This window comes from Nonomuraea sp. NPDC050202 (assembly GCF_040656115.1).
Lineage (GTDB): Bacteria > Actinomycetota > Actinomycetes > Streptosporangiales > Streptosporangiaceae > Nonomuraea.
Genome location: NZ_JBFALF010000001.1, coordinates 110,763 through 165,364, shown reverse-complemented (window position 1 = coordinate 165,364; position 54,602 = coordinate 110,763). Strand labels below are relative to the sequence as shown.

58 protein-coding genes (2 of these 58 cut by a window edge) are annotated in these 54,602 nt (G+C 72.2%); 26 read left to right on the top strand and 32 right to left on the bottom strand.

Translation table 11 applies throughout. The features are described 5' to 3' along the window. Positions 1-319 carry the 3' portion of an EF-hand domain-containing protein gene (locus AB0I79_RS00930; RefSeq protein WP_357865563.1) on the top strand. It extends 200 nt beyond the left edge of the window, so 319 of the gene's 519 nt are visible here — the last part of the coding sequence; its start codon lies off the left edge, out of view; its stop codon occupies positions 317-319. A gap of 52 nt (positions 320-371) precedes the next feature. Here AB0I79_RS00930 and AB0I79_RS00925 read toward each other — a convergent pair whose 3' ends face one another. Then, positions 372-1,085, bottom strand: a complete 714-nt coding sequence (locus AB0I79_RS00925) for a DUF3105 domain-containing protein (RefSeq protein ID WP_357865562.1) — start codon at positions 1,083-1,085, stop codon at positions 372-374. Positions 1,086-1,218: 133 nt separating this feature from the next. Here AB0I79_RS00925 and AB0I79_RS00920 point away from each other — a divergent pair, with 133 nt between their 5' ends. Continuing rightward, positions 1,219-1,845 carry a DUF305 domain-containing protein gene (locus AB0I79_RS00920; protein ID WP_357865560.1) on the top strand — a complete coding sequence of 209 codons (627 nt, stop codon included), beginning with the start codon at positions 1,219-1,221 and terminating at the stop codon, positions 1,843-1,845. Between the two features lie 2 nt (positions 1,846-1,847). Next, positions 1,848-3,248 (top strand): NAD(P)/FAD-dependent oxidoreductase, encoded by a 1,401-nt coding sequence (locus AB0I79_RS00915; RefSeq protein ID WP_357865558.1) that lies wholly within the window; start codon positions 1,848-1,850, stop codon positions 3,246-3,248. Between the two features lie 82 nt (positions 3,249-3,330). Here AB0I79_RS00915 and AB0I79_RS00910 read toward each other — a convergent pair whose 3' ends face one another. The 6 genes from AB0I79_RS00910 to AB0I79_RS00885 all read right to left on the bottom strand — a co-directional run bounded on the left by AB0I79_RS00910 (position 3,331) and on the right by AB0I79_RS00885 (position 11,193). Continuing rightward, positions 3,331-4,383 carry a low specificity L-threonine aldolase gene (locus AB0I79_RS00910; protein WP_357865556.1) on the bottom strand — a complete coding sequence of 351 codons (1,053 nt, stop codon included), beginning with the start codon at positions 4,381-4,383 and terminating at the stop codon, positions 3,331-3,333. Further along, the gene (locus tag AB0I79_RS00905; protein ID WP_357865555.1) at positions 4,380-5,009 is read right to left on the bottom strand and encodes an SDR family NAD(P)-dependent oxidoreductase; all 630 of its coding nucleotides are present in this window, start codon (positions 5,007-5,009) and stop codon (positions 4,380-4,382) included. The genes AB0I79_RS00910 and AB0I79_RS00905 overlap by 4 nt, the downstream gene beginning before the upstream one ends. Then, on the bottom strand, positions 5,006-7,069 hold the full coding sequence (locus AB0I79_RS00900; protein ID WP_357865553.1) for a DUF6421 family protein: 2,064 nt from the start codon (positions 7,067-7,069) through the stop codon (positions 5,006-5,008). The genes AB0I79_RS00905 and AB0I79_RS00900 overlap by 4 nt, the downstream gene beginning before the upstream one ends. A gap of 77 nt (positions 7,070-7,146) precedes the next feature. Then, positions 7,147-7,803: a response regulator transcription factor gene (locus AB0I79_RS00895; RefSeq protein WP_357865552.1), complete on the bottom strand. Its 657-nt coding sequence runs from the start codon at positions 7,801-7,803 to the stop codon at positions 7,147-7,149. A gap of 79 nt (positions 7,804-7,882) precedes the next feature. After that, complete coding sequence (locus AB0I79_RS00890) at positions 7,883-9,730, bottom strand: protein kinase (RefSeq protein ID WP_357865551.1); 1,848 nt, start codon at positions 9,728-9,730, stop codon at positions 7,883-7,885. Then, positions 9,730-11,193: a zinc ribbon domain-containing protein gene (locus AB0I79_RS00885; RefSeq protein ID WP_357865549.1), complete on the bottom strand. Its 1,464-nt coding sequence runs from the start codon at positions 11,191-11,193 to the stop codon at positions 9,730-9,732. The genes AB0I79_RS00890 and AB0I79_RS00885 overlap by 1 nt, the downstream gene beginning before the upstream one ends. A gap of 103 nt (positions 11,194-11,296) precedes the next feature. On the opposite strand from AB0I79_RS00885, the gene AB0I79_RS00880 reads away from it, so the two are divergent. Continuing rightward, positions 11,297-13,330 carry a hydantoinase/oxoprolinase family protein gene (locus AB0I79_RS00880; RefSeq protein ID WP_357865547.1) on the top strand — a complete coding sequence of 678 codons (2,034 nt, stop codon included), beginning with the start codon at positions 11,297-11,299 and terminating at the stop codon, positions 13,328-13,330. Then, the gene (locus AB0I79_RS00875) at positions 13,327-15,000 is read left to right on the top strand and encodes a hydantoinase B/oxoprolinase family protein (RefSeq protein WP_357865545.1); all 1,674 of its coding nucleotides are present in this window, start codon (positions 13,327-13,329) and stop codon (positions 14,998-15,000) included. The genes AB0I79_RS00880 and AB0I79_RS00875 overlap by 4 nt, the downstream gene beginning before the upstream one ends. Here the strand turns inward: AB0I79_RS00875 and AB0I79_RS00870 are convergent. The 10 genes from AB0I79_RS00870 to AB0I79_RS00825 form a co-directional block, all read right to left on the bottom strand. After that, on the bottom strand, positions 14,981-15,559 hold the full coding sequence (locus AB0I79_RS00870; RefSeq protein WP_357865543.1) for a Uma2 family endonuclease: 579 nt from the start codon (positions 15,557-15,559) through the stop codon (positions 14,981-14,983). The two genes, AB0I79_RS00875 and AB0I79_RS00870, sit on opposite strands and share 20 nt — an antisense overlap. A 63-nt stretch (positions 15,560-15,622) precedes the next feature. Beyond that, the gene (locus AB0I79_RS00865; RefSeq protein ID WP_357865541.1) at positions 15,623-16,264 is read right to left on the bottom strand and encodes an adenosylcobinamide amidohydrolase; all 642 of its coding nucleotides are present in this window, start codon (positions 16,262-16,264) and stop codon (positions 15,623-15,625) included. Continuing rightward, positions 16,261-17,034 carry an ABC transporter ATP-binding protein gene (locus AB0I79_RS00860; RefSeq protein WP_357865539.1) on the bottom strand — a complete coding sequence of 258 codons (774 nt, stop codon included), beginning with the start codon at positions 17,032-17,034 and terminating at the stop codon, positions 16,261-16,263. The genes AB0I79_RS00865 and AB0I79_RS00860 overlap by 4 nt, the downstream gene beginning before the upstream one ends. Then, positions 17,031-18,065 (bottom strand): iron ABC transporter permease, encoded by a 1,035-nt coding sequence (locus tag AB0I79_RS00855; protein ID WP_357865537.1) that lies wholly within the window; start codon positions 18,063-18,065, stop codon positions 17,031-17,033. The genes AB0I79_RS00860 and AB0I79_RS00855 overlap by 4 nt, the downstream gene beginning before the upstream one ends. A gap of 1 nt (position 18,066) precedes the next feature. Then, positions 18,067-19,026, bottom strand: a complete 960-nt coding sequence (locus tag AB0I79_RS00850) for an ABC transporter substrate-binding protein (RefSeq protein WP_357865536.1) — start codon at positions 19,024-19,026, stop codon at positions 18,067-18,069. 199 nt (positions 19,027-19,225) lie between these two features. Further along, the gene (locus AB0I79_RS00845) at positions 19,226-20,074 is read right to left on the bottom strand and encodes a Gfo/Idh/MocA family oxidoreductase (RefSeq protein WP_357865534.1); all 849 of its coding nucleotides are present in this window, start codon (positions 20,072-20,074) and stop codon (positions 19,226-19,228) included. Positions 20,075-20,104: 30 nt separating this feature from the next. Beyond that, the gene (locus tag AB0I79_RS00840) at positions 20,105-20,908 is read right to left on the bottom strand and encodes an SDR family NAD(P)-dependent oxidoreductase (RefSeq protein ID WP_357865532.1); all 804 of its coding nucleotides are present in this window, start codon (positions 20,906-20,908) and stop codon (positions 20,105-20,107) included. Between the two features lie 36 nt (positions 20,909-20,944). Beyond that, positions 20,945-22,183 (bottom strand): cytochrome P450, encoded by a 1,239-nt coding sequence (locus tag AB0I79_RS00835; protein ID WP_357865530.1) that lies wholly within the window; start codon positions 22,181-22,183, stop codon positions 20,945-20,947. Then, a complete protein-coding gene (locus AB0I79_RS00830) occupies positions 22,180-23,139 on the bottom strand; it encodes a phosphotriesterase-related protein (protein WP_357865528.1) in 960 nt (319 codons plus the stop codon). Before AB0I79_RS00830 ends, AB0I79_RS00835 begins: the two co-directional genes overlap by 4 nt. After that, entirely contained in the window at positions 23,124-23,891 is a 768-nt protein-coding gene (locus AB0I79_RS00825; RefSeq protein WP_357865526.1) for a phytanoyl-CoA dioxygenase family protein, read from the bottom strand. Before AB0I79_RS00825 ends, AB0I79_RS00830 begins: the two co-directional genes overlap by 16 nt. 101 nt (positions 23,892-23,992) lie before the next feature. On the opposite strand from AB0I79_RS00825, the gene AB0I79_RS00820 reads away from it, so the two are divergent. The 3 genes from AB0I79_RS00820 (at position 23,993) to AB0I79_RS00810 (ending at position 26,306) form a co-directional block, all read left to right on the top strand. Continuing rightward, positions 23,993-24,646, top strand: coding sequence for a hypothetical protein (locus AB0I79_RS00820; RefSeq protein WP_357865525.1), 654 nt, complete (start codon positions 23,993-23,995; stop codon positions 24,644-24,646). Positions 24,647-24,722: 76 nt separating this feature from the next. After that, complete coding sequence (locus AB0I79_RS00815; protein ID WP_357865523.1) at positions 24,723-25,631, top strand: TIGR03621 family F420-dependent LLM class oxidoreductase; 909 nt, start codon at positions 24,723-24,725, stop codon at positions 25,629-25,631. A gap of 87 nt (positions 25,632-25,718) precedes the next feature. Then, positions 25,719-26,306: a histidine phosphatase family protein gene (locus AB0I79_RS00810; RefSeq protein ID WP_357865522.1), complete on the top strand. Its 588-nt coding sequence runs from the start codon at positions 25,719-25,721 to the stop codon at positions 26,304-26,306. A 2-nt stretch (positions 26,307-26,308) separates the two neighbouring features. On the opposite strand, the gene AB0I79_RS00805 is transcribed toward AB0I79_RS00810, so the two are convergent. The 6 genes from AB0I79_RS00805 to AB0I79_RS00780 form a co-directional block, all read right to left on the bottom strand. Continuing rightward, entirely contained in the window at positions 26,309-26,569 is a 261-nt protein-coding gene (locus tag AB0I79_RS00805; protein ID WP_357865520.1) for a sigma factor, read from the bottom strand. After that, a complete protein-coding gene (locus AB0I79_RS00800; protein WP_357865518.1) occupies positions 26,569-27,468 on the bottom strand; it encodes a maleylpyruvate isomerase family mycothiol-dependent enzyme in 900 nt (299 codons plus the stop codon). The genes AB0I79_RS00805 and AB0I79_RS00800 overlap by 1 nt, the downstream gene beginning before the upstream one ends. A 20-nt stretch (positions 27,469-27,488) precedes the next feature. Next, positions 27,489-28,247 carry a hypothetical protein gene (locus AB0I79_RS00795; protein WP_357865516.1) on the bottom strand — a complete coding sequence of 253 codons (759 nt, stop codon included), beginning with the start codon at positions 28,245-28,247 and terminating at the stop codon, positions 27,489-27,491. 48 nt (positions 28,248-28,295) lie between these two features. Beyond that, positions 28,296-28,541 carry a hypothetical protein gene (locus tag AB0I79_RS00790; protein ID WP_357865514.1) on the bottom strand — a complete coding sequence of 82 codons (246 nt, stop codon included), beginning with the start codon at positions 28,539-28,541 and terminating at the stop codon, positions 28,296-28,298. 99 nt (positions 28,542-28,640) lie between these two features. Then, positions 28,641-28,877 carry a DUF397 domain-containing protein gene (locus AB0I79_RS00785; RefSeq protein ID WP_043632079.1) on the bottom strand — a complete coding sequence of 79 codons (237 nt, stop codon included), beginning with the start codon at positions 28,875-28,877 and terminating at the stop codon, positions 28,641-28,643. Continuing rightward, entirely contained in the window at positions 28,878-29,699 is an 822-nt protein-coding gene (locus tag AB0I79_RS00780; RefSeq protein ID WP_357867037.1) for a helix-turn-helix transcriptional regulator, read from the bottom strand. A gap of 336 nt (positions 29,700-30,035) precedes the next feature. On the opposite strand from AB0I79_RS00780, the gene AB0I79_RS00775 reads away from it, so the two are divergent. Together AB0I79_RS00775 and AB0I79_RS00770 are read left to right on the top strand one after the other, a co-directional pair. Further along, positions 30,036-30,530, top strand: coding sequence for an ATP-binding protein (locus tag AB0I79_RS00775; protein WP_357865512.1), 495 nt, complete (start codon positions 30,036-30,038; stop codon positions 30,528-30,530). A 78-nt stretch (positions 30,531-30,608) separates the two neighbouring features. Continuing rightward, positions 30,609-33,029 (top strand): helicase-associated domain-containing protein, encoded by a 2,421-nt coding sequence (locus tag AB0I79_RS00770; RefSeq protein WP_357865510.1) that lies wholly within the window; start codon positions 30,609-30,611, stop codon positions 33,027-33,029. Here the strand turns inward: AB0I79_RS00770 and AB0I79_RS00765 are convergent. Next, complete coding sequence (locus AB0I79_RS00765) at positions 33,023-34,042, bottom strand: ABC transporter substrate-binding protein (protein ID WP_357865508.1); 1,020 nt, start codon at positions 34,040-34,042, stop codon at positions 33,023-33,025. The genes AB0I79_RS00770 and AB0I79_RS00765 overlap by 7 nt on opposite strands. A gap of 86 nt (positions 34,043-34,128) precedes the next feature. Between AB0I79_RS00765 and AB0I79_RS00760 the strand changes: the two genes are divergently transcribed. Genes AB0I79_RS00760 through AB0I79_RS00750 form a run of 3 tightly spaced genes read left to right on the top strand, consistent with a single transcriptional unit; the run spans position 34,129 to position 37,003 of the window. Then, on the top strand, positions 34,129-35,193 hold the full coding sequence (locus AB0I79_RS00760) for an iron chelate uptake ABC transporter family permease subunit (protein ID WP_357865506.1): 1,065 nt from the start codon (positions 34,129-34,131) through the stop codon (positions 35,191-35,193). After that, positions 35,190-36,197: an iron chelate uptake ABC transporter family permease subunit gene (locus AB0I79_RS00755; protein WP_357865504.1), complete on the top strand. Its 1,008-nt coding sequence runs from the start codon at positions 35,190-35,192 to the stop codon at positions 36,195-36,197. The genes AB0I79_RS00760 and AB0I79_RS00755 overlap by 4 nt, the downstream gene beginning before the upstream one ends. After that, on the top strand, positions 36,197-37,003 hold the full coding sequence (locus AB0I79_RS00750) for an ABC transporter ATP-binding protein (RefSeq protein WP_357865502.1): 807 nt from the start codon (positions 36,197-36,199) through the stop codon (positions 37,001-37,003). Before AB0I79_RS00755 ends, AB0I79_RS00750 begins: the two co-directional genes overlap by 1 nt. Before the next feature lie 24 nt (positions 37,004-37,027). Here AB0I79_RS00750 and AB0I79_RS00745 read toward each other — a convergent pair whose 3' ends face one another. Continuing rightward, complete coding sequence (locus AB0I79_RS00745; RefSeq protein ID WP_357865500.1) at positions 37,028-37,639, bottom strand: helix-turn-helix domain-containing protein; 612 nt, start codon at positions 37,637-37,639, stop codon at positions 37,028-37,030. A gap of 114 nt (positions 37,640-37,753) precedes the next feature. Between AB0I79_RS00745 and AB0I79_RS00740 the strand changes: the two genes are divergently transcribed. Then, positions 37,754-39,046, top strand: coding sequence for an FAD-dependent monooxygenase (locus AB0I79_RS00740; protein ID WP_357865498.1), 1,293 nt, complete (start codon positions 37,754-37,756; stop codon positions 39,044-39,046). Here the strand turns inward: AB0I79_RS00740 and AB0I79_RS00735 are convergent. Further along, positions 38,997-40,253 (bottom strand): ArgE/DapE family deacylase, encoded by a 1,257-nt coding sequence (locus AB0I79_RS00735; RefSeq protein ID WP_357865496.1) that lies wholly within the window; start codon positions 40,251-40,253, stop codon positions 38,997-38,999. The genes AB0I79_RS00740 and AB0I79_RS00735 overlap by 50 nt on opposite strands. 49 nt (positions 40,254-40,302) lie before the next feature. Here AB0I79_RS00735 and AB0I79_RS00730 point away from each other — a divergent pair, with 49 nt between their 5' ends. Further along, the gene (locus AB0I79_RS00730) at positions 40,303-41,238 is read left to right on the top strand and encodes an endonuclease/exonuclease/phosphatase family protein (RefSeq protein ID WP_357865494.1); all 936 of its coding nucleotides are present in this window, start codon (positions 40,303-40,305) and stop codon (positions 41,236-41,238) included. 116 nt (positions 41,239-41,354) lie between these two features. On the opposite strand, the gene AB0I79_RS00725 is transcribed toward AB0I79_RS00730, so the two are convergent. Beyond that, the gene (locus tag AB0I79_RS00725; protein WP_357865492.1) at positions 41,355-41,930 is read right to left on the bottom strand and encodes a DUF1349 domain-containing protein; all 576 of its coding nucleotides are present in this window, start codon (positions 41,928-41,930) and stop codon (positions 41,355-41,357) included. Between the two features lie 93 nt (positions 41,931-42,023). Here AB0I79_RS00725 and AB0I79_RS00720 point away from each other — a divergent pair, with 93 nt between their 5' ends. Next, on the top strand, positions 42,024-42,344 hold the full coding sequence (locus AB0I79_RS00720; protein WP_185107225.1) for a co-chaperone GroES: 321 nt from the start codon (positions 42,024-42,026) through the stop codon (positions 42,342-42,344). Here the strand turns inward: AB0I79_RS00720 and AB0I79_RS00715 are convergent. Together AB0I79_RS00715 and AB0I79_RS00710 are read right to left on the bottom strand one after the other, a co-directional pair. Then, a complete protein-coding gene (locus AB0I79_RS00715; protein WP_357865490.1) occupies positions 42,339-43,271 on the bottom strand; it encodes a hypothetical protein in 933 nt (310 codons plus the stop codon). The genes AB0I79_RS00720 and AB0I79_RS00715 overlap by 6 nt on opposite strands. Positions 43,272-43,341: 70 nt before the next feature. Next, positions 43,342-43,728 carry a TIGR02611 family protein gene (locus AB0I79_RS00710; protein ID WP_357865489.1) on the bottom strand — a complete coding sequence of 129 codons (387 nt, stop codon included), beginning with the start codon at positions 43,726-43,728 and terminating at the stop codon, positions 43,342-43,344. A gap of 218 nt (positions 43,729-43,946) precedes the next feature. On the opposite strand from AB0I79_RS00710, the gene AB0I79_RS00705 reads away from it, so the two are divergent. The 4 genes from AB0I79_RS00705 to AB0I79_RS00690 all read left to right on the top strand — a co-directional run bounded on the left by AB0I79_RS00705 (position 43,947) and on the right by AB0I79_RS00690 (position 47,262). Then, positions 43,947-44,858, top strand: a complete 912-nt coding sequence (locus AB0I79_RS00705; RefSeq protein ID WP_357865487.1) for an aryldialkylphosphatase — start codon at positions 43,947-43,949, stop codon at positions 44,856-44,858. Between the two features lie 45 nt (positions 44,859-44,903). Further along, positions 44,904-45,287, top strand: coding sequence for a PPOX class F420-dependent oxidoreductase (locus tag AB0I79_RS00700; RefSeq protein ID WP_357865485.1), 384 nt, complete (start codon positions 44,904-44,906; stop codon positions 45,285-45,287). A 44-nt stretch (positions 45,288-45,331) separates the two neighbouring features. Next, on the top strand, positions 45,332-46,450 hold the full coding sequence (locus tag AB0I79_RS00695; RefSeq protein WP_357865483.1) for a histidine kinase: 1,119 nt from the start codon (positions 45,332-45,334) through the stop codon (positions 46,448-46,450). A 158-nt stretch (positions 46,451-46,608) separates the two neighbouring features. Next, on the top strand, positions 46,609-47,262 hold the full coding sequence (locus AB0I79_RS00690) for a response regulator transcription factor (protein WP_357867033.1): 654 nt from the start codon (positions 46,609-46,611) through the stop codon (positions 47,260-47,262). Between the two features lie 5 nt (positions 47,263-47,267). Here AB0I79_RS00690 and secY read toward each other — a convergent pair whose 3' ends face one another. Further along, positions 47,268-48,557 (bottom strand): preprotein translocase subunit SecY, encoded by a 1,290-nt coding sequence (secY, locus tag AB0I79_RS00685; protein ID WP_357865481.1) that lies wholly within the window; start codon positions 48,555-48,557, stop codon positions 47,268-47,270. A gap of 88 nt (positions 48,558-48,645) precedes the next feature. Between secY and AB0I79_RS00680 the strand changes: the two genes are divergently transcribed. Next, positions 48,646-49,254, top strand: a complete 609-nt coding sequence (locus AB0I79_RS00680) for an AAA family ATPase (RefSeq protein ID WP_357865479.1) — start codon at positions 48,646-48,648, stop codon at positions 49,252-49,254. Here AB0I79_RS00680 and AB0I79_RS00675 read toward each other — a convergent pair. After that, positions 49,217-49,996 (bottom strand): putative hydro-lyase, encoded by a 780-nt coding sequence (locus tag AB0I79_RS00675; protein WP_357865476.1) that lies wholly within the window; start codon positions 49,994-49,996, stop codon positions 49,217-49,219. The two genes, AB0I79_RS00680 and AB0I79_RS00675, sit on opposite strands and share 38 nt — an antisense overlap. Positions 49,997-50,051: 55 nt before the next feature. On the opposite strand from AB0I79_RS00675, the gene AB0I79_RS00670 reads away from it, so the two are divergent. Together AB0I79_RS00670 and AB0I79_RS00665 are read left to right on the top strand one after the other, a co-directional pair. Next, on the top strand, positions 50,052-51,683 hold the full coding sequence (locus tag AB0I79_RS00670; RefSeq protein WP_357865474.1) for a sodium:solute symporter family protein: 1,632 nt from the start codon (positions 50,052-50,054) through the stop codon (positions 51,681-51,683). Then, a complete protein-coding gene (locus AB0I79_RS00665) occupies positions 51,680-51,841 on the top strand; it encodes a hypothetical protein (RefSeq protein WP_357865471.1) in 162 nt (53 codons plus the stop codon). Before AB0I79_RS00670 ends, AB0I79_RS00665 begins: the two co-directional genes overlap by 4 nt. Here the strand turns inward: AB0I79_RS00665 and AB0I79_RS00660 are convergent. Further along, positions 51,828-52,238: a helix-turn-helix domain-containing protein gene (locus tag AB0I79_RS00660; RefSeq protein WP_357865468.1), complete on the bottom strand. Its 411-nt coding sequence runs from the start codon at positions 52,236-52,238 to the stop codon at positions 51,828-51,830. The genes AB0I79_RS00665 and AB0I79_RS00660 overlap by 14 nt on opposite strands. 58 nt (positions 52,239-52,296) lie before the next feature. Here AB0I79_RS00660 and AB0I79_RS00655 point away from each other — a divergent pair, with 58 nt between their 5' ends. The 3 genes from AB0I79_RS00655 to AB0I79_RS00645 form a co-directional block, all read left to right on the top strand. Then, entirely contained in the window at positions 52,297-53,250 is a 954-nt protein-coding gene (locus AB0I79_RS00655; protein ID WP_357865465.1) for an NADP-dependent oxidoreductase, read from the top strand. 72 nt (positions 53,251-53,322) lie between these two features. Beyond that, positions 53,323-54,405: a MoxR family ATPase gene (locus tag AB0I79_RS00650; protein WP_357865462.1), complete on the top strand. Its 1,083-nt coding sequence runs from the start codon at positions 53,323-53,325 to the stop codon at positions 54,403-54,405. Continuing rightward, on the top strand, positions 54,402-54,602 hold the 5' portion of the coding sequence (locus tag AB0I79_RS00645; RefSeq protein ID WP_357865459.1) for a VWA-like domain-containing protein. The gene runs 921 nt beyond the window's last position; only the first 201 of its 1,122 coding nucleotides appear in the window; its start codon is at positions 54,402-54,404; the stop codon falls past the right edge of the window. Before AB0I79_RS00650 ends, AB0I79_RS00645 begins: the two co-directional genes overlap by 4 nt.

Sequence of the window (54,602 nt, the reverse complement as noted above, 5' to 3'; positions counted from 1 at the left end):
CACCCACGTGCGCGCCCTGGACACCGACCGCGACGGGGAGATCAGCAAGGAGGAGTACGTCCGTTCCTTCGAGATGCTGGTGCGCACCGGCGCGCTCGAGGCGGTGCTGGCTCCGATCTCCAGGGCCACGTTCACCGTGGCCGACCGCGACGGCGACGGCCGGATCAGCGCCGAGGAGTTCCGCTCCTTGTGGACCCACCCGGGCACCGACCTCGGCGCCGCCTTCGACAGGGCCGACGCCGACGGCGACGGGCGCATCTCCTTCGAGGAGTTCGCCCGCGCCCGCCAGGGCCTGCTCACCGGCCAGATCGGAGCCTGAACGTGCGTCAGGGCCCGGCGGGGGCCGGGCCCTGACGTCCTTTCCGGTACTGCTACTGCTGCTGGGACGGGCTGGCCGACGGGGCGAGCGTCTCCATCGGCGCCTGCTGCTGGGCCGTGGGCTCGGGCGGCAGCGGCGCCTGGTCGGCCGTGGTGGTGATCGCGTCCTGGCCGCCACAGGTGGCGCCCGGCTCGGGGGTGTCAGGCCCGTTCTGGTAGCGCTTGATGAACGCACCGATCTTCGGGTCGGCCGGGTCGGTCAGCTTGAGCTGGTGCCCCCAGGAGGAGACCACGATCGGGGACGGCAGGTTGGGGAACGGGCTCATGAGCATGTAGTCCTGCTGCCCCGTGGAGGACGCGACCTCCTTCAGCTTGTCCACCTGCGCCTTGGGCAGGTCGGGCCGGTAGGTGATCCAGACCGCGCCGTGCTCCAGCGAGTGCACCGCGTGCTCGGCGTGGATCGGCTTGTCGTAGATCGCGCACTGCTGCCAGTAGTTGTTGTGCTCGCCGCCGACCGGCGGCGTCTCCTTGTACGCGACCGTGTTCCAGACGTGCTGGCCGGCCTCGTACTTGACGCTCGTCACGGCGTCCAGCGAGGTCTGCCTGGCCTGGTTGACCAGGTAGAAGCCGACCACGCCGACGAGCACCACGATGATGAGCCCACCTGTGCCCCACATCAGCAGTGCGGCGCGGCGTTGTTTGCGCTTCTGCTCGGCCCGCATCTTCTGCAGGTTCTCGCGCCGCGCCTGCGCCTTCTCCTTCGTCATCGCTCCTCCATCGGCGTACCAACTCCGGGTCACCCTATGCCCTCCAGGCGTATGCGGAGAATAAGCCCCGCATAAGGGTCCGATCACAGCCTCGTCCCCAGGTGGGTACGCTGGAGCGGCCATGGAAAAGCCGGTGAGAAGACCCGTCCTGATCGTCTGCGGCGTGCTGGTGCTCGCCGCGGCCGCGTTCCTGCTGTTCGGCCGCGACGGCACGCCCGGCGACGCCTCGCCGGAGGCCGGGTTCGCCCGCGACATGGCCACGCACCACGCCCAGGCCGTCGACATGGCGTTCGTCATCAGGGACAAGGGCCCCGCCAGGGAGATCAGGAGCCTGGCCTTCGACATCATCAACACCCAGGCCAACCAGCGCGGCATGTTCCAGGGCTGGCTGCAGCAGTGGCAGCTCAGCCAGGCGACCGACCAGCGGCCGATGGCCTGGATGAGCGGCCACGGGCACGGCGCCGCGACGCCCGCCGCCACACCAGGTGTCATGCCGGGCATGGCCTCGCCCGAGGAGCTGAGCAAGCTCAAGCAGGCGCAGGGCACGCAGGCCGAGGTGCTGTTCCTGCAGCTCATGATCCGCCACCATGAAGGCGGCGTGCAGATGGCCGAAGGGCTGCTGAGGCTGTCCACGCGCAGCGAGGTGGTCAGCATGGCGCAGAAGATCGTCGACGGGCAGAGCGGGGAGATCAAGCTCATGACGGAGCTGCTCAGGCAGCGCGGGGCGCAGCCTTACCCGTCGATACTGAAGAGCCAGTAGCGGTGGGCGCCAACGCGGTCGTCGTGGGGTCGGGCCCCAACGGGCTGATGGCCGCGGTCATGCTGGCCCGCGCCGGGCGCGAGGTGCTGCTGCTGGAGGCCGCCGAGCGGTTCGGCGGCGGGCTGCGGTCCGGCGAGCTGACGCTGCCGGGGCGCGTGCACGACCTGGGCGCGACCGTGATGGCGATGGCGCTGGCCTCCCCCGCGTTCCGCGCGCTCGACCTCAAGGGCGTCGAGTTCGCCCATCCGCCGGTGGCCGCCGCCCACCCGCTCGACGGGCGGCCCGCCGTGCTGGTGCACCGCGACGTCCGGCGTACCGCCGCGGGGCTGGGGCGCGACCGCGCCGCGTGGCTGGCCACCGTGGGAGCGGCGGTGCGGGCCGGGCTCCCCCTGGTGGAGCTGCTGCTCAAGCCGCTGGGGCCGTGGCCGGCCCGGCCGCGGGTGTTCGCACAGGCCGCCAGGTTCGGGCTGGCGGCGGCGCTGCCCGCCACGACGTTCGCCGGCGGGGCGTTCCGTACCGTGGAGGCGCGGGCACTGCTCGCGGGCATGTCCGCGCACTCCATGCTGGACCTGCGCTCCCCCATCTCGGCCGGGTACGGGTTGCTGCTGGCGGTCCTGGCCCACCTGGTGGGCTGGCCGGTGGTACGGGGCGGGTCGCAGGTGCTGGCCGACGCGCTGGTGGCCGAGCTCAGGTCGCTGGGCGGGCAGGCGGTGAGCGGGCACCGGGTGCGGCGGCTGGCGGAGCTGGACGCGCCGATCGTCGTGCTCGACGTGACGCCCAGGCAACTGCTCGCGATGGCCGACCTGCCGGACGGGTACCGGCGGCGGCTGGAGCGCTTCCGGTACGGGCCCGGGGTGTTCAAGCTGGACTGGGCGCTGGACGGGCCGGTGCCGTGGCGGGATCCGGCGGTGGCCTCGGCGGGCACCGTGCACCTGGGCGGGACCCTGGAGGAGATCGCGCTCAGCGAGGCCGAGACGATGGCCGGGCGGGTCTCTCCCCGGCCGTACGTGCTGCTCGTCCAGCCGTACGCGGCCGATCCGACGCGGGGCGGGCACACGCTGTACGCCTACTGCCACGTCCCCAACGGCTCCGCGGCGGACATGACGGACGCCATCGAGGCGCAGATCGAGCGGTACGCGCCGGGCTTCCGCGACCGGGTGCTGGCCAGGCACGCGATGGGGCCGGCCGCGCTGGAGGCGGACAATCCCAACCTGGTGGGCGGGGACCTCGGGGGCGGGCTGGCCAGCCTGACGCAGTTCGTCCGCCGCCCCGTCTGGTCGCCCGCCCCGTGGCGCACGCCGCTGCCGGGGGTGTTCCTCTGCTCGTCCTCGACGCCGCCGGGGCCGAGCGTGCACGGGATGGGCGGCTGGCAGGCCGCCCGCCTGGCCCTGCGCGGGCACTGAGCCGCGAGCTGAGCCCGCCCGGCCCTGTGCCTGCACTGAGCCGCGAGCTGAGCCCGCCTGGCGCCTGTGCCGGCGCCGAGCCTCAGCGGCGCGTGTCGGTCATCTCCTCGGCGAGGGCGGCCGCGAAGGCGTCCACGTCCTCCTCCGTCGTGTCGAACGCGCACATCCACCGCACCTCCCCGTCCGTCCAGTCGTAGAACTTGTACCGCTTGCGCAGCCGCGCGGCCACGTCCTCCGGCAGCACCGCGAACACGGCGTTGGCCTCGACCGCCCTGGCCACCCGCACCCCGGGCACGCGCCCGACCGCCTCGGCCAGCCGCCGCGCCATCTCGTTGGCCCGGCGGGCGTTGCGCAGCCACAGGTCGCCCGAGAGCAGCGCCTCGAACTGCACCGACACGAACCGCATCTTCGACGAGAGCTGCATGAACGTCTTGCGCAGGTAGTCGACGCCGGTGGCCGCGTCCGGGTTGAGCACGACGACGGCCTCGCCGTACATCAGGCCGATCTTCGTGCCGCCGAAGGAGAGCACGTCCACGCCCGCGTCGGTGGTCAGGGCACGCATGGGGACGTCGAGCGCGGCGGCGGCGTTGGTCAGCCGGGAGCCGTCGAGGTGCACGAGCAGGCCCAGGTCGTGGGCGTGCGCGCAGATCGCGGCGATCTCGTCGGCGGTGTAGACGGTGCCGAGCTCGGTGGTGTTCGAGATCGAGACCACCTTCGGCTGGGCCCGGTGCACGTCGCCGAAGCCCCAGGCCTGCCGGTCGATCAGCTCGGGGGTGAGCTTGCCGTCGGGCGTGGGGACGGTGAGCAGCTTGATGCCGCCTGCCACCTCGGGCGCGCCGCCCTCGTCGGTGTTGATGTGGGCGCTCTCGGCACAGATGACCGCCTCCCACTGCGCGGTCATGGCGCGCAGGGAGACGACGTTGGCGGCGGTGCCGTTGAACACCGGCCAGGCCTGCGCGCGCTCGCCGAAGTGCTGCTGGAAGACCTCCTGCGTGGCCTCGGTGTAGACGTCGTCGCCGTAGGAGGTTTGGTGACCGCCGTTGGCGGCGACGATGGCCTGGAGGATCTCGGGGTGCACCCCGGCGTAGTTGTCGCTGGCGAAGGCCTTGAGCCGGGGGTCGTGCCGGGGGTTCAAGAAGTGAGGTCCAATCGTGTGCCGTTGATCTCGGCGGCGGGGCGGTCGTAGAGGCCGCCGATGGCCGCCGCCAGGTCGTTGACGTCGGTGAAGCCGGGGAACCGGCCTTCGGGGTTCCGCTCGCGCATGGCGTCGTTCACCAGGGCCTTGACGACGAGGATGGTCGCCGCGCTGGAGGTGCCCTTGAGCGCGTCGGCCAGGGAGAGCGTCCAGGCCTCGGCCGCCGCCTTGGCCGCCGCGTAGGCGGCTCCTCCCGCGCTGGGCTGCTGCGCCGCCTTGGCGGAGACGATCACGAAACGGCCGTCGTCGCTGCGGCGCAGCAGCGGCTCGAAGGCCAGCGAGACGTGCTGGAGGGTGCGGATCAGCAGGTCGTGCAGGAGGTCCCAGTCGTCGAGGCTGGTCTCGGCGAACGACTTGCCGCCGCGCCAGCCGCCCACCAGGTGCACCACGCCGTCCACGCGGCCGTGCTCGCGCTCGACGCGGTCGGCCAGGGCCTGGACGGCGGCGCGGTCGAGCAGGTCCACCTCCCGCCTGTCCACACCGATCACGGTGTGCCCATTTTTCCGGAAATATCCGGAAACGGCGTCACCTGTGGGCCCTCCGGCCCCGGTAACCAGAATGATCATGCTCGGAGTCCCTTAGTCGATTCGACCACGTCCGTCAGCTTACGGCGCAACGCCTCGTAGAACATGCTGAGCGGGAACTCGTCCGGCAGCACCGCGTCCACCTTGGCCTTCTGCTCCTCCGGCAGCGCCTCGACGCCCTTGGCCCAGGTGGAGCCGGGGTGCGGCGCCACGTACGCGCTCACCAGCTCGTAGGCCGCCAGCCAGTGCGCCAGCTTCGATCGGTCGATGCTGTCGCGATACAGCTTCTCGACCTCCCCGCGCAGATCGGCCACCCCGTCCGCGACCCGCTCCCAGTCGATCGTGAGCCGGTTGTCGGTCCACCGCACGACGTCGTTGCGGTGCAGGTAGGCGAACAGGAGCTGCCCGCCGAGCCCGTCGTAGTTGCGCACCCGCTCCCCGGTGACGGGGAAGCGGAACAACCGGTCGAACAGGATCGCCGTCTGCACGTACCGGGCGTACGGCACGCCCCGCCGCTCCAGCTCGACGGCCTCCCCGAACGCGGTCAGGTCGCAGCGCAGCTCCTCCAGCGCGTACAGCCAGTACGGCATCCGCTGCTTGATCATGAACGGGTCGAACGGCAGGTCGCCGTGGCTGTGCGTGCGGTCGTGCACCAGGTCCCAGAGCACGAACGTGTCCTGCGCCAGCCGCTGCGAGGCCAGCAGCCGCTCGGCGTCCGGCGGCAGGTCCAGCTTCAGCGTCTCGACGGCGGCCCTGGAGACCCGCCTGAACCTGGCGGCCTCGCGGTCGGCGAAGATCCCGCCCCAGGTGAACCTCGCGGGCGCCTGCCGCACCGCCACCGTCTCCGGGAACAGCACGGCCGAGTGCGTGTCGTAGCCGGAGGTGAAGTCCTCGAACGCGATCGGCACGAACATCGGGTTGTCGTAGCCGCCCGCCTCCAGCTCGGCCAGCCAGCCGGGCCAGATCGTACGGATCCAGACGGCTTCCAGGTTGCGGACCGGGTTGCCGTTCTGCGTGTACATGGGGAACACCACGACGTGCTCCAGCCCGTCCTCGCGCTGGGTGTCGGGGTGGAAGAGGTCAAGGGAGTCGAGGAAGTCGGGCACGCCGAGGTCCTGCGCGGCCCACTTGCCCAGGTCGTCCCGAACGGCCTGGAGGTAGGCGGCGTCATGCGGGAAATATCCCGAAATTTCGCCTACGCGATCCGCGATCCGCCCCACCAGGACCTTGGCCCGCTCCTTGGCCTCCGCCGGCACGGAGCCGTCCTTGACCTGGAGCGGCCGCAGCTCCTCCACGGCCTCCTTGAGCCGCGCGAACAGGGCGGCCTTCGCCTCGTCGGCCGGGGCAGCGCGCCCCTCGTCGCCGGGCACCCGGGCGGCCCAGGTCACCACGTTCCGCCAGAGCGCGCGGTGGTCGTGGTCGTCGATGGAGTCGTCGCCGAACAGGTCGGAGTCGGCGAACACCACGACCCGCCCGCGCCCGTGCCGCAGCGCCACGGCCAGCGGCTCGCCGGCCGGGTCGGCCTCCGCCGAGGTGGCGAAGAGCACCTCCGCCCCCTCCGCCGCCAGCGTGCCCGCGCGGTAGAAGCAGGCCGTCCGCACACCGGCCAGCAGCCCGGAGTCGCTGGAACGTTCCCCCAGCACCCAGGTGGCCACGTCCCGGTAGGCGTGACGGGGGTCGCGCACGGTGGTGTGCCGGACGTCCACGCCGAACCGGGCGAGCAGCTCGCGCAGGTTGTTGCCGTACTTGTCCTGCTCCTCCTCGGCCAGCACGACCAGCCCGCCGCCGCCTGCCACGAAGGACTCGACGGCGTCCAGCTCGGCGGCGGTGAGGACGGGGCTGCCCTGGCCGGTCGTGCGCTCCCACCTGTCGTTCGACGGGTGCGCGATCACCAGGACGTCCTGGTCCGCGAGCGTCTCGGGGCCGAGCGGGCCCGTCGTGTGCGCGGTGACCGTGTGCCCCAGGTGCCGCAGCAGCCCGGCCGCGCGGGCGTAGCTGGTGTCGTCGGGATGGGCGGGGTTGATGGACTCGGCCAGCTCACGCCTGATGGTCCACGACTCGTTGTGAGCCTCGTCGAACAGCACCCTGGGGAACGATCGCATGAAATATCTCCTGCATCTGCCGCCTGATACAGGAAAATATACACATATTTACGGCTTTCCTTGCTAGTCCCTCCCGGCTAGGTGGCCCCAGGGCGCACCACGCCCGTCTCGTACGCGAACACCACGGCCTGCGCCCGGTCACGCAGCGACAGCTTCATCAGCACCCGCGCCACGTGCGTCTTGACCGTGGCCTCCCCGACGTACAGGTCCCTGGCGATCTCCGCGTTGGTGAGGCCGCGCGCCAGCAGCCGCAGCACCTCCAGCTCGCGCGGCGTCAGCTCGCCCAGCGCCGGCGACGGCACGGGCTCGGCGCGGCCCGCGAACGTGGCGATCACCCGGCTCGTCACGGCCGGGTCGAGCAGCGCGTCACCGGAGTGCACCACCCTGATCGCCTCCAGGAGCTGCTCCGGCGGCGACACCTTCAGCAGGAAGCCGCTGGTGCCCGCGCGCAGCGCGGCGTAGAGGTTCTCGTCGGTGTCGAACGTGGTCAGCGTGATGACCTTGGGCGGCGAGGGGGCGTCGAGCAGCTCCCTGGCCGCCGCCAGCCCGTCGAGGCGGGGCATCGAGATGTCCATGAGGACGATGTCCGGCCGGGTACGCCGGGCCACGGCGACGGCCTCGCGCCCGTCGGCCGCCTCCCCGACGACTTCCATGCCGGGGTCGCTCTCGACGACCATACGCAGCCCGGCCCTGACCATCGCCTGGTCGTCGGCGATGACTATGCGAATGCCCACACGCGGAGGTTAGACGCCGGGTGCCTCCTTGAACACCGGGAGAACACCCGCGCCAAGCCGTACGCAAGTGAGTTCCAAGTCAGGACAGCCGCACGCTCTGCCTGATCCTCGTCTGGGTGGCGTCGTCGCAAGTGGTCTTGCCGCAGAAGTACATGATCAGCATGGTCTTGGGCTCGCGGTCGATCACGTAGCTCACGAAGGCGAGCCTGGCACCGCTGGCCGGGTCGTGCAGGGAGCCGTCGAAGCGGGTGGCGGGGCTGCTGCCCGCCTGGTCCAGCACGGGCTTGTCGAGGTCGACCTGGCCGGGGAGCAGGGCCTCCATCTTGGGTTTCATCATCTCGGCGGTGCCGCTGGCGTCGAGGGTGTCGGAGACCTGGACGTACACCCCGGCGACGCCCTCGGGGTCGTTGTTGACGATCTCCTTGACCTTGGACCAGTCGGCGCCGGGACCGGCCACGAACAGGTCCTCGAACTCCGAGGCGTGCGAGGACGCCACGGCGAACAGGTCCTGGTGGGTGCGTACCGTCCAGTCGCCCGGATAGTCGAACGTGAGCGGCGCGGCGGCGCTGGTCTTGTAGCTCATCCAGGTGTCGCCGCGATTATTCATGATCACGAACGCCACCAGCGCGAGCGCGGCCACGGCGGCCACCAGCGTGGCGGCCACGATCGGGATCCGGCCCGGCCGCCTGCCCCCGGCCGGCCGGGGCTCCTGCGTGGGCTGACCGGCCGTCCCCCGAGGCTGCGTGAACGGGGCGGCGAACGGCGGCACGGACCCCGGCCCCGATCCCGGCCCTGAAACCGGCCCTGAAACCGGGCCGGCCCCCGGCAGGGAGTGCGGCCCGGAACCCGGACCTGAGCCGGGCACGGAGTGCTGCGGCCCGGACCGGGGCCCGGACTGCGGCCCGGACTGGGATCCCGACGAGGGCGCGGACTGGGGCCCCGACGGGGGCGCGGCATGGGCTCCTCCCGCGCGCTGCACGGGATAGGGCCCGGAGTGCGGGCTCTGCCCGGGCGGCGGCACGAGATGCTGCCCCGGCCCCAGCGGGGAGCCGAGCGCGCCGAACGGGTCCGCGAAGGGGTCGTACTGGGGCCCGCTGATCGCATCGCGCAGCGCGGTCACGAACTCGGTGCAGGTCGCGTACCGCTGCTCGGGCGACTTGGCCAGCGCGCGCATGATCACGCCGTCCACCTGCGCCGGCAGCTCGGGCCGTAGCTGCGACAGCGGTGCCGGCTGCTCGGCCAGGTGGGCCCAGAGCAGCGCGATGTCGTTCTCGCGCTGGAACGGCAGCCGCGCCGACAGCGCCTCGTAGACCACGCAGGCCAGCGCGTACTGGTCGCACCGGCCGTCGATGTGCTCCTTGTTGATCTGCTCGGGCGACATGTAGCGCGGCGTGCCGATGAACTGGTCGGTCTGCGTCAGCCCCGAGATCGACGAGCGGTGCTTGGTGATGCCGAAGTCGGTCAGGTAGACGTGGTCACCGGCCAGCAGGATGTTGGCCGGCTTGACGTCGCGGTGGATCAGGTCGTGCGCGTGCGCGGCGTCGAGCGCGGCGGCCACCTGCGAGAAGATCTGGTTCGCCTGGCCGAGGGGCAGCGGCCCGCGGTCGTAGATGAGGCGGCGCAGGTCGAGGCCGTCCACGTACCGCATGGCGATGTACAGGACGCCGTCGACGTCGGCGTTGGCCTCGTAGATCGGGATGATGTTGGGGTGCTCGATGCTGGCGACCGTCCTGGACTCCAGGATGAACCGCTGCCTGAACCTGTCGTCGACGCTGAGCACCGGGTTGAGGATCTTCAGCGCCACCCGGCGGCTCAACCTGGGGTCGAGCGCGAGGTAGACGACGGCCATGCCGCCCTTGCCGACGATGTCCTCGATGTAGTACCCGGCCACCTCCTGGCCGATGAGTGCTCTTTCGTTCAATGGCATCACGTCTCGATGGGGTGGCCGCAGTAGCCGCAGAAGCGGTGCGCCGGTCCGAGCCTCATGCCGCACGAGGTGCAGTACTTGATCGCCGGATCCGGCGCGGTCATCACCTGCTGCTGCTGCGGGACCACTTGGAACGACTGGGACCGCCGCACGACCACGGTCTGGTTGGCGCCGTCGTCGAGCGGTGGACTGGCCGCCAGCGGCTGTGGCAGTTCTGTCTGTCTTTCAGGAGTGCGGCGGCGCCACAGCAGATACGCTCCGCCCCCGGCGGCCATGAAGAGAATTCCCGCCGCCGCGATGTACGGCCACAGCGGCGTGGACTCCGCGGGCTCGTCCGAGGCCTTCTTCGTGCCCTGGTCCTCCGGGCCGCCCCGCTTGGCCAGCGAGGTCTTCAGCAGCGCCGCGGCCACCACGTTGCCCGGGTAGAGCTCCAGCACGCGCTGGAAGCCCGGCGCGGCCTCGGTGTAGTACTTCGTGTGATAGCGGGTCAGCGCCGCCTCGAAGGCGGTGTCGATCGCGCCCCTGCGCGGCACGACCTTGGCGGCGGCCAGGATGGCGGTGACCTCCTTGACCCCGATCATCTTGCCCTCCTTGCCGCCTCCGACCAGCAGGCCGATGACGTGGCCGTCCTTGTCGCCGATCACCGGCGCGCCGACGAGGCCCTTGTCGGCGAGGCCGCCGAGCTTGACCGGCTCGTCGACCTTCTTCTCGGGGTCGGCGAACGGCCTGCCGGCGCCGCCCTGCACGCCGCCCTTGCCCAGGTGGGCGATCTCGACGGTGTGCGCCACGTTCGGGCCCGGCCTGCCGAGGAAGCCGGCCACGTTCGTGGGCGAGCCCTCCTGGTCGGGGACCTTGTCGGCGAGCGGCGCGGTCGGCATGCCGACGCCGCCGGCGACGGGGGTCAGCGGCACCAGCACGGCCGGGTCGTCGGGGCCGGGGCCGGCCTTGATGCACTTGACCTTGTAGCCGTCGGGGCTGGCAGGCGAGACGTTGGGGAAGGCCGTGATCTCGGTGGTGATGTTGACGATGCAGGTGGCGGTGTCGCTGCCGGGGGTGTAGCACTGCTGGAGGTGACGGTTGAGCACGTCGTCGGAGAGCTTGTGCTTGTCGTAGTCGGCCGGGATCTTCACCTTGTGGTGCTCGGCGAAGATCTTGTTGGCGGCGTAGATGGCGACGTCGTTCGGGTTCACGGCGAGGCGCCTGAGGGCCACGATGGTGCCGTCGGGGTTGACGACCGTGCCCGTGCCCGCGGCGAACGGCAGGCTGTAGGAACGATCCACGTGTTTCAGCTCGCCCACGTGGTCGAGCAGGGTGATCTTCACGTGCGACACGGCTTCCAGTCGCACCACGGCCGGGCTCACCAGGTCGGTGATCCCGCTCGGGTGCTCGTGGGCCGCGACCGGCGTCGCGATGAGCGCCAGTGCCACCGCGGCGCCACCGGCAAGAGCTGTGAGGCGCGCCATCTCCGCTCCAAACACTGGAATAGGACCAGGTTCCCAATCACATGGCGTAAGTCAATAGACCACCACATAGACAAGCGCTTGCTCGGGGACATAACGTACCTGGATGGGTTACGCGATCGGCGTCGATGTCGGCGGCACCTTCACCGACGTGGTCCTGAGAGGCACGTCCGGCGCGATATCCGTGGCCAAATGTCTGAGCACCCACTACGACCCCATCGCGGGCATCGTCTCCGGCGTTACGCGCGTGCTCGGCGGCCGGGACCCGGCGCAGGTCACGCGGGTGGTGCACGCGACCACTCTGGCGACCAACGCGGTGCTCGAACGCACCGGGGTGCGGGTCGCCTTCGTCACGACCCAGGGCTTCCGCGCGGCCGTCCCGCTCGGCCGGTACGCCCGCGTCGAGGAGGACCGCTACGACCTGCGCTTCACCCCGCCGCCTCCCCCGGTCGCGCCGGGCGACTGCTTCGAGGTGGTGGAGCGCGTCTCGGCCCGCGGCGCCGTGCTGACCCCCCTCGACACCGGTTCGGTACGCCGGGCGGCCGCCGCGATCGCGGCCCGCGGGATCGAGTCGGCGGCGGTGTGCCTGCTGCACGCGTACGCGAACCCCGCGCACGAACACCGGGTGGCGCAGATCCTGCGCGAGACGATCCCCGCCGTCGTCACCTCCTCCGAGGTGTGGCCCGAGATCCGCGAGTACGAGCGGGCCACCACCACCATCATGTCCGCCTACATCGGCCCGCTGATGGCGTCGTACCTCTCGCGGCTGCGGGAGCGGCTGGCGGAGATCGGGATCCGCGCGCCCGTCCACGTGATGGAGTCCAGCGGCGGCGTGATCTCGGCCGAGCTCGCCGCCAGGCGGGCCGTGGCCACGATCGAGTCGGGCCCCGCGGCGGGGGTGCTGGCGGCGGCGGGGGCCGGGTTCGCGGACGCGATCTCGTTCGACATGGGCGGCACCACCGCCAAGACGTGCGTGGTGCGCGGCGGGCGGCCGGAGATCACGCACGAGTTCCACGTGGGCGGCAAGGGCAGCTTCGGCGGCCGGCGGGCCGGCACCGGCGTGCCCATCAAGACGCCGGCCATCGACCTGGCGGAGGTGGGGGCGGGCGGGGGCAGCGTGGCCTGGCTGGACCCGGCGGGCGCGCTGCGCGTCGGCCCGCGCTCGGCCGGCTCGTCCCCCGGGCCCGCCTGTTACGGCCTCGGCGGCTCCGAGCCGACCGTCACGGACGCGAACCTCGTGCTCGGCTACCTGTCCTCCGCCTCCATCCCGCTGTCGCCCCCGCTGGCGGACAAGGCGCTGGACCGGCTGGCCTCCCCGCTGGGGGTGCCGCGGGAGGAGGCCGCGTACGCCGTGCACGAGATCGTCAGCGCCTCGATGGCGTCTGCGGTGCACGTGGTCACGGTGCAACGCGGCATCGACCCCCGCGGCTTCGCCCTCGTGGCCTTCGGCGGGGCCGGGCCCATGCACGCGGCCCGGATCGCCGAACGGTTCGGCATCGGAACGGTCGTGGTGCCGGCCCACTGCGGGGTGGCCTCGGCGGCGGGCCTGCTGTCGGGGGCTCTGTCCACCGAACGCGTCCTGTCCCGCCTCGACGCCCCCGACCCCGGGGCCCTGTTCACCTCGCTGGCCGAGGAGGCCGCCGCCGACCTCGACGTCCCGCTCGGGGCGCCGGGGGTGCGGGTGCTGCGCTCGGTGGACGTCCGCTTCAGGGGCCAGTCCCACGACCTCACGGTGGGCTGGTCCGCCGACCGCGCCGTCCTGGAGTCGCGCTTCTTCCGCAGGTACGCGGAGGTGTACGGGATCACGCAGCGGGGCGAGATCGAGCTGGTCAGCTATCGCGTCCGCGTCACCACCCCACCGGACAGCCCCCCGCCCTACAGCCTCCCGCCGGGCAGCCCTCCACCGGACAGCCCCCCGCCCGGTGGCGCGCCCGGCACCCGGAAGGCGTACTTCCCGGAGTGCGGCGGCTACACCGACGTCCCCGTCCACACCAGGCAGACCCTCGCCACGGCAGGCGGCACCGTACGCGGCCCGGCCATCGTCGAGGACCCCGAGGCCACGACCGTCATCCCACCCTCCTGGACGGCCGCCCTCTCCCCCGCCCGGGCCATCCACCTCACCAGGAGAAGCGCCCCGTGACCACGGACTCCCTGACCGCCGAGGTGCTCAGGAACGCCCTGGTCGTGGCCGCGGAGGAGGCCAGCATCGTGGTGGTGCGCTCGGCGTACTCGACGTTCATCGTCGAGGGCTCCGACGCCTCGGCGGCCGTCCTGGACGCCCGCGGCCGCCTGATCGCCCACTCCATGGCCACCACGCTGATGAACAGCATGGCGCTCAAGCTCGCCCTCCCCGAGCTGCTCAGGGACATCCCCCCGGACACGATGCGCCCCGGCGAGGTGTACGCGCTCAACGACGCCTACCGCGGCGGCGTGCACACCAACGACCTGCTGGTCTACCGCCCCGTCTTCGTCCGGGACGCACCCGCCTACTTCACCGCCACCATGATCCACGTCTCGGACCTGGGCGGCCTCTCGGCAGGCGGGATGGCCCCGCTGGCCACGGACATCTTCCTGGAGGGCCTCCAGCTCCCCCCGGTGCGTCTGGCCACCGCCGATGGCCTGGAGCCGGCGATCGAGGCGATACTGAAGGCCAACAGCCGCACCCCGGACAAGGTCATGGGCGACGTACGCGCCCTCGTGGCCGGCACGGCGGTGGCCGCTGCCCGCATGGAGTCCCTGATCGCCGAGTACGGCGAGCACGGCCTGGCCGCGGGCGTGGACGCCTACCTCGACCACACGGAGGCCAGGACCAGGGCGGCGCTGGCGGAGCTGCCGGAAGGCCGGTTCGAGGCGTCGTACCCGATCGACGACGACGGGATCGACCCGGACCGCCACCACCACGTCCGCGTGGCCGTCACGCTGGACCGGCGCACGGCGGCGCTGGACTTCGCCGGCACCGGCCCGCAGGTGCCGGCGGCGATCAACGCCTCGGCGTCGCAGTCGCTGGCCGCCGCCGTGTTCGCGATCCGCTGCTTCCTCGACCCCACGATCCCCATGAACGACGGCTGCCTGCGCGCCATCGACGTGCATCTCCCGGAGGGCTCGCTGCTCAACGCCCGCTCCCCGCACCCCTGCGGCGGCCGGTACGTCCCGATCTACGCCGCCATGGAGGCCGTCTTCCAGGCGCTGTCGGACGCGGTGCCCGAGCGGGCCATCGCGGCCAGCGGGATCCTGCAGCCGTTCTCGATCTCGGCGGTGGGGGCGCCGTACTGGATCCACCTGTCGTACGACTTCGGCGGCGTGGGCGCGCGCCGCGGCCTGGACGGGCCGGACGCGACGGGCGTGCACTTCGGCGTCGGGCGGAACTCGGTGCCGCAGGTGGAGCCGGTGGAGAGCCGCTGCCCGCTGATCGTGGAGTCGATCGAGACGATCCCCGACTCGGGCGGCCCCGGACGGTACCGGGGCGGGCTGGGGTCGCGCACGGTGTACCGGTTCCTGGCGGACTGCCACGTCACGACGCGCGGCGACCGGCTGCGCCTGGCGCCTCCCGGGCGGGAGGGCGGGCTGCCGGGCCGGCTGGGCGGGTTCTACCGGCGGCGGCTGGACGGGACGGTGGAGCGGCTGGCGTCCAAGGTGAACAACGTGCGGTTCGCGGCCGGGGAGGCGTTCGTCGTGGAGACGACGGGCGGGGGCGGGCTGGGGCCCGCGGCCGAGCGGGATCGGGAGGCGGTGCTGGCGGACCTCGACGCCGGGCGCGTTTCGGCGCGGGGTGCGGCCGAGGACTACGGCTTCAGCCCCGAAGACGCATGAGGTCGGCCGGGTCGAAGGTCACCGGGAACGGAGCCGCCGAGGAGAGCCTGGTTCCGGCCTTGTGGGCGACAGGCCCTGAATAGGAGTTGCCGTCGAGCTCGTAGACGTAGACCGTTGGCCCTTCCATGGGCTCGACACGCCAGTAGATGGGGATGCCGGCCTCGGCGTATGCCGCGACCTTGGTGGCTCGGTCATGGGTCTTGCTGCTCGGGCTGACCACCTCCACCGCGAGCAGCAGATCGCTGGGCGAGTACATGAGATCCACCCCCTCGGACACCTGCTCCGGCACGACCACGAGGTGGGGGATGAAGAGGTTCTCGTTGCTCCGTCTGACGTTGACCGTGGTCAAGCACTCCAACCCGGGTGGTGCCGCGGTCTGGAGGATGAGCAACAGCCTCGTGATGACTCGCTGGTGCCGGGGGGTGGGGGCAGGGCTCACCAGTAGGCTCCCGTTGAAGAGCTCGTAGCGGTTCCCGTCGTCGGGAAACTCGAGTAGGTCCTCGACGGTGAACGGCGCGCTGGGAAAGCCGGTGCGCCCCGTCGGTTCGATCGTCGCCATCGCGGTCACCCACTCAGTTTCGGGAGCCTCGCCCAAGCCCACATGCTACTTCCCCGATTTCCCTCACTTTAAGTGACGAGGCCGCCACTCCTCGGCCCCGCGCCGCACCGCCGCGTGCACCGCCCGGGCCACCCGAGCCCCCCACTCCGACCGAGGCCCGCCGAACAGCTCCTCCTCCCCCGCCACAGGCACCGCCACGCACACCGCGTCGGAGGCCGTCCCCGTCCCGGCGAAGCCCGTCTCGACGAGCGCCTGGGTCTTCGCCTCCGTGACCGTCATCACCGTGTTCACCAGCGCCGCGTCCGTCATGGCCACGGGCAGCACGGCCACGATGTTGATCGTCCCGACCCGCATGGGCGCCAGCTCGGGATCGACGTGCCCCTCCGGCGCCGCCGCCCACGTGGGAACCCGCAGCCCCACGGTCGCGTACGCCTCCACACCCCCATCGGCGGCCCGCACGTAACGATCCACTGAGGCCGCGGTCATCATCCCGACCCCGGCCCCGTCCCGAGGCCCCAGCGACGCCAGGTGATCGACGGGGTCCATCCGCGCGTACCCGGCCACGACCTGCGCGTTCAGCACCCACTCCCGGGGCCCGATCCCGCCCCCGAGCATGGCCGAGGAGATCATCCGCCATCCGGGCCCGAACTCCCAGAGCAACGACCCGAGCCGAGCCCCCTCCTCCACGCGATAGCTGAGCTTCACGGCCCTCCCCGCACCAGGTGCACGACGGGCCGCCCGTCGGGCCCTGGCTCGATCTTCACATGCGCGTCGAAGTGCCGTCCCACGAGTTCCTCGGTCAGCACCTGGGCGGGCTCCCCCGAGGCGACGGCCCGGCCGCCGGTCAGGAGCAGGAGGGAGTCGGCGTACAGGCCGGCGACGGTCAGGTCGTGCAGGGTGGTGACGACGGTCAGCCCGTCGGTGCGCCGCAGCCGGTCCACCAGCTCCAGCACCTGCTGCTGGTGCCCGAGGTCGAGGGCGGTGGTGGGCTCGTCCAGCAGCAGCGCGGGGGCCTCCTGGGCGAGCGCCCTGGCGAGCACGACGCGCTGCCGCTCCCCACCGGACAGCTCCCCGACGCGGCGCCCGGCCAGCGACGTCAGGTCAAGCCGCTCGATCACGGACTCCGTCACCTCGCGGTCGTGCCGGCTCTCGCGCCCCAGGTAGGGGATGTACGGCGTGCGCCCCAGCAGCGCGTAGTCGAAGACCGTCATCTCCGGCGGCAGGGCGGGCGTCTGCGGCGCGTACGCCAGCAGCCTGGCCCGCTCGCGCGGCTTGAGCCCGCCGGACGGCCGGGAGTCGAGCAGGACGCCGCCCCGGTGCCCGACCAGCCCCATGAGCGCCTTGAGCAGGGTGGACTTGCCGGCACCGTTGGGCCCGATGACGCCCACCCATTCGCCGCGCCGTACCTCGAGGTCCACGCCGTCGAGCACGTCGCGCTCCCCGAGCCGCACGGACAGGCCGCGAGCGCTGATCATGTGGCGGCCCGCCTGGTCATCCGCAGGACGGCCACGAAGAACGGCGCGCCCACGAACATGGTCACGACGCCGATCGGCAGCTCGGCGGGCGCGATCACGGTGCGCGCCACGAGGTCGGCCAGCACCAGGAACGCCGCCCCGCCGATCAGCGAGAGCGGCAGCACGATCCGGTACGAGCCGCCCGCGATCCGCCGCACGACGTGCGGCACCACGATCCCGACGAACCCGATCAGCCCGCTCACCGCCACGGCCGCCGCGGTGGCCAGCGACGCGGCCAGCAGCACCATGAGGCGCACCCTGGCGGCCCGCAGGCCCAGACTGGTGGCCTCCTCGTCGCCGACGGACAGCACGTCCAGCATGCGCCCGTGCAGCAGGAGCAGCACGGCGGAGACGGCGGCGTACGGCAGGACGAGCCAGAGCTGGTCCCACCCGCCGCCGACATCGCCGAGGATCCACGAGTAGATGCGCTGCAACTCCTCGACCTTGAACTGCTGGACGAACGTCTGGATCGCGGTCAGGAACGAGGTGACCGCCACCCCGGCCAGCACCAGCGTGGCGGTGCCGCCGGCCCGCCCGGCGGTGTTGCCCAGCGTGTACGCCAGGAACACGCCGCCCACGGCCCCCAGGAAGGCCGCCACCGGGATGCTCCCGGCCATGGCCGGGAGCAGCACGATGGCCGCGGTCGCCGCGAGCCCCGCCCCGGCGGCGGCGCCCAGCAGGTACGGGTCGGCGAGCGGGTTGCGGAACACGCCCTGATACCCGGCGCCGGCCATCGCGAGTAACCCGCCGACCACGGCGGCGACCAGCACTCGAGGCAGCCGCAGCTCGAACAGCAGCCCCTGCTCGACGGGCGCCAGCCCCGAGTCCACGTGGGTGAACGGCAGCCAGTCCACGACCTGCAGCACGACCTGCCAGGGCGAGATGTCGGCGGCCCCGTCGAGCAGAGCGGCGATCATGGAGACGGCCAGCACGCCCAGCGCGCACACCACCCACAGGGGCCGGGCCCTGGACGGGCCCGCCTGTGTCACCACGTCAGCTCGTGCCCGCCTTCGAGACCGCGGCGCCGATGGCCTCCGCCAGGTCGACCACCCGCGGCCCCCACCGGGAGGCGATGTCGTCGTCGAGCTGGACCACCTGGTCGTTCTTGATCGCGGACAGGTTCTGCCATCCTGGCCGCTTGGCCAGGGTGTCCTTGCTCTGCTGGCAGCACTTGACGTCGGCCAGGAAGATCAGGTCGGGATCGGCCTGGGCCACGAACTCGGCGGACAGCTTGGGGTAGCCGCCGGCCGCGTCGGGCGCCTTGTCGGCGATGTTGGTCAGGCCGAACAGTCCGTAGATCTGGCCGATGAAGGTCTTGGACGTGGCGGCGTACGGCGTGGTGTCGAGCTCGTGGTAGTACGTGAGCTGCTTGTCCTTGGGCGCCTGTGCGGCCAGCTTGCCGATGGCCGCCTTCATGCCGGAGACGACCTCGTCGGCCTTGGCCTGGTTGCCGGTGGCGGCGCCGAGCTCGGCGATCTCCTCGTAGGCCTCGTCGAGCTGGGTGGCGGCCGGCTGGAGCAGGACGGGCACGTTCACCTTGCCCAGCTCGGCCACGACCTTGTCGAGGTCGTCGGAGACGATGACGAGGTCGGGCTTCTGGGCGACGATGGCCTCGACGTTCGGCTTGAAGCCGGACAGGTTCGTCCTGGGGGCCTCGGGCGGGTGGTTCGACTGGTCGTCGACCGCGATGACCTGGGGGCCCGCGCCGATGGCGAACAGCGTCTCGGTGTGGGTGGCCGACAGCGAGACGATCCGCTGGGGCTTCTTGGAGATGGTGACCTTGCCGTTGCCCGCCTCGATGGTGACGGGGAAGCCTCCGGAGGAGGCGGCGGGAGCCGTGGGGGCGGCCGTGGTGGGGGCGGACGCTGTGGTGGTGTCGCCGCCCTGGCCGCATCCGGCCAGGAGGAGCGTTCCCAGCAGCGCGCCTGCGAAGGCCGTGCGTACGGGCCTCACGAGAAGTCCTTTCACACTGTTCGGAACCGAGAGACCCGCATAGTGCGACGGATCACCCTTTTCCACGAGGGTTGATGACGTCAGCGCGGAGGCAGGCGACCTGGCTATGACAGTTGCGGGACAGCGCCGGACTCGCACCGGACTTCGCTGCGCTCTGCGCATCGGACAAACGTTATCAATGCCCCGGATGCCGCCTGCGTCAAGGGGCGAGTTGAGCCTGCGCCTCGGCGATGATCCGCTGCAGCCGCAGGCCGTGGGCGGCGTCGAGGGGATGCCCGCCGCCGTCGCGCACGGTCCTGGCGAACTCCTCGGCGACCGTCTCCAGGGGGTCGTCGTCGAAGTGCGGCAGGACGGCGCTGCCCGCGCGGCCGTACACGGCGATCGTCTGCGGCGGCGGGTCGCCGGCGGCGGTCATGCACAGGGACACCTCGCTGACGGCGCCGCCCTCGTGGTCGAGCAGCAGGCCCGTCCAGCCGAGCGGGTGGCCGTGCGCGCGGACGCCGGTGACGCGGCCCAGGGCGGCGTCCAGGAGGTCGATCACGTGCGGGCCGACGTCCAGGAGCGCGCCGTGCGCGTGCCGCCAGGGGGTGGCGAAGGGGTGGTCGCCGAGGAGGATGCCGGAGATGTTCGCGGCGTGGCCGCCGAACGGGTCGATCCCGGCGCAGCGGGCGAGGAAGGCGCGGGTCTGCGGGGCGTACCTGAGGGTGAGCACCAGCTGGGAGGCCACGCCCGCCTCGGCGACGGCCCCGGCCACCCGCTCGGCGTTCTCCAGGGTGTCGGCGAGCGGCTTCTCCAGCAGCAGCGCCTTCCCGGCGCGGGCGGCCCGCACGGCGTACTCGGCCTGCACGGCGGGCGGCACGCAGAACGCCACGGCCTCGCAGTGCTCGAACAGCTCCTCGACCGTCGCGAACACGGGCGCCCCCAGCTCGGCGGCGGCCTCCGGCCTGCGTGCCCACACCCCGGCCAGCCGCGTGTGCGGCCCCTTGGCCAGCATCGGCGCGTGCGCCATCCGCGCCCACGGCCCCGCCCCGATCAGTCCTACCGCCACCGGTTCACTCTGATTGCTCACCGGTGCAACCTACGGCCGCGAGCGCCACTGCTCAACAGCGTGCTGGGGGCGGTGCGCGAGGGTGCCCGAGTCGATCACCAGGGTCTGCCCCGTCAGGCAGCGGGACTCGTCACAGCACAGGAACGCCACCAGGTTGGCGACGTCCTCCATCGAGCACGCCCACGGCAGCAGCCGTTCGGCCTGCTTGTCGGCGAGCTGCGCGGGCGTCATGGCCCGCTCGGCGGCCGGGGTGAGGACGAGGGCGGGCGCGACCGCGTTGCAGCGGATCCCCCGCGAGCCGTACATGGTCGCCACGTACCGGGTGAAGCCGATCAGCGCCGCCTTGGAGGCGCCGTAGGCCGCGTGCACCGTGTCTCCCACCAGGGCGGACACCGACGACGTGAGCACGACGGCGCCTCCGTCGGGCATGGCGGGCACCGCGTGCTTGACCATGAGCATGGCGCCGCGCAGGTTGACCTCCATGGTGCGGTCCCAGACGGCCACGTCGAGCGTCTCCAGCTCGCGGTCCCGCCCGTACACGCCGTGGTCGAGCACGGCGGCGTTGGAGTGCAGGACGTCGATCCGGCCGAAGGAGGCCACCAGCGTCGCCACCGCCTCCTCCACCTGCTTCTCGTCGGAGACGTCGCAGGTCAGCGCCATCCCGGTGCCGCCGCGGGCGCGGATGGCGGCGGCGGTGGCCCGCGCGCCGGCCGTGCGTACGTCGAGGACCCCGACGCAGGCCCCCTCGGCGGCCAGGCGGGCGGCGCAGGCGGCCCCGATGCCCGACCCGGCGCCCGTCACGAGCGCCACCTTCCCGTCGAAGCGCCCGCTCACCGTTCCACCCGCCCGCTCACCGGGCCACCCATCCGCTCACCATTCCACCCGCAGGGACGTCAGGCCGCGGCCCACGATCGACCTGCGGTAGGAGATGTCCTGGCCGGGCGCGAGCCGCAGCCCCGGCAGCCGCCGGCCGAGCACCTCCAGCGCCGTGCGCAACTGCAGCCGCCCCAGCGCGGCGCCCACGCAGAAGTGGATGCCGTAGCCGAAGACCAGGTGCTCGGCGGCGTTCGGCCGGTCGATCAGGAACCGGTCCGGGTCCGGGAAGACCGTCCCGTCGTGGGCGGCCGAGTCGGTGGACAGCAGCACGAGGGCACCGCGCGGGATCGTCACGCCGTGCAGGGTGACGTCGTCGGCCGCGTACCGGAAGGAGCCCAGGGACGCCCCGTCGATGCGCATGCACTCCTCGGAGGCGTTCGCGACCAGCTCGGGCGGCACCGGCCAGGCGCCCTCGCGCAGCAGCCGCAGGACGGTGTTGCCGAGCTGGTTGGGCACGGTGTCGTTGCCGCCGAGCAGGATCGTGGAGATCAGCTCCACCACCTCGCGGTGCGTCAGCTCGTCGCCGATGAGCGAGGTCATCAGGGACGTGAAGTCGTCCTGGGGGTCCTTGGCCCGCGCGGCGACCAGGCGGTCCACGTAGTCGAGGTAGGTCAGGAAGCTGCCGGCCAGCTCCAGTTGCCTGGCCGGCGGCTGCGGGGAGAGGAAGAGCTGGAACCAGTCCTTGACGCGCGCCTGCACGAACGCCTCGTCCGCCTCGGGCACGCCGATGAAGCGGGCGGTCAGCTTGACCGACGGCTCGTGGCCGATCTCGCTGACGAAGTCGGCGTGCCCGCTGGGCGCGAGCCGGTCGAGCAGCTCCTCGTTCAGCCGCCTGAACTGCTGCTCCATGGCGGACACCGCGCGCGGCGTGAACGCCTTGGACACCGACCGGCGCAGGCGGGTGTGGTCGGGCGGGTCCACGTTCGCCACGAAGCTGGACAGGAACGAGCCGTGCTCGCCCAGCTTCTCCCGCGTCTGGCGGGTGAGGCTGCGCGAGATCGTCAGCGAGCCCTTGGAGGAGAAGCGGCGGGGGTCGCCGTACGCGGCCCGCACGTCGGCATAGCGGGTCAGCACGTACGCGCCCAGGTGCTCGCTCCTGAACACCGGCGCCTGCTCGCGCAGCCTGGCCAGGAAGGGGTACGGGGCGGCCACGTGCCAGTCCGCGCCGACGTCGAAGTCCCCGGCCATGAAGTCCCCCGTCATGAAGTCCCCGGCCATAGAGTCCTCTGTCATGATGCGAAGATCCTCCGCGGGTTGACGACGAGCATCTGGTGGATCTGGTCGTCCGTGACGCCCCGCCCGCGCAGCGCGGGCAGCACGTCGCGGGAGATGTGCAGCAGGTGGTAGCGGGGATGCCGCTGCCGGACGACGCCGGCGTCGAACCGGTCGTTGAAGCAGTACGAGTCGTGGCTCAGCACCATCCGCCCGGCGTGCCCCCGCTCGCACAGCTCCGCCACGATCGCCACCCGGTCCTCGAACGGGCTGATCGTCTCGATGCCGAACCGGTCCATGCCCAGGTACGACCCGTTGGCGATCAGCTCCTCCAGGTACGCCACGTCCGTCGAGTCACCGGCATGCCCGATGACCACCCGCCCCAGGTCCACGCCCAGCGAGGCGAGCAGCTTCTGCTGGTCGAGCCCGCCCCTGGACGCGCTGTGGGAGTGGGTGGTGATCGGCGCCCCGGTCTCCAGATGCGCCTCGGCGACGGCCCTGAACACCCGCTCGCACCCCTTGGTCAGGCCGAGGTGGTCGGAGGCGCACTTCAGGATGGCGGCCTTGACGCCGGTGCGGCCGATGCCCTCGGTGAGGTCCCGGACGAAGAACTCGGCCAGCCGGTCCGGCCCGCCGAACAACGATCCAGGGCCCCGGTTGGCGAAGTACGGCGGCAGCGCGTCGTAGGTGTAGAGGCCGGTGGCGGCCACGATGTTCACGGAGGTCAGCTCGGCCACGCGCTGGACGGCCGGGACGTACCTGCCCAGGCCCACCACGGTGAGGTCCACGATGGTGTCGACGCCCGCCGCCTTGAGCGCGTCGAGCTTGCCCGCCGCCTCGCGCGCCCGCGCCTCCAGGTCCCAGCCCTCGGGGATGTCCGGCCAGTTCCACAGGATCTCCGGGCTCAGCCCGAAGACGTGCTCGTGCATGAGCGTCGCCCCGAGGTCGGCGACCGGGCCCCTCACGGTTTCAGGCACGGGAACCTCTCGTGCTCGAACGGCCGGTTCACCTGCAGGCCGAGCCCGTCGGTCTGCTTGTACGGCAGGCCGGTGTAGAGGGCGTCGGCGTCGAAGTAGGTGGCGGTGAAGGACAGGCGCGGGGTGTCGCGGCGGTTGGCGGGGGCGCCGTGCACGGTCAGGGCGTGGTGCACGGTCGCGTCACCGGCCTTGAGGTCGAGCGGCGGCGACAGCTCCAGCTCCTTGAGCCAGGGGTGCTGGGTGAGCTGGTCGTCGCCGGGGCGGGTGAAGCTGCGGCCGAGCAGGCCGTACCGGTGCGAGCCGTCGTAGAAGCGCAGCGACCCCATGTCGGCGGGCACGTCGGACAGGGCGAGCCAGACGGTGAGCATGGCCGAGCGGTCCATCGGCATCCACGGGAAGTCCTGGTGGAACTCGGTGGCGCCGTGCTCGCCCGGCTCCTTGACGAGCAGGTTGGTGACCTGCACGCGTACCGCGCGCACGCCGCGCAGCAGCCGGACGGCGGTGCGGCCCATCGCGGGGCTCAGCGTCAGCGCGGCGAACGCCTCGTCACTCGCCGCGATGTCCCTGGACTGCCCGAACGCCTGGTCGACGAGCGTCTCGTGACGTTTGGTGCGCTCCCGCAGGTAACCCGTGGCCCGCTCGCGCAGCTCGGTGGCGACGCCGGGCGGGACCAGCCGGCCGAGCCGTACCCAGCCGTGCTCGGCGAAGAACGCCGCCTCGTCGTCGGTCGCCTGACGCACCGGGATCTCCATGCCACCAGTCTGGCACCTAAAGCAAGCGCTTGGTAAGCCCCCGCCGTCTGAGTACCCCCTTACTCATGCGCGCCCGCCCTTCCTGGCCGACCCTCGCAAGCATGACCACAGTGGACACCCCGTCCGTCACGTCGAGGTTCACCCGTACGGCGATGATCGCCTGCGCGGTGGCCGCACCTCTGCTCATCGCCCTGTCGCTGCTGCTCACCCCGTTCCAGGCCACGCTGGAAGGCGAGCCGTACGTCCGGGCCTTCACCGCCCACCTCGACGCGTACGCGCTGCCGAGCTGGCTCGGCCTCCTGAGCTTCGCCGCCCTCATCCCCGGCCTCCTCGCCGTGAGCAGGGTCGCCAGGTCGGGCCGGCCCGTGCTGGGACTGATCGGCATGATCCTCGCCTTCATCCTGACCCTGCCCACCGTCGACACCGACGACGTCATCTACGCCGCCGCCCGCGTGGGGCTCGACGCGGCCACGACGAACCAGCTGATCACGGAGGTGGGCGAGGGGGCGCCGACGGCGGCGGCCGGCTTCGGGTTCTTCCCGGCACTGCTCGGGCTGGTCCTGCTGGGCGTGGCGGCGCTCGCCGGCGCGGCGCCGAAGTGGGCGGCGATCGCCCTGATCGTGGCCCCGTTCCTGATCCCCGTCGCCTGGTTCGCCCAGATCTCGAACGCGGCGGCGGCCGCGGCCTGGATCGTCCTGGCGGCCGGCATGGGCGGCGTCTCCCTGGCCCTGCCCCACCCCCGCGACAAGGCCTGAGCTGCTGCCCGCACGCATTCGGCAGGACCGCGCCGCGCGACTATGATCCCAAGCAAGCATTTGGTGGGAGGCGAGCGTGCGGCGGTTCAGGTTCGGGGCGGTGGTGCGGGAGGCGGAGTCGGGGAAGGCGTGGGCGGAGAAGGCCAGGAGGCTGGAGGGGGCCGGGTTCGACGTGCTGCTCGTCCCCGATCACCTCGTCGGTCCGAGGCTCGCGCCCATCGCGGCGCTCACCGCCGCCGCCTGCGCCACCAGCAGGCTGCGCGTGGGCACGCTGGTGTTCGCCAACGACTTCCGGCACCCCGCCGTGCTGGCCAAGGAGGCGGCCACGCTCGACCTGCTGTCCGGCGGGCGGCTGGAGGTCGGGATCGGGACCGGGTGGATGGCCGGCGACTACGCGGGCGCGGGGCTGGTGCTGGAGCCGCCGGGGGTGCGGGTCGAGCGGCTGCGGGAGGCCCTGGCCGTGCTCAAGGGGCTCTGGGGTGAGGGGCCGTTCCACTTCGACGGACGGCACTACCGGATCTCCGGGCTCGACCAGCAGCCCAAGCCCCTCCAGCGGCCCCGGCCGCCGCTGGTGATCGGCGCGGGCGGGGCCCGGATGTTGCGGCTGGCGGCCGAGGAGGCCGACGTCGTGAACATCGGGATGCGGGTGAAGCCCGACGGAAGCGGGCCCGACCTGCGCGACGGGGGGCTGCGGGCGCTGCTCGGCAAGCTCGCCGCCGTACGCGAGGCCGCCGGGGAGCGGTACGCGGGGCTCGAACTGGGCACCAGCGTGATACAGGCGGGCGAGCGGAAGGCGGAGGAGGCGTGGAGCGCGGCCGACAGCACCGCACTGGACGAGACGCCGCAGGTGCTGCTGGGCACACGACACGACATCGCCGACAAGCTCCGCTACTGGCGGGATGAGCATGATATTTCGTATTTCGTGCTGCATCACGAGCGGGATCTGGACGTCTTCGAGCCCGTCGTCGAGGAACTGGCCACCTGACGCGCCCGCTCACACTCCTCCGGCTGCCCGCCCGGGCGCGCCTACCTGGCCTCAGGCCGAGATCGGCCGTGCCCGATGATGGGACACATGAACGAGATGCTGCTGCTCCGGCACGGTGAGACCGAATGGAGCAAGGCGGGCAAACACACCGGCCGTACCGACCTGCCTTTGACGGAGCACGGCGAGGAGCAGGCCAGGGCCCTGGCGCCCCTGGTCAAGGAGTCGTTCGACCTGGTGCTGGTCTCCCCCGCCCAGCGCGCCCGCCGCACGGCGGAGCTGGCCGGGCTGACCGGTTACCAGGTGGACGCCGACCTGTGGGAGTGGGACTACGGCGGTTACGAGGGGATCACCACGCCGGAGATCCGCCGGACCAGGGCCGGGTGGTACCTGTGGCGCGACGGCGTGATCCCGGGCGACGCGGAGCACCCCGGCGAGAGCGCGGCGCAGGTGGCCGCGCGCGCCGACCGGGTGATCGAGCGGGCCAGGCAGGTGGACGGGCGGGTGGCGCTGGTGGCGCACGGGCACTTCCTGCGCGTGCTGGCCGCCCGCTGGCTGGGCCTGGCGCCCGAGGACGGCAGGCTGCTGAAGCTGGACACGGGCACCTACTCGCGCCTCGGCTTCGAGCACGCCGAGCCGGTGCTCATGTCATGGAACGCCCCCGTCAACCAGTTGTAGAGCTAGACCTTCGTGCGCAGGGCCGACTCGTGCAGGGCCCTGCTCACCAGCCACCCGCGTAACGACCCGAGGCCGGGGTCGTAGGACAGGGGCCGCTCCCAGAGCGCGGTGAACACGTCCTGGGTGACCTCCTCCGCGTACGCCTGGCTGCCGGTGACCTTGACGGCGACGCCGTACACGTACGGGCCGTGCTGGTCGTAGGCGTCGGCCAGCGCGTCGAGGTCGCCGGCCGTCAGTCGGGCGCACAGGTCCATGTCGCTCATCAGTCGCATCCCAGCGTCGCGGCGGCGCGGATCAGCTCGCGGGCGAGTGCGGGGTCGCCCTCGGCGGCGTACGGGAAGCAGCCGGGCAGCCACCGGTTGGCCAGCAGCCGGCAGAAGTCCACGGCGTCGGCCGAGACGAGCACGCCGACGTGGCCGGAGGCCGGCGAGAGCGGGATCGTCCAGCTGCCGCCACCGGGGCCGGTCAGCACGATGGTGGCGGAGACGTCACGCCGCGGCCCCTTCATCGCGTGCGGCAGCATGACCAGGCCGAACTCGGCGATCATGCGCACGTGCTCGGGGCGGGGCGCGGCCCTGGAGCGGTCGGTGGCGGCCCGGATGTCGTCGGCGTGCGTCCACGTCTCGAACGTGCGCTGGACCATGGCCTGGCGCAGCGGCGCGCGGGCCGGGGTGGGGCTGGTGCCGGCCAGGGCCAGCTCCACGTCCAGCAGCACCTCGGTGCTGCCCGACACGCGCTGCAGCAGGGACCCGGCCTGCTCGCGCCAGCGCCGGTGGATCGGCGCGGCCGTCGTGGTCACGCCCTCGCCGGCCACGCCCATGAACCGGGCCACGGTCGCGTCGTTGGCGGCCAGGTGCTCGACGAGCCCCCTGATCGTGCCGTGCCGGGCGATCGGGGCCTCCCAGTCGGGGGCGCTCAGCGCGGTCAGCAGGTCGTCCATGAGCGCGACCTGCTCGGCGTACGGGACCGCGACCGTCGCCACGGGCACCGGGGCCGGGCTGCGGCGCCTGCGCGCCATGGACATCACGGACTCGCGCAGCGACGGGGGCGGCCCGGCGGCGGTCTCCGGCCCGTCGAGCAGCGCGATGGCAGCGCTGCAGTCGGGGCACGAGGCGACGTGGTCGTCTGGGCTCTGCCCGTTGTAGAGGTAGGAGTCCGTCATGGCCACCTCCGCAGCCGACGCTAACCCGGCGGGCTCCCTGGTGCCAGGCGGCAGCCGGGGAACGGTGCCAGAAGCGTCTCACGCCAGCGGCCCTCAAGGTAGTCGCGGGCGCGTTTTCCCCAGTCCAACAGCCGAGAATCCGGCTCGACCTCGTCGTCGAGGCCCAGTGCCGCGTCGCGGGCGCGCTGGGTGGCCAGGTGGTCGTCGAGGGAGACGGCCCAGACGGTGACCGCCTCGCTGTCGCAGAACAGCACCTCGTACAGGCCGACGAGGGTGTGGCCGTGCTCGGCGAGCAGCGGGGCCCGTTCGGTGCGGACGGCGTGCAGGTAGTCGAGCGCGGCCCCGGGGCGTACGCGGGCGCTCTCGAAGAGGTAGAGCTCGGCGGCGGGCGCCTCGGCGAGCGGCGGGCAGCCGGGGGCGGCCCCGAGCGGCCGGGAGTACGCGGAGAAGCGCAGGTCGTCGATGTCGGACAGGAACAGGCGCTGGTCCACGCCCTGGTAGATCTCCATCATCTGCCGCCAGCCGCCGTCCCAGCCGCCGTGGCAGTCCCACAGCGTGACGGCCTTGAACTGGGGATGGCCGGTGATGCCGACCGCGTAGAAGGCGCCGACGAGGTCGATCTCGCGCGACCTGATGGACATGCCGGAGGTGAGCTCCGGGGCCGCGCGCTCCTCGTCCTCGCGCTTGTAGCGGGTCAGCCAGGTGAGGTACTCCAGCGGGCGCCTGGAGTTCATCGGCCGGAAGTCGACCTCCTCGATCAGGTGGATCGCGCGCCGCACCACGCCTCCTCTGGCCACCAAGCGATTGCTTGGCTCAGAGGATAGCGATCAGGCCGGCGCTTGGGAAGGCTGGGGCCCCCGTCCCGTGAGCCACTCCAGGACCCTGCGGTGCCCGGACGCGGCGTCCTCGAAGTGGCCCCAGTGCCAGTACCGGGGCTGGTCGCGCAGGCCGGTCACCCAGGTGCGGTAGGAGACGGAGGCGCCAGTGGTGGCGGGCGCCACACCATAGGTGCGGATCACGACCTTGCCGCCCGGCGCGAACAGCACGTCGTCGGCGATCGGATACAGAGTCATCTGGTCGAGCATGACCCGATCCTGGCCAAGGGACGAGGCCGGGCGGTTACACCTCCGGCGCGCCCTCGTTACGCGGGGCGCGCCGGTGTGAACATGTTGTTACACGAGCAGGCCGTCGAACTCTCCGTCCTTCACCCCGAGCACCAGCGCCCGGATCTCGTCGCGGGTATAGATGAGGGCAGGGCCGTCGGGGAAGCGCGAGTTGCGCACCGCGATGCCCCCGTCGGGAAGCTCCGCGAGCTCGACGCAGTTGCCCTGCGAGTTGCTGTAGCGGCTCTTGCGCCAGGCGACCTGGGTCAGGTCCGCCGCCGGCATGCCGTTGTAGGTCTGGTTCATCTACATCTTTCTGAGAAGACCGCCGATGAGCTCGACGGTGCCCCCTGGCGTGGTGCTCTCCACGCACAACTGCTCCATGGCCGTGAGGTACGGATCGATGTCCTCACGCTTGTCCAGGTACAGGGCACCCCAGAGCTGCTCGACGTAGACAACGTCCGACAGGTCGGACTCGGGAAACCGCAAGATGCTGAACGCGCCCCCCTCAGCGGCGTGCTTGCCGAATCTGAAGGGCATCACCTGGATGGTGATGTTGGGAAGGGCAGCGACTTCCAGCAGATGCTGGAGCTGCTCGGACATGACCTCCCGCCCGCCGATGGTCCGCTTGAGCGCCGCCTCGTCGATGACGGCCCACAGCCGGGGTCCGTCTTTCTGGGTGAAGCGCTCCTGGCGCTGCATGCGCAGGTGCACGCGCCGTTCGATTCTCTCGGGACTCGCATCGGGGTTTCCAAGCTGGAAGACCGAACGCGCATACGAGGCCGTCTGCAGCAGGCCGGGCACGAACTGCACCTCATAGGTGCGGATCACGCTGGCCGCCTCCTCCAGACCGATGTACGTGGTGAACCACGACGGCAGTTCGGCCGAGTACTTGTGCCACCACCCGGGGGTGTTGGCCTCGCGCACCATCTCCAGCAGGGCACGGCGTTCGGCATCGTCGACGACGCCGTACAGGGTGAGCAGGTCTTCCACGTCACGTGTCTTGAATCCGACGCGGCCGAGCTCCATGCGGCTGATCTTGGACTCGGACGCCCGGATGTGGAATCCGGCCTGTGCCCGGTCGAGCCCGCTGGCCTCGCGGAGGCGCCTGAGACTCGCCCCCAGCATGATGCGCCGAACGGTTGAACCGGTCCCGGGCGGATCAATCGACACGTGCTGCTCCTTGGTCGTTTCCTTGCAACACGATGAGGCCGCACCGTTCTCGGCGGCGCCCACCGCACGTAGCGAAGTTGCACCCGCGATACGCCCCTTTGTACGGGCGACCGCAGGGTAGCGGAGTATGCACCTACAGTCTGTCACTTCACGGCCGAAAGATCATGGGCCGCGGACAAGATCCCCTTTCCCCCATATTGACCATTTGAGGGCAACGGTAGCGCTTGCACGAGTTGTCTGCACGTGCATTCGCTCTTGCACCTGCACGAGAGTTTGCAGCAGAATGATCACGTGCAATCCACCACGGCACCCGGCCAGTGGACCACGTTCGATTGGTGGCCCCCTGTCGGCTGGTGGCCGGAGGCCGCCCGCGATCTGCTGGTCCCCGGCCCGTCCATGAGTGCCACGTTCGTGCTCCCGCCCACCGCCTCCTCGGTCCATTCCGCCCGCAGCTTCACCGTGGGCGCGCTGACCGGCTGGGGGCTCGGCGAGCTGGCCGACAACATGGAGCTGGTGGTCTCCGAGCTGGCCACCAACGCGCTCCGGCACGGCCTGTGCCTGGACGAACCGGCCCGCCAGCACGCCGTCCAGATGTCCCTCGTACGCCGGGGGCCGCTGGTGACCAGCGCCTTCACCGATCCAGGCTCCTCGGTACCGGTGCTGCGATACCCTGGGCCCCTTGACACCGGCGGCCTCGGACTCCACATCGTCGAATCGCTCAGCCTCCGCTGGGGCTGGTCCGCACTCGCGCCTCACGGAAAGATCGTCTGGGCAGTCCTCTCCTGACCGGGGGTGATCTGCATTACCGTGGATGGTCATGGCTCACGGTGAGTCCCGCGCGCGACCCCATGAGAGTGCTGACAGATGGAAAATCACCTGCTCGGCTGGCTACGAACACTGGACGAGGACCGGCTTGGCCGCATCCTGGCCAACAGGCCCGACGCCATCGCCGCGCCCTGGCCCAGGCGGCTCGACACCCTGGCGCAGCGGCTCGGCAACGCCGTCGCCGTGATCGAGACCCTGCGCCGCCTGCCGTTGCCCTGCCTCCAGGTCGCCGAGACCGCCCTGGCCATGACCCGCCCCACCGCCGAGACCCTGGCACGCTTCCTCAGCAGCCCGCCCGAGGAGGTGACGCCCTGGCTGGAGCACCTCTACGACCACGCCCTGGCCTGGCCGGGCGACGACGGCGTCATCCACCTCGCCGAAGGCGTCGCGCGCTGGTGGACCGCGCCACTCAGCCTCGGCGAGCCCCTTGATCACTACCTGAACGCCTGGTCGATCAGCAACGACGCGCTGCACGCCCTCGCCCGTAACCTCGGTCTGCCCGTGCAGGGCAACAAGCGCCGCATGATCACCCGTGTCATCGAGGCGCTCAGCGACACCGACCGCGTCAGGGCGCTGATGCGCCACGCCCCCGAGGGCACCGTGCCGCTGCTCGACCGCTTCGCCTGGGACGGCCCCGCGCTCACCGTCGACGGCGCCCGGTTCGTCAGCCCCGGCACCCCCGAGCGGTGGTGCGCCGACCACGGCCTGCTCTTCCGGCCGAGCTGGCACAAGGCCGAGATCCCCCGCGAGGTGGCGATCTGCCTGCGCGGCTCCGGCTACCACCCGGCCTACCTGCCCGAGGCGCCCGAGCTGGCCACGATCCCGGTCGATCCCGAGGAGGTCGACCATCTGATGACGCTGGCCGCCCCGCACGTGGTCGAGCGGTGCGCGGCCCTGCTCGACAACACCTCCAAGACGCCGCTGCCGCTGCTCAAGACCGGCGGCGTGGGCGTGCGCGAGGTCCGCAGGGTGGCCAAGGAGACCGGCTGCGACGAGGACGAGACGCGGCTGCTGCTCGAGGTGTGCGCGGTGGCCAGGCTGATGGCCTGGGACGAGCCGTCCGGCGGCATGATCCCCACCGAACGGTTCGACCGCTGGCGGCTCGACGAGGGCTCGGCCCGGCTGCGGGTGCTGCTGGCGGCGTGGTGGCGGATGGAGCGCTCGTCGCTGCGCAAGATCGACGGCAAGTACGGCACCGTGCTCGGCGACGATCCCGCCGGCCCCGTGATCGCCCAGGTGCGCAGGGCCGTGCTGTCGGTGCTCGCCCACCTGCCCTCGGGCATGGCCTTCGCCGACCGCGACAGCCTGATCAGCAACGTCCACTGGCACGCCCCGCTGATCGACAGGGCGCTGATGCGCGAGTGCGCGCCCGCCGTGCTCGACGAGGCCAGGCTGCTCGGGCTGCTGGCCAACAACACGCTGACCGACCTCGGCCGTGCCCTGGCCGGGCTGACGGCCAGGCCGGGAGACGAGAACGACGACGCCGTGCCGATGGTCGAGCACGACCCGATGCTGGCGGAGGCGGCCACCCGGGCGCTGGCCAGCGTGCGCAGGAGCGCGCTGTTCGGGCCCGACCTGACCGCGGTCGTCACGGGGCCGCCGTCGGCGGAGCTGGCGGCGCTGCTCGACCGCTGCGCCGACCGCGAGTCGCGCGGCGCGGCCTCGGTGTGGCGCTTCACCACGCCGAGCGTGCGGCGGGCGCTCGACCAGGGGTACGAGGCCGACGACCTGCTCGACGAGCTGGCCGGGGTGGGCACCATCCCGCAGCCGCTCGAATACCTGATCCGCGACACCGCCCGCAGGCACGGCGAGGTCACGGTGAGCACGGTCGGGTGCGTGGTGCAGGCCACCGACCCGACGCTGCTGGCCGAGATCGCCGCCCACCGGCGGCTGGGCCGGCTGGGGCTGCGGTTGCTGGCCCCCACGGTGCTGGTCAGCGCGGCGCCGGCCGACCGTACGCTGGCGGCGCTGCGCGAGGTCGGCTACTCCCCCGTGCCCGTCTCCGACACCGGCGAGATCACCATCCACCGGGCCAGGGCCGAGGAGAGCGCCCCAGGCAAGCTCATCCTGCTGCCCGGCGGGCAGGTGGCCGAGCTGTCGGAGTTCCCCGGTCTGGCGGAGTTCGAGGCGCCGCCCCACATGCTGGTCGAGCCTCCGCCCGACCCGTACGAGCACGCCCGCCGCCTCGTCGCCGCCGGCCGGGCGGACGACGGGAAGCACGGGCGCACCTGGGCGATCATCGGCAGGATGGCGACCAGGCTGCCGACGGCGCAGCAGTCGCTGCTCGGCTTCGTCGTCGATCGGGGCGTGCGCGCCGGCATCACGCTGGCCGACGGGCTGACCGCCACGATCAGCCATGGCGAGCTCAAGGGCGGGGCGCTGGACGCCTGGTGCGAGGAGGCGGGCGACTACCTGGAGTTCCCCCTCGCCGAGATCATCGAGGTGCGGGGCGCCTACTGAAGCGGTTCGGCCTTCTTCAGGTTCGCCACCAGCTCCTCCAGGAAGGTGGCGTACCCCTGGTAGCTGAAGGGGGCCTCGGCTGACCACGGGTAGAGCTGGCCGGCCTTGACCGCGGGGAGCTTGGCGAAGGTGGGCTTCTTCATCATCTCCTCGGGCTTGAGCGCCTGCGTACGCGTGTCGTAGAGGATCACGTCGGCGTCGTACTCGTCGGCGTTCTCCCAGCTCAGCGTCTGGAAGAAGCCGCCCTCGTCCACCTTGGCCGGCGTGACCACGTTCAGGCCCGCGTTGACCATGTGCACGATGTCCGGGTACTCCGGCGGGTTGACCACCCAGAACGCGTCCGCGCCGCCCGACGCCAGGAGGATCTTGAGGTCCTTGAACTGGGCGAGCTCCTTGGTGGCCGCCTCCATGCGGGCCTTGGCCTCGGGCACGCCCTCCATGCTCGCGCCGAGCGACGTGGCCAGCTGCTCGTACTTGCCGATCACCTCGGTGGCGCTCTTGCCGGTGAGCATGACGCCGGCGGTGGGCGCGACCTGCTCGATGGTGTCCTTGGACTTCTCGGGCACGTACCAGAGGGTGCCGTTGATGTACATGCTGCTGACCAGGAGGTCGGGCTGCAGGGCGATGTACTGCTCGACGTTGAACTCGTCCCAGACGTTGCCCAGGCCCGTGACCTTGGTGATGTCCACGTTGCCGGCCTGCGGGTCCTTGCTGCCGTCCTTCAGCTTGTGCGGGCCGAACACCGCGATCGGGCGCACGCCGAAGTCCCACAGGGCGGCCGCGGCGCCCACCTGGGCGACGATCCTGGTGGGGACCTTGGGCTGCTCGAGCTTCTTGCCGCGGTCGTCGGTGAACGTCCAGGGCCCCTGCGCGGGGGCGCCGGAGGTGGCCGGTGCCGCGGGGGTCGCCTGCGTGGTGGTCCCGCCGTCACCGCACGCCGCGAGTGTCAGGGCCGCCGCGAGTCCTGCCGCGCCCGACAGGAAGCCCCTGCGAGCCAGTACCGGTCCCGACATGTACATCTCCTAAGGTTAGGCTTGCCTTCTTGTGTGGCCATTAGATTAGCCTTGCCTAAGTTTGACTTGCTACGAGAGGGGGTCGGGTGCGCCCGGCTGAGGTAACGGTCGCGGCCGGAGCGGGCCAGGAAGGCGGTGGACGCGCGGCCAAGGGGCGTGCCTCGGTGCTCGTCGCCGGGCTGGTCGTCACGCTCGGCCTACTGGCGCTGGTCGCCATGGCGAGCGTGGCGCTGGGCGCCCGCTCGGTGTCGTTCGGCACGGTGATCGACGCGTTCGTGGCGCCGAACAGCTCCAACGACCACACGGTCATCCGCGAGCTGCGGGTCCCGCGCACGCTGCTCGGCCTCGGCGTGGGCGCCACGCTCGGGCTGGCCGGCGCGCTCATGCAGAGCCTGACCCGCAACCCGCTGGCCGACCCCGGCCTGCTGGGCATCGACCAGGGCGCCGCGCTCGGCGTCACGCTGGCGCTCGGCCTGTTCGGGCTCACCGACCCCGTCGTGTACGTGTGGTTCGCCTTCGGCGGGGCCGCGCTGGCCTCCGTCGCCGTCTACTCGCTGGCCTCCGGGCGCCGCGCCGGCTCCAGCCCGGTACGCCTGGCCCTGGCCGGAGTCGCGTTCGGCATGGTCTGCACGGCGATCTCCTCGGCCATCCTGCGCATGGACTCCCAGACCTTCGACCGGATGCGGTTCTGGCTGACCGGCTCGCTGGCCGGGCAGACGGCCGACACGCTGGTGCGGCTGGCGCCGTTCATGGTCGCGGGGCTGGTGCTCGGGCTGCTGCTGGCCAGGCCGCTCAACATGCTGGCGCTCGGCGAGGACGCGGGCAAGGCGCTGGGCGTGAACCTGAACAGGACCAGGATCCTCGCCGGCGTGGCCGTCACGCTGCTGTGCGGCGCCGCCACCGCCGCCGCCGGGCCGCTGGTGTTCGTCGGGCTGATCGTGCCGCACGCCGTGCGCGCCCTGGTGGGGCCCGACCAGCGGTGGGTGCTGCCGTACTCGGCGCTGGCCGCGCCGATCCTGCTGCTGGGGGCCGACGTGATCGGGCGGCTCATCGCCCGGCCGGGAGAGGTGCAGGTGGGCATCGTGTGGGCGGTGATCGGCGCGCCGATCTTCATCATGCTCGCCAGGCGGAAGCGGGTGGCCGCGCTGTGAACGTCCGCGTCGGCTCCTGGTCCGTACGGCTCGCGCCGCGCGCCCTGCTCGTCAGCGTCGTCCTCGTCGTGGCCGGCTTCCTGGTGACCGTGGCAGCGCTGTCCACGGGCGAGTTCACCGTCCCCGTGCCGGACATCGTCTCGGCCATCTTCGGGCAGGGCACGCCGGTCGCCGAGCTGATCGTCGGCAAGCTCCGCGCCCCGCGCGTGGTGACCGGGCTGCTGGTCGGGGCCGCGTTCGGCCTGAGCGGGGCCATCTTCCAGAGCCTGACCAGGAACCCGCTGGGCAGCCCCGACTTCATCGGCTTCACCGCCGGCGCCTCCACGGGCGGCATCCTCGCCGTGGTCGCGGGCGGCTCCGCCATGACGATCGCCGGCGGCGCGCTGGCCGGGTGCGTGGTGACGGCCGCGCTGGTGTACCTGCTGGCCTACCGGGGCGGCGTCCAGGGTTACCGGCTGGTCCTGGTCGGCATCGGGGCGAACGCGCTGCTGGTGGCCGTCAACTCGTACATCCTGACCCGGGCCAACATCAACGACGCGGCCAACGCGGGCGCCTGGCTCACCGGCAGCCTCGGCGGGCGCGGCTGGGAGCACGCCTGGCCCGTGGCGCTGGCGCTGCTCGTGCTGCTGCCGCTGTGCCTGTCCATCGCGCGGCCGATGCGGATGATCGAGATGGGCGACGACGCGGCCAAGGCCATGGGCATCAGGGTCGAGGTCGTCCGCGCGGCGGCCGTCACGGCCGGTGTGCTGCTGTCCGGGGTGGCCACGGCCGCCGCCGGGCCCGTCATCTTCGTCGCGCTGGCCGCCCCGCAGCTCGCCCGGCGGCTGACCCGCTCCCCCGGCGTGACGCTGGCCTCCTCCGCCCTCATGGGCGCCGTGCTGCTGACCGCCGCCGACCTGGCCGCGCAGCGCGTGCTCGCCCCCACCCAGCTGCCCGTCGGTGTGCTGACCGCCGCCATCGGCGGCACCTACCTCGTCCTGCTCCTCCGAAAGGACCGCCACTGATGGATTCCGCCTGCCGCCTCTCCGGTGCCGGCCTGACGCTCGCCTACGACCAGCGCGTGGTGGCCACGGACCTGACCGTGGCGATCCCCGACGAGTCGTTCACCGTGATCATCGGCCCGAACGCCTGCGGCAAGTCCACTCTGCTGCGGGCCCTGGCCAGGATGCTCAAGCCGAGGACCGGCGCCGTGCACCTGGACGGCAGCGTGATCACCTCGTTGCCGTCGAAGGAGGTGGCGCGGCGGCTCGGCCTGCTCCCGCAGAGCTCGATCGTGCCCGACGGGATCACCGTGGCCGACCTGGTGGCCCGCGGCCGCTACCCGCACCAGAAGCTGATGCGGCAGTGGTCGAAGGCCGACGAGGCGGCCGTGTCGGAGGCCATGCGCGCCACCGACGTGGCCGAGCTGGCCGACCGGATCGTGGACGAGCTGTCGGGCGGGCAGCGGCAGCGGGTGTGGCTGGCCATGGCGCTGGCCCAGGAGACGCCGATCCTGCTGCTCGACGAGCCCACCACGTTCCTGGACATCTCCCATCAGATCGAGGTGCTGGACCTCTGCGCGGAGCTGCACGAGCAGGGGCGGACCATGGTGGCCGTGCTGCACGACCTGAACCAGGCGTGCCGGTACGCCACGCATCTCATCGTGATGCGGGGCGGCCGGATCGTGGCCGAGGGGGATCCCACGGAGATCGTCACGTCCGAGCTGGTGCACGAGGTGTTCGACCTGCGCTGCGAGATCATCCCGGACCCGCAGTCGGGCACCCCGCTCATCGTCCCCGAGGCCCGCCGCCGCGTGGCCGCCTCCTCTTAGGTCAGCTTAGGTCAGCGTCTCCTCTTAGGTCAGCGCCGTCTCTTGGGTCAGCGCCGTCGCCAGGGTGGTGACGGCGGCGACGGCGCGGTCTCGGCCGTACTCACCCTGCAGCACCTCCGCCAGCTCCGCCTGCATGGACGCCAGCAGCGTGTGCGCCAGGGCGTCGGCGTCGCCGCCCCTGGCCTCGGCCAGCAGGATCGTCACGTGCCGGTGCCAGAACCAGTAGGCCCCGATGCGGTAACGCGCGCCCGGGCTGGCCGTCTCCGACATGCGCACCAGGTCGAGGTGGGCGAAGAGGAAGTCGAGGTACGCCCGCACGAACGCGACCAGCCGCTCGCGGGCGGGCGCGCCCGGCCCGAGCGGCGGCGGGCCCGACAGGATGCGCTGCTGCAGGTCGCGCTCGCGGGCGTCGAGCAGCGCCACCGCCAGCCCCGACTTGTCACCGAAGCGCCGGAACAGCGTGCCCTTGCCCACCCCGGCCTCGGCCGCCACGGCGTCCATCGAGACCGCGTCCACGCCCTTCTCGGCGAACAGCCGCGCCGCCGCGGCCAGCACCTTCTCCCGGTTGCGTGCCGCGTCCGCCCGCTCCTGGACGGGCCGGCTCATCAGCAGCTCCAGCGACGTTTCCCGCACCATCCGGACTTTAGTCCAACTCACCGGCGCCGGAACGCGCCAAAGGACGTGGAAGGAAAGGCATCCACGGGCGACCCTCTGCCGAATGCTCAGCACGACTTCACAGGGGGAATCCAGATGGACCACGCCGTCGTCATCGGGGCGAGCATCGCGGGCCTGCTGTCCGCCGCCGCCCTGCACCGCAGGTTCGCCCAGGTCACGGTGGTCGACCGCGACACCTTGCCGGCCGTCGACGCCCACCGCAGGGGCGCCGGCCAGAGCCGCCACGCGCACGGCCTGCTCGCCAGGGGCGGCGAGGTCCTGGACGAGCTGCTGCCCGGCCTCACGGCCGAGCTCGTCGCGCAGGGCGCGATCAGGGGTGACGTGCAGGACCGGGCCCGTCACGTCCACGCGGGCCGGCGGCTGGCCCGCGGCTCCAGCGGGCTCACCGGGCTGCTGGTCAGCCGGCCGCTGCTCGAAGGCCAGGTGCGGCGCAGGGTCGGCGCCCTGCCCGGCGTGCGGGTGCTGGCCGAGCGGACCGTCACCGGCCTGCTGGCCAGGCAGGGCCGGGTCACGGGGGTGCGGCTCGCCGAGGGCGAGCTGATCCCGGCCGACCTGGTCGTGGACGCCGCTGGCCGCGGCTCCCGCACCCCGTTCTGGCTCGCCGACCTGGGCTGCAGGCCGCCGCGGGAGGAGCGGGTGACGATCGACCTGCGGTACAGCTCGCGCGAGTTCCGCCGCCGCGACGACCACCTCGCCGGAGACCTGATCGCCGTCGTCGGCCCCACGCCCGAGACGCCGCGGGCCGGGGTGGCGCTGACGCTGGAGGACGAGCGCTGGGTCGTCACCCTGGCCGGGTACGGCGCGGGCCCGCCGCGCGGCCATGCGGACTTCGCCGCCTTCGCCGCCACCCTCGCCGCTCCCGACCTGCACCACCTGGTCACGACCGCGGAGCCGCTCGGGGAGCCGCGCACCTACCACACGCCCACCGCGGTCAGGCGCCGCTACGAGCGGCTGGCCTCCTTCCCCGACGGCCTGCTGGTCACCGGGGACGCCGTCTGCTCGTTCAACCCCCTCCACGGCCAGGGCATGACGGTCGCCGCCCTGGAGGCCAGGGCGCTGCTCGACCCCGACCTGAGCCCGGCGGCGTACTTCCGGCGGATCGCCGCCGTCGTGGACCTCCCCTGGCAGATCACGGTCGGCGCCGACCTGCGGATCGCCACCACGGGCGGCCGGCCGACGCCGAAGACGCGGCTAATCGGCGCCTACCTCGACCGCTTCCACGCCGCCGCCGCGCACGATCCCGAGCTGACGCGGCGCTTCCTGCGGGTGATGAACCTCTACGACCCGCCGCAGTCGCTGATGAGCCCTCCGGCGCTGCTCAGAGTGCTGCGCAGCGGCGCACCGCGAGCAGTGCCAGTGCCCGCGTGACCTCGCGCAGCTCCCTCAGCTCGACCTGCTCCCTCGGGGCGTGCGCGAACCGCACGTCCCCCGGGCCGTAGTGCAGCGTCGGGATGCCGCCCGCCGTGTAGAGCCGCAGGTCGCTCCCGTACGGCGCCGCCGTCTGCGCGGGCCGGGCGCCGGTCGTGTCCTCGACGGCCCGGTTCACCTGGTCGATCAGCTCGTGGCCCGCCGGCAGCCGGCCGCTGGCGAACTGCCCGCCCGGCCAGGTCACCACCGGCGGGTTGGCCCGCAGCCACGGGTCCGCGACCTCCGCCAGCGCCTGCTCGAACGCCGCCCGCGCCTCGGCCGGGTCCTCGTCCAGCCGCACCCCGAGCCGCCCCTCGGCGATCAGCAGGTCGGGCACGGTGCTGGCCCAGTCGCCGGCCCGCACGGTGCCGACCTCGATCGGGTACGGCATCGCGTTGCCGGCGAACAGCTCGGGCACGTCCCTGTTGCGCTCGGCCTCCAGCCGCCTGATCGCCTGGAACACCGGCCAGAACGCCTCGATCGCGTTGACCCCCTCGTACCGGGTGGCGCCGTGCGCGGCCCGCCCGGCGATCTCCAGCCGGAACGTCAGCGCGCCCGCGTTGGCCGTGATGACCGCGCCGCTGGTGGGCTCGGTGATGACCGCGGCCTCGGCCGTGTGCCCCCTGGCCAGGGTGGCGAACGCGCCGAGCCCGCCGTCCTCCTCGCTGATCACGCAGTGCACGGCCAGCGGCCTGGCCAGCTCGATCCCGGCCTGCTTGATCGCGCGGGCCACGGCGAGGTTCGCGACGAGGCCGGCCTTCATGTCGCAGGCGCCCCGTCCGTGCAGCACGTCGCCGGTGATCCGGGCGGCGAACGGGTCGCTGCCCGCCCACTTGGCCAGGTCGCCGGTCGGCACGACGTCCACGTGACCCTGCAGCGCCAGCGCGGGCGGGCCCTCGCCGCCCGGGGTGACGGCCACCACGCCGTACCCCTCCGACCTCGGGGCCTCGGTGCCGGGGAAGCCGGGGCTGGCGGTCAGGCCGGCCAGGTCGAGCTTCCAGACGTCCACGTCCATGCCTGCCTCGGTGAGCAGGTGGGCCATACGGTGCTGCAGGTCGGATTCTGCGTCGGTGCCTGTCACGCTGGGGACCCTGACGGTCTCGGCCAGCAGGTTCACGGTCTCCGCCTCGTCGATGGCGTTCAGGACCCGGGCTTCTGCGTCGTGCATGGGCACACCTTCTCATGAACCCGGATCGGGACTTGTGGCGATACAGGGCGTGCGTACATGGACGAGTTGGATCGTGGTGGTGCCCTTCGCCCTGTGGGCGGTGGTGCGGTTGAGCGGGTTCGAGCCGGACTGGCCGTGGATACCGGCGGTGGCGTACACGCCGTACGCGGTGTGCGCGGCCGTGATCGGCCTGGTGCTGGCCTGCGTACTGCGCCGCTGGGCGGCGGGCACGGTCGCCCTCGTGTCGGTGCTGGCGCTGGTGCCCGCCGTGCTGCCGCGCGCGCTCACGGACGGCAACCCCGACGCCGACGGGCCGGTGCTGCGGGTGCTCGCGGCCAACCTGATGGTCGGCCAGGCGGACACGGCGGAGCTGATGGCCCTGGTCCAGCGGCTGAAGCCGGACGTGCTGGCGCTGCAGGAGCTCACCCCTGACTCCATGCGGCGGCTGGAGGAGGCGGGGCTGCGCCGCGCGCTGCGGCACGCGGTGACCAAGCCGCTGACGGGGGTGGGCGGGTCCGCCGTGTACGCCCGGCATCCGGTCGAGGACGGCGGGTTCATCAAGAAGGGCCCGTTCGGGCAGGCCAGGGCGTGGCTGACGCTGCCCGGCGAGGAGCGGGTCGAGGTCGTCTCCGTGCATCCGTGCGCGCCCAAGCGGATCGGGCGGCAGCCGTGCTGGCAGGCCGGGCTGGAGGCGCTGCCCCGGGGCGGCGGGGACGCGCTGCGGGTGCTGGCGGGCGACTTCAACGCCACGCTCGACCACCTGCCGGTGCGTGACCTGCTCGCCTCCGGCTACCGGGACGCCGCCGACGTGATGGGGCTGGGGTTCGTGGCGACCTGGCCGCAGTTCGGGTCGTGGCTGCAGTCGCCCGGGGTGACCATCGACCACGTGCTGGCCGACTCCCGGATGGCGGTGCGCAGCTTCCAGGTGCTGAAGCTCGACGGCACCGACCACCGGCCGGTGTTCGCCGAGCTGAGGCTGCCGTAGCCGGCGGCTTCACGGCCGGGGCGGCTTCACGGCCGCGGCGGGGTTCACGGCCGCGGCGGGGTTCACGGTGATGGCGGGGTTCACGGTGATGGCGGGGTTCACGGTGATGGCGGGGTTCACGGCCGTGGCGGGGTCGCGGCGGCGCGGATCTCGGTGAAGCGGACGGGGAAGCCCTTGCCCGCGGGTGCGGCGGCCATGGCGCCGGCCAGGGCGGCCTGGCCGGGAGGGAAGTAGGCCAGGCGGAGCATGGTCTGCGGCGCGGCGCCGTCCAGGCCGTAGCGCACGGTGACCGCGTCGCCCGCCCGCTCCAGGTCGAACGTCACCGTGCTCGCCACCCGCTCCAGCGGCAGCACCGACCAGTCCGAGAACTGCCTGGTCACGACCGTGCTGAGGTGGAAGCCGCCGTCGACGTACTCGACGCCTGCCTTGATCCAGTTGTGCTCGTCGATCCGCAGCACGGCGCCGGCCTGGTCGTACTGCTCGGCGTACTCGCCGGAGAAGGTGACCGTGAGCCGCAGATCACCGGGGAGGGTGCGGCCGAACAGGTGGGCGTTGTCGTTGACGTAGCCGTAGTGGGTGGTGCGCCACAGATCCGTGCCCGGGTCGCAGAAGAGGCTCAGTCCGTCGTCCACGGTCCACTGCCTGGGGGCGTTCTGCCACTGCCAGCCGGTCTCACCGAAGGCCATGATCATGGCGATATCCTGCCATGATCACCCCGGTCACGGTAGGTGGCGGTCTGAGCGTCCTGGGGAACCACGCGTCCGCCTGCTCGTAAACTTGAGCCTGTGGAAGAGCCCAAGTTCGAGATTCAGATGCTGCACGACCGAGTCATGATCAGGTTGGAGCAGGAGGCCGAGGAGCGGCGCAGCGGCTCCGGGATCGTCATCCCCGCGACGGTCAAGATGGCCAACCGCCTGGCGTGGGGCGAGGTCTGCGGCGTCGGCACGAACGTGCGCTCGGTCAAGGTGGGCGACAAGGTGCTGTTCAACCCGGAGGACCAGTTCGAGGTGGAGGTGCACGCCAAGGTCTACCTGGTGATGCGCGAGCGCGACCTGCACGCCGTGGCCACCGAGGAGACCGATCACGGCACGGGCCTGTACCTATGACCCCGGCGTCCGGGTGAAGGAGACCCACAGGTCGGCGGCCCACGTGCGGGCGGGCAGGCCGGCGAGCACGCGCGTGACCCTGCCGCCGAGGTCGAGCACCGCCAGGCGGTAGGCGCCGCGGTGCGCCATGACGGCGACGAGGTGGCTCTCGTCCCACCAGCCGAACACCGCCTCCGGCCGCGCGGCCACCCGGCGGGCGATCCTGCCCGTGGCCGGGTCGACCAGGCACACATGCTCCCGGAAGCGGGACGGGCACCAGGTGACCAGCCGCTTGCCCGAGGGCGAGAACGAGTCCTCGGGCCCCGTCGGCAACCCGGCGCCCGCGTACGTGCGCACCACCGCCCCGTCGGAGACCCGGTGGACGCGCAGGCCGCCGCCGTGCCGGGAGACGAGGTTGCCGTCGGGGCTCCACCAGAAGCCGGCCTCCGCGCTCAGGCCGGAGATCCGCACGGTGCGGGCGGTCTTGGAGACCACGTCCACGACGGTGAAGCCGAGCACCCGCCACCTGCCGCTCACCTTGCGCTCGACCGTGAGCGCGACGCGCCTGGCGTCGCGCGACCAGGAGACGTAGGAGGCGGTCATCGGCTTCTTGACGGTGCGGATGCTGGAGGCCCGCCCGGTGGCGCGGTCGGTGACGACGAGGTGGTCGTAGCCGGACCGGTACGCGGCGGGCACGCCGGCCGTCCAGCGGTTGCCGGGCGAGACGGACACTTCGGACAACGACTTCTCCCAGGTGAAGGCGTTGCCGGTGGCCGATCTGACGTAGGTGCGCCTGGTGCCGAGCCCGTAGGCGGCCAGGCGTACCGGATCGCCCGCCTTTTCGCGATATTTCACGCCACTGGTGCCGGGCAGCGGCAGGTCCGCCCGCGCGGGCACGGCAGTGGCGGGAAGCGTCATGGACAGCGCGATGACGAGGTGAGCGATCACGCCCGCAGAATAGACAGCGGATCCGGGGATTCCCGGTGGCGATAACCACCGGGTCTGGATGCGGCCGGGGCTAGATGAAGCGCTGGGCGATCTCGATGACGTCGATCCCCAGCGTGAGCAGGCCGAAGTAGACGATCACCGCGGCGGCGGCCACCGTGACGATGAGCACGATGATGCGCACCGTCCAGCCCTGCCGCTTGTACCACTCCGTCCAGGCGTGCAGCGTCTGCTTGCCGAACTCCAGCGCCTTGTGCGCCCAGTGGAACTCCGTGGCCAGCACCGCCAGGCCCGCGAACACCACGAGCCAGCCCGGCCCGGGGAACGGCACCATGATCAGCCCACCCACGACCATGACGGTGCCGATCACGCCGACCACGATCTTCAGGGTCAGCGCGCCCGCGCGGGTGGAGCGCACGCCGTCCAGCCAGCCCCGGAAACCCGAGCGGCGCTCGGGCATGCTGGAATGATCAGCGGCCTCATTCTTGATCACGTCGGCTTCGCCCGTGTCGGAGTTCGGAATCGGCACAAGTCCCCCCGGCAGTCAGTGTGCCACCCAGGATACGGCCCGGCCCTCCATGACCACTTGCAGACGACTAGCAAACCACCAAACCCCATAATCGGTAAAATTTCCTGCCTAGTCAGCCTTTGCCCAGCAAACATCGGTTAATGTCTGTTATGCCCGAGGTTCTACTCCGTACCGTCACCGGCCCTGTACGCGTGGCCGCCATCGACGGCACCGTCCTCCCCCACGAGCACCTGCGTACCGACATGCGCTGGGCGGTCGGCATCGACTCCGACCCGCACCGCTGGCTCGACGAGGAGACGACGGTCACCGCGGAGCTGCGCGAGCTGCGCCAGTCCGAACAGCTCGGGCTCGTGGTCGAGCTGACCTGCATGGGCATGGGCCGCGACGCCGCCGCCCTGGCCCGCGTCGCCGCGGGCAGCCGCGTGCCGGTGATCGCCTCGACCGGCCTGTTCGCCGAGCCGTTCACGAACGTCGGCGACGAGGACGTGGACACGCTCACCGCCCGCCTGATGGAGGAGATCGTCAGCGGCGTGGACGGGACGGGCGTGTTCCCCGGCGTGATCGGCGAGGTCGGCTGCTGGGGCGCGGAGCCCACGGCTCGCGAGGAGCGCTGCCTGGTCGCCGCCGCCCGCGCCTCGCTGCGCTCGCGCCTGCCGGTGGCCACGCACGGCAGGAGCGCCCTGACGCTGCTGGAGATCCTGCTCGGCGAGAACCTGCCCGGCTCGCGGATCACCGTCGGGTACGCGGGCACCGACCTGGGCGCCGCCAGGAAGATCGCCGAGTCGGGCGCGTACGTGAGCCTGGGCGCGCTGGGCCTGGGCGCCGAGCAGGCGGCCAGGATCGCGCTCGCCCTCATCGAGGACGGCCACGCCGAGCGCCTGCTGCTCAGCACGGGGCTGAGCCGGGTGGCGCAGGTGCGCCGGTACGACGGGCCCGGTTACGCCCATCTGTTCCGCGCGCTGCTGCCGCGGCTGCGTGAGGCGGGCACGGGCGAGGACGTCATCCGCCTCATCACCCACGACAACCCGCTGCGCTGGCTGACCGAGGGCCTGGCCGCCTGACCCGGTCTTGACCTCAACCAATGTCAAGGTTGCAGACTGGGCGGCATGATCTTCACATCAGCGGAACTGGACTACCTCTCCGGCCAGCGGCTCGGCCGCCTGGCCACCGTCGCGCCCGACGGGCAGGTGCAGAACAACCCCGTCGGCTTCTTCGTGCAGGACGGCACGATCGTCATCGGCGGGCACGCCCTGGGCGTGTCCAAGAAGTTCAGGAACATCCAGCGGGGCAGCACGGTCTCCTTCGTCGTGGACGACCTGGCCTCGGTCGATCCGTGGGTCGCCCGGGGGATCGAGATCCGCGGCACGGCGGTGGCGCTGACGGACGCCGAGCCGCCCGTACCGTTCTTCTCCCGGGAGGTCATCCGCCTCGCACCCAGCAAGATCATCTCATGGGGCCTGGACGGCACTCGGTCGAGCCGCACGGTGTGAAAGCTCGCTAGGATCGGGGCTACACGAGCCTGAGCGGGTGGGGGATGGCGACCGACGACACGCGGAGGACCGGGCGTCTGCGCAGGCCGCTCACCGCGCTGTCGCGCCTGAGCCGGCTGGGTGACGTACCGGTCGTCGTCATGCTGGCGTGGGCCGGGTGGCTGGCCGTCCCGTGGTCGTTCAGCGGCCTCGCCCAGGCCCGCGCGGCGGCCGCCGCGGCCGCCGCCGACGCCGAGACACCCCGGCTCCAGACACCCGCCGCCGACCAGTCGCAGGGTGCTCCGCCTGCCGTCGCGGGCCAGTCCGCCGCGGCGGCATGGGGCATCCCGGCGGCCCGCACCGCACCCGTCGCGACGGTGCGGCCCTGGCAGGCGAGCCCTCTTGCACCCGCCGTCGACGACGCCGCACCCGGCACGGGCGGCCTGGGCGGCGCTGAGGATGGGGCCTTCTCGGGCGCGGGCGGCCTGGCCGGCGATGCGGACACGGCGTTCTCCGGCGCGGGCTCCGGCGCGGGCGGCCTGGGCGGCATCGGGCGGGTCGGCGCGCCGCAGGTCGCGCCCGGCCTGGACGGCGCGGGCGCTGAGACGGTGCTGGCGCGGGAGCGGGCCAGGATCGCCGGGGAGGTGCACGACGCGGCCGGTCATGGGCTGGCCGCGATCGCCATGCAGGCCGGGCTCGCGCTCGTCACCCTCGACGACGATCCCGAGCAGACGCGGGCCTCGCTGCGCGCGATCAAGGAGACCAGCACGACGGCGCTCGCCCACCTGCGGGCCGCGCTCGACGGGATCGACCCGCCTGCCGGCGATCTGGCCGCGCTCATCGACGGCGTCCGGGCGGCGGGCCTGCCCGTGGACGTCGAGCCTCCGGTCCTCGCCGTGCCCGCCCACCTCCACGGCCCCGTCTACCGGGTGGTGCGGGAGTCGCTCACCAACGTGCTGCGGCACGCCGGCCCCACCAGGGCGCTGGTGCGCACGTCCGGAGAACCGCACGACTTCGTGGTGGAGGTCGCCGACCGCGGCATCGGGCCGGCGGGCGCGGGTGAGGGGCGCGGGCTGGCCGGGATGCGCGCCCGGGTGAGCGAGGCAGGCGGCCACCTCACGGCCGGGCCACGCGAGGGCGGCGGTTTCCGCGTGGAGGCACGGTTCCCGCAGGTCTCGGCGTGACCAGCGCGGACGGCATGACCGGCGCGGACGGCACGACCAGCGCGGCCAGCGCGGAACATACGACCGGCACGACCGGCACGACCGGCACGACCGGCACGACCGGCACGACCAGCGCGGAAGGCGGTGCCGGGCCGGAAGGCGGCGCCGGGCCGGAAGGCGTGATCAGGGTCGCCGTCGCCGACGACCAGGCCGTCGTGCGGATGGGGCTGCGGGCGCTGCTGGAGCGGGAGCCCGGCATGGAGTGCGTCGGCGAGGCCGGCGACGGGCAGGCGGCCCTGGCCCTGATCCGCCGCACCCGCCCCGACGTCCTGCTCCTCGACATCCGCATGCCCGGCATGGACGGCCTGGCCACCCTGCGCGCCATCGCCGGCGACCCGGACCTGCGCGGCACCCGCATCGTCGTGGTGACGACGTTCGCCGTGGACGAGTACGTCTTCGCCGCGCTCCAGGCCGGCGCCAGCGGCTTCCTGCTCAAGGACAGCGCCCCCGACGAGCTGGTCAACGCCGTGCGCGTGGTGGCCGCCGGCGAGGCGCTGCTCTCGCCCGCCATCACCAGGAAGGTCATCGGCCTGTTCGGCAGGCACGGCGACGCCCGCCCGGTCGAGGGCATCGAGACGCTCACGCCCCGGGAGCGGGAGCTGGTGGCGTGGGTGGCCACCGGCCGGTCGAACGAGGAGATCGCCAGGGAGCTGACGATCAGCCCCGACACCGTGCGCACCCACGTCAGCCGCGCCATGGTCAAGCTGCACGCCAGGGACCGGGCGCAGCTCGTGGTGTTCGCCATGCGCGCCGGCCTCGCGCTGCCCGCCTGAGACCCCTACTTCAGGAACCCTTCGTAGTTGCGCTGCTGGAGCTGGGCCTCGATCTGCTTCACGGTGTCCAGTCCCACACCGACCATGATCAGGATGCTGGCCCCGCCGAAGGGGAAGTTCTGCTGCGTCCCCGGATCCCGCAGGATCGCGAACGCCACCAGCGGCAGCAGCGCCAGCACCGCCAGGTACAGCGCCCCCGGCGCGGTCAGCCGGCTGAGCACGTACGCCAGGTACTGCGCCGTCGGCCGCCCGGGCCGGATCCCCGGCACGAAGCCTCCGTACTTGCGGATGCCGTCCGCCACCTCCTCGGGGTTGAAGGTGATCGACACGTAGAAGTACGCGAATCCGGCGATGAGCAGCACGTACACCGTCATGTAGAGCGGATGCGTCCCGGAGGTGAGGTTGAGCTCCACCCACGCCCGCGCCTCCGGCCCCAGCAGGGGCGCGGCCAGCGACGGCAGGTACAGCAGGGACGAGGTGAAGATGACCGGCACGATGCCCGCCTGGTTCACCTTCAGGGGGATGTAGGTGTTCCGCCCGCCGTACATGCGCTTGCCGATGAGCTGCTTGGCGTACGACACCGGCACCCGCCGCTGCGCCTGCTCCACGAACACCACGGCGGCCACCAGGAACAGCCCCGAGACGATCATCACCACGAAGCTCACCGGGCTGAGCACGAAGATCCTCGACAGGTACGCCGGGAACACGGCCACGACCTGGGTGAAGATCAGCAGGGACATGCCGTTCCCGACCCCGCGCTCGGTGACCAGCTCGCCCATCCACATGACCGCGCAGGCCCCCGCCACCATGGTCAGCACGATCACCGTCACGGTGAGCAGCCCGTCGTCGCGCAGCAGCGGCCGGGGGCAGCCGGGCAGGAGCTGCCCGGTGCGGGCCAGGGCGACGACCGTGCCGGCGTTCAGCACGGCGAGCCCGACGGTGACGTAACGGGTGTACTGCGTGATCTTGGCCTGGCCGTTCTGGCCCTCCTTCCTGAGCGCGTCCAGCCTGGGGATCACCACGGCGAGCAGTTGCATGACGATGCTGGCCGTGATGTACGGCATCACGCCCAGCGCGAACACGGAGAGCTGCAACATGGCGCCCCCGCTGAGCATCTGCACCATGTCGAACACGCCGCCGCTGGCGGACCCGAGGCACTGGCGCACCACCACGATGTCCACGCCCGGCGCGGGCATGAGCTGCCCGAGCCGGAACAGCACGATGATCCCGAGCGTGAACAGCACCTTGCCCCGCAGGTCCGGCGCCCGGAAGACTCTCGTCAAGACGGTCAGCATGGGCAACGAGTCTGCTCGCCGCGAGCGTCGCGGTCGTCCGCCGAGGCGAGGCACCCGCGTACGCAGATCCGCGTATACGGTGATCTGCGTGAGCACGCTCTGGGTGATCAGCGGGCCGCCCGGCGCGGGCAAGTCCACGGTGGCGGCCGAACTGCTCGCCCGCCTGTCCCCCGTGCCCGCGCTGCTCGACAAGGACACCGTGTACGGCGACTTCGCGGCGGAGGTGCTGCGTGCCCACGGCCGCCCCGACGGCGAGCGCGAGGGCCCCTGGTACGACGAGCACATCAAGCGGCACGAGTACCGGGGGCTGACCAGGATCGCCAGGCAGGTTCGCGGGCACGGCTGCCCCGTCGTGCTCGACGGGCCGTTCACCACGCAGGTGCACGACGCGGCCAGGTGGGCGGGGTGGGTGGCGGAGCTGGGCGGGCCGCCGGTGCGGCTGCTGTGGGTGCGCTCCGACGGGCCGACCCTGTGCGAGCGGCTGACGGCCAGGGGGCTCGGCAGGGACGCGGGCAAGCTGGCGGCGTTCGGCGACTACCTGCGCGACATCCGGGTGGACGAGCCGCCGGCCGTACCGCACCTGGAGATCGACAACCGGCGGGGCGCGCCGGCGATCGGGGCGCAGCTCACGGCGGCGGGCATCCCGCCGCGAACGCCCGTCAGGTCACCAGATAGTCGTCGTCGCGGACGTCCATGATCGCCATGTGCCCCGGCAGGTGGCCGATCGCGAAGTCGACGCCGCTGGCCAGCACCGCCGCCTGCGGCGTCACCCCGCACGCCCAGAACAGCGGCACCTCCCCGGCCCGCACCTCCACCGGATCGCCGTAGTCGGGCCGGGCGAGGTCGCCGATCCCGATCGCGGCCGGGTCGCCGACGTGCACGGGCGCGCCGTGCACCATCGGGTACCGGCCGCTGACCGCGATGGCGGTGCGCACCAGCTCGCCGGGGACCGGCCGCATCGACACCACCAGCGGCCCCGACAGGCTGCCGGTCGACTGGCAGGGCACGCTCGTGACGTACATCGGCACGTTCGTCCCGCTCTCCAGGTGCCGCACCGGCACGCCGGCGGCCAGCAGCGCCCGCTCGAAGGTGAAGCTGCAGCCGATCAGGAACGGCACCAGGTCATCGCGCCACTCGCGCACCACCTCGTCGAGGTCGGCGACCGCCTCGCCGTCGCGGTAGAGCCGGTAGCCGGGCAGGTCCGTACGCAGGTCGCCGGCGAACAGCTCGGTGGACCACGCTCCGGGCTCCCCGACGTCGAGCACCGGGCACGCCTGGGGGTTGCGGTGGGCGAACAGCAGCAGCTCGTACCGCAGCCGTTTGGGCACGGCGATGAGGTTGGCCTGCGTCCAGCCCTGGCACCAGCCGGCGGTGGGGATCCGCGCACCGGTGCGGAAGCGCTCCCGCGCCTGCGCGGGGCTCAGGTCGGCGACATCCACGTCTCGACTGTAGGAGCGCCGCATACGAAGGTCCACCAGGGGTAGCCGGATCGCCGTGCGTCTCGATGTGAACCCCCTCGACTATGCGCTCATCGCGATCTACTTCGTCACCGTGCTCGCCATCGGTTTCGCCGCACGCCGCCGGATCACCTCCAGCCTCGACTTCTTCCTGGCCGGGCGCGGGCTGCCGGCCTGGATCACGGGGCTGGCGTTCGTCTCGGCGAACCTCGGCGCGATCGAGATCCTCGGCATGGCGGCCCAGGGCGTCCAGTACGGCGCCATGACGCTGCACTACTACTGGATCGGCGCCGTCCCCGCGATGGTGTTCCTCGGCCTGGTGATGATGCCGTTCTACTACCGGTCGAAGGTGCGCAGCGTGCCGGAGTTCCTGCGCAGGCGCTTCAACCCCGCCACGCAGCTGCTGAACGCGATCACGTTCGCGGTCGCGCAGGTGCTCATCGCCGGGGTCAACCTCTTCGCGCTGGCCCTGGTCATCGAGGCGCTGCTGGGCTGGCCGCTGGTCGTGTCGGTGGTGGTGTCGGCGGTGATCGTGCTGGCCTACATCACGCTCGGCGGGCTCTCCTCGGCGATCTACAACGAGGTGCTGCAGTTCTTCGTGATCCTGGCCGGGCTGATCCCGCTCACCGTGCTCGGGCTGATCAAGGTGGGCGGGATCTCGGGGCTGTTCGAGAAGGTCCGGCAGAGCCCGCTCGGCGAGGGGGGCCTGCACACCTGGGCCGGCACCGCCGGCGACAACCCGATGCAGGCGCACTGGATCGGGATCGTGTTCGGGCTGGGGTTCGTGCTGTCGTTCGGGTACTGGACCACGAACTTCGCCGAGGTGCAGCGGGCCCTGTCGGCCAGGAACACGAACGCGGCCAGGCTGACGCCGATCGTGGCCGCGTACCCGAAGATCTTCATCCCGCTGGTGACCGTGCTGCCGGGGCTGATCGCGCTCGTGCTGTTCAGCGGGTGGGGTCAGGGGCAGGACTACAACAACGCGATCCCGCTGCTGATGCGCGACCTGCTGCCGAACGGCGTGCTGGGGATCGCGGTGACCGGGCTGCTGGCCTCGTTCATGGCGGGGATGGCGGCCAACATCAGCGGGTTCAACACGGTCTTCACCAACGACATCTGGCAGGCCCACCTGCGGCCGGGGCGCGAGGACCGGCATTACCTGCTGGTCGGGCGGGTGGCGACCGTGGCCGGGGTGGCGCTGGGGGTCGGCACGGCGTTCATCGCGGCCGGTTACTCCAACATCATGAACTACCTGCAGACGCTCTTCTCCTTCTTCAACGCGCCGCTGTTCGCGACGTTCATCCTCGGGCTGTTCTGGCGGCGGATGACGCCGTGGGCCGGGTTCTGGGGGTTGCTCGCGGGGACGGTGGCGGCCTTCGCGTCGTACATCTCGTACAAGGCGGGGCTGGTGGACTTCGGCACCGAGCTGAACGCCAGCTTCTGGGGCGCGGGGCTGGCGTTCGTCGTGGACATCGCGGTGTCCGTGGTGGTCACGCTGGTCACCACGGAGAAGCCGGAGGAGGAACTGCGCGGGCTCGTGTACGGGCTCAGCGACGTGAACCTGGAGGACGACGCGCTGGCCGGGGACGCGCGGTGGTACCGCTCGCCCGTCCTGCTCGGCACGGGCGCGCTCGTCCTGGCGGTCCTGGCCTACGGGGTGATCCTGTGAGTGACATCAGAATGGTGATCGGCGGGCTGTTCCTGCTGTACGGCGTGATCCTCATCGTCGCCGGGGTGATCGGCGACGCGATCAACCTGTGGACGGGGCTGGCCATGGCCGTGTTCGGGGGCGCGTTCGTGGTGTGGGCGCGGATCAAACGGGTCTGACCGGCTCGTCGGCCCGCTCGTCGTAGGACTGCCTGGCGGCGATCACCTCGTCGGCGTGCTCGCCCGCCCACTCGCCGATGGCCTGCAGCACGCCGATCGCGCTGCGTCCCAGCCCGGTGAGCTCGTAGTCGACCCTGGGCGGGATCGTCGGGTAGACGGTGCGGGTGACCAGGCCGTCGCGCTCCAGGCTGCGCAGCGTCTGCGACAACATCTTCTGGGTGAGGCCGTCGAGGATCCTGCGCAGCTCGTTGAACCGCCGGGGGCCGTCGAGCAGGGCGCCCATGACCAGGCCCGTCCACTTGTTGGTGAAGATGCCCAGCACGGTGTTGGGCTTGCACGCCCGCAGGAACGCCTCGGCGCCGCCGTACCGGCGAAGATCGGGAAAGGTAGTATCCATCAGGTACCTGGATATCAACAAGGTGCCTTCTTCACAAGAGGTACCTGACCTGAACAGCATGTCTTCTGTGACAGAGAACATGCGCGCGATCGTTTATCGCTCTTATGGCGAGCCTGAGGTGCTGGAGCTCGCCGACGTCGCCCGGCCCGAGCCGCAGGCGCACGAGGTGCTCGTACGGGTCAAGGCCGCCGGCGTCAACCCGCCCGACTGGAAGCTGCGGCGCGTGCCGTACCCGCCGGACTACACCGAGCCGCCGCTGACCCCCGGCTGGGACGTGTCGGGCGTCGTCGAGGAGGCCGGCGAGTACGTCGGCCGGTTCAAGCCCGGCGACGAGGTGTTCGGCATGCTGAACTTCCCGCTCTACGCCGGGGCGTACGCGGAGTACGTGGTGGCCAGGCCGCGGCAGTTCGCGCTCAAGCCCGCCGGGATCTCGCACGTGCAGGCGGCGGCGCTGCCCATGCCGGCCCTGACGGTGTGGCAGGCCTTCACGGACATCGCCGGGGTGTCGCCGGGGCAGCGGGTGCTCGTCCACGCCGCCGGGGGCGGGGTCGGCCACCTGGCGGTGCAGCTCGCCAAGCTGCGCGGGGCGTACGTGATCGGCACGGCGCGCGGCTCCAAGCACTCCTTCGTGCGGGAGATGGGGGCCGACGAGGTGATCGACTACACCAGCACGGACTTCGCCTCGGCCGTGTCCGGGGTCGATCTCGTGGTGGACATCGTGGGCGGGGACTATCCGGCCAGGTCGCTCCCGCTGATCCGGCCGGGTGGCGCGCTCATCGCGGTCGCCGGGATGACGCCCGCGGACGTCGAGGCGTACACGAAGGCGGGGGTGCGGCACGGGCTGTTGATCGTGGAGCCCGACCACGCGGGGCTGGCCTCGGTGGCCGAGCTGGCGGCGCAGGGCTCGCTGAACGTGCACGTGGACCGGGTCTTCCCGCTGTCCGAGGCCGCCAAGGCGCACGCGCTGATGGAGAGCGGCGACTTCGTCGGCAAGCTCGTGCTGGAGATTTGACATCCGGCCTCGCGTCAACCTACGTTGACCCCGAGAAGGTCAAACAAAGTTGACGCGAGGGGATGTGTGGACGTGGACGCGTTGTCCGTCGCGGTGGCGGCGAACCTGCCGGTCCTGCTGTGGGGCTCGCCCGGGACCGGGAAGACCTCGGCCGTGCTGGCGCTCGGCGAGCGGCTCGGGCTGCCGGTGGAGGTCGTGGTCGGCTCGATCAGGGAGCCGAGCGACTTCGCCGGGCTGCCGGTGCTGCGTGACGGGGAGACCTGGTTCGCGCCGCCGCGGTGGGCTTCCCGGCTCGCGGCGGCGGGCAGGGGGATCCTGTTCCTCGACGAGCTCACCACGGCGCCGCCCGCCGTACAGGCCGCGATGTTGCGGGTGGTGTTGGAGCGGGCGGTCGGGGACCTGGCGCTGCCCCCGTCGGTGCGGATCGTGGCCGCCGCGAACCCGCCCGAGCAGGCCGCCGACGGGTGGGACCTGTCGGCGCCGCTCGCCAACCGGCTCGTCCACCTGAACTGGACGGTGAGCGCCGAGTCGGTGGCGGAGGGGTTCATCGGCGGCTTCTCCGCGCCGGCGGGCGTTCCCGTGGAGGCCGGGACCGCGTCGGCGGGGCGGGCCCGGGCGCTGGTGGGGGCGTTCCTGCGGGTACGGCCCGAGCTGGTGCTGGCGGTGCCCGGCGGGCCGGCGCGGGCGTGGCCGAGCCCGCGGACGTGGGAGCTGGCGGCCATGGCCCTGGCCTGCACCGGTGACGGCACCGGACCCCGGGTGGAGGCTCCGCGGCCCGGCATGGAGCAGGTGCGGGCCGAGCTGGTGACCGGGGCCGTCGGGGAGGCCGCCGGCTTCGAGCTGCTGTCCTGGCTGCGGGACCTGGACCTGCCCGATCCCGCGACCCTGCTCGCCGACCCCACCGCCCCGCTGCCCGACCGGGTGGACCGGGTGCACGCCGTGCTCGGCTCGGTGGTGGCGCACGTGGCCGCCGACGGGAGCGCGGACGCGTGGCAGCGGGCGTGGCCGGTGATCGGCCGGGTGGCCCGGCGCACCCCCGACGTGGCGGCCACCGCGGCCCGTTCCCTCGCCGCCCGCCGCCCGCACGGCGCCGTCCTGCCTCGGACGGTGCTGGAGCTGGCCCCGATCCTGCGATCCGCGGGGCTGATGCCGTGAACGAGCACGATCCGGCCGGGCTGGAGCGCTTCGCCGGTGCCCGGTTGTGGGCCGCCACGCGGGCGCCGTACCTCGCCTCCGCCCTCTTCGCCCTCACGCCGCTCCCCCACGGGACCGCCCCACCGCGCCCCGCCGCCGACGAGCACTGGAACCTGCACCTCAACCCGGCCGCCACCGCCGCCATCCCCGTGCCCGAG

Excerpts from the sequence above, each read along its gene's own strand:
- AB0I79_RS00925 (WP_357865562.1), bottom strand. The coding sequence starts at position 1,085 with ATGACGAAGGAGAAGGCGCAGGCGCGGCGCGAGAACCTGCAGAAGATG.
- AB0I79_RS00905 (WP_357865555.1), bottom strand. The coding sequence starts at position 5,009 with ATGATCATTCTGGTTACCGGGGCCGGAGGGCCCACAGGTGACGCCGTT.
- AB0I79_RS00900 (WP_357865553.1), bottom strand. The coding sequence starts at position 7,069 with ATGCGATCGTTCCCCAGGGTGCTGTTCGACGAGGCTCACAACGAGTCG.
- AB0I79_RS00890 (WP_357865551.1), bottom strand. The coding sequence starts at position 9,730 with ATGCCATTGAACGAAAGAGCACTCATCGGCCAGGAGGTGGCCGGGTAC.
- AB0I79_RS00885 (WP_357865549.1), bottom strand. The coding sequence starts at position 11,193 with ATGGCGCGCCTCACAGCTCTTGCCGGTGGCGCCGCGGTGGCACTGGCG.
- AB0I79_RS00880 (WP_357865547.1), top strand. The coding sequence starts at position 11,297 with ATGGGTTACGCGATCGGCGTCGATGTCGGCGGCACCTTCACCGACGTG.
- AB0I79_RS00870 (WP_357865543.1), bottom strand. The coding sequence starts at position 15,559 with ATGGCGACGATCGAACCGACGGGGCGCACCGGCTTTCCCAGCGCGCCG.
- AB0I79_RS00860 (WP_357865539.1), bottom strand. The coding sequence starts at position 17,034 with ATGATCAGCGCTCGCGGCCTGTCCGTGCGGCTCGGGGAGCGCGACGTG.
- AB0I79_RS00835 (WP_357865530.1), bottom strand. The coding sequence starts at position 22,183 with ATGACAGAGGACTCTATGGCCGGGGACTTCATGACGGGGGACTTCATG.
- AB0I79_RS00825 (WP_357865526.1), bottom strand. The coding sequence starts at position 23,891 with ATGGAGATCCCGGTGCGTCAGGCGACCGACGACGAGGCGGCGTTCTTC.
- AB0I79_RS00820 (WP_357865525.1), top strand. The coding sequence starts at position 23,993 with ATGACCACAGTGGACACCCCGTCCGTCACGTCGAGGTTCACCCGTACG.
- AB0I79_RS00810 (WP_357865522.1), top strand. The coding sequence starts at position 25,719 with ATGAACGAGATGCTGCTGCTCCGGCACGGTGAGACCGAATGGAGCAAG.
- AB0I79_RS00805 (WP_357865520.1), bottom strand. The coding sequence starts at position 26,569 with ATGAGCGACATGGACCTGTGCGCCCGACTGACGGCCGGCGACCTCGAC.
- AB0I79_RS00800 (WP_357865518.1), bottom strand. The coding sequence starts at position 27,468 with ATGACGGACTCCTACCTCTACAACGGGCAGAGCCCAGACGACCACGTC.
- AB0I79_RS00790 (WP_357865514.1), bottom strand. The coding sequence starts at position 28,541 with ATGACTCTGTATCCGATCGCCGACGACGTGCTGTTCGCGCCGGGCGGC.
- AB0I79_RS00785 (WP_043632079.1), bottom strand. The coding sequence starts at position 28,877 with ATGAACCAGACCTACAACGGCATGCCGGCGGCGGACCTGACCCAGGTC.
- AB0I79_RS00780 (WP_357867037.1), bottom strand. The coding sequence starts at position 29,699 with ATGCTGGGGGCGAGTCTCAGGCGCCTCCGCGAGGCCAGCGGGCTCGAC.
- AB0I79_RS00770 (WP_357865510.1), top strand. The coding sequence starts at position 30,609 with ATGGAAAATCACCTGCTCGGCTGGCTACGAACACTGGACGAGGACCGG.
- AB0I79_RS00765 (WP_357865508.1), bottom strand. The coding sequence starts at position 34,042 with ATGTCGGGACCGGTACTGGCTCGCAGGGGCTTCCTGTCGGGCGCGGCA.
- AB0I79_RS00750 (WP_357865502.1), top strand. The coding sequence starts at position 36,197 with ATGGATTCCGCCTGCCGCCTCTCCGGTGCCGGCCTGACGCTCGCCTAC.
- AB0I79_RS00745 (WP_357865500.1), bottom strand. The coding sequence starts at position 37,639 with ATGGTGCGGGAAACGTCGCTGGAGCTGCTGATGAGCCGGCCCGTCCAG.
- AB0I79_RS00740 (WP_357865498.1), top strand. The coding sequence starts at position 37,754 with ATGGACCACGCCGTCGTCATCGGGGCGAGCATCGCGGGCCTGCTGTCC.
- AB0I79_RS00735 (WP_357865496.1), bottom strand. The coding sequence starts at position 40,253 with ATGCACGACGCAGAAGCCCGGGTCCTGAACGCCATCGACGAGGCGGAG.
- AB0I79_RS00725 (WP_357865492.1), bottom strand. The coding sequence starts at position 41,930 with ATGATCATGGCCTTCGGTGAGACCGGCTGGCAGTGGCAGAACGCCCCC.
- AB0I79_RS00710 (WP_357865489.1), bottom strand. The coding sequence starts at position 43,728 with ATGCCCGAGCGCCGCTCGGGTTTCCGGGGCTGGCTGGACGGCGTGCGC.
- AB0I79_RS00705 (WP_357865487.1), top strand. The coding sequence starts at position 43,947 with ATGCCCGAGGTTCTACTCCGTACCGTCACCGGCCCTGTACGCGTGGCC.
- AB0I79_RS00700 (WP_357865485.1), top strand. The coding sequence starts at position 44,904 with ATGATCTTCACATCAGCGGAACTGGACTACCTCTCCGGCCAGCGGCTC.
- AB0I79_RS00695 (WP_357865483.1), top strand. The coding sequence starts at position 45,332 with ATGGCGACCGACGACACGCGGAGGACCGGGCGTCTGCGCAGGCCGCTC.
- secY (WP_357865481.1), bottom strand. The coding sequence starts at position 48,557 with ATGCTGACCGTCTTGACGAGAGTCTTCCGGGCGCCGGACCTGCGGGGC.
- AB0I79_RS00660 (WP_357865468.1), bottom strand. The coding sequence starts at position 52,238 with ATGGATACTACCTTTCCCGATCTTCGCCGGTACGGCGGCGCCGAGGCG.
- AB0I79_RS00655 (WP_357865465.1), top strand. The coding sequence starts at position 52,297 with ATGTCTTCTGTGACAGAGAACATGCGCGCGATCGTTTATCGCTCTTAT.